Raw genomic sequence first — 46,957 nt, forward strand, 5'->3', positions numbered from 1 at the left:
AGTGCTTTGGTCTGTGTGCAAGTGACTCTTAAACCTGGTGAGACGATTGCACTTCGATTTGCTCAAGTGATGGATCACAGCAAAATCCTATTGGATGGTTGGGAAAGTGAAAAAGCTTATGCCCGTTACTTTGATGCTCAATCGCGAGCGCAATCTATTCTCAATCAGACTTTGCCGAGACTGAGCGAGATCGAGCAAAACATTATCAGTCAACAGCGCGAGTTCCTTGATAATGCCAGCCAAACCTTTGTTGATAATGACAGTGCGCTTCGTTTCGCCACCATGGCGATGAACAGCTTGTCCTTCTTAGCGGAATCTACGGTATGGGATAAGGAAAACGTACTTCTGGTGAAAGAGTGTGTTGATTACCCATTTTTTAACTCACTGGATGTGTATTTCTACGGTTCATTTTCTCTGCTCTATCTACTTCCAGAGCTTGATGGCTGCGTAATGAAACACTTCGCCAAAGCCATCTTAAACGGTGACGAAAAGCTGCGACGCTACTGGGAATATGAAGATAAGCCTTATGCAGAGCTGGTGGACGAGAAATATCAGGGAAGCAGAGCAGAACGTGGGGCAGTCATTCACGATCTGGGCAGTCCTTTTGATATTGAGCCAGATGCTTACAGTTGGCATAACGTCAAAGAGTGGAAAGACTTAGCGCCTAAATTCATTCTGATGGTGTATCGCCACTGGCAAAAAACGGGCGACCGCGAAGTGGTGGAAAGTTGCTGGTCATCCGTGAAAGAGAGTATCGATTATCTGACCAATCTTATTGAAGATGGAGACACTCTGCCTTTGACCCGTGGTACTGATGATACCTTTGATAATCTTGCTTCTCATGGTGTTTCAATCTACTGTGGTAGCTTATGGGTAGCAGGGTTGCGCGCAGCAAGTGAACTGGCGTTGTTAGTCGGTGAGGAAGAGCTGGCTCAGGGGTATACGCAACGTTCTAAGGAAGCTCTTGAAACATTAGAGCGCGGACTTTGGGATGAGCAAAAAGGCTACTACCATTTCTTCATCACACCAGTACAGGCTAAGCATTTAACCGAAAACGGTTTTGAATCACTTGAAAAACTTGGCTTAACGTTGACGGGTAATACCGTACATGACGCTAGCTTGGTCAACGCTTATTTAGATGCTTACGACGTAGAGAGTAGTATCAGCAAGCGAGACCAACGTTTGGCTAAGAAACAACGACTGATCGAGCTAGCGCCGCAAGCATTCAGTGCTGAATTTGCCAAGTTGGAAGCGGATTCCGACAACAGTTTTGGTGATGCACTATTGGCGGACAGCTATCTGAAACTGGTCGATTTACCGGGCTTGTTTGATTCATCACGCATTGAACGTACGCTAGATTTTATCTATCAAACCAACTTTATTACCAACAGTCCTAAATTGGGTGTTGCGAATATGACGCTGGCAGATGGTAGACCTCACGATGCGTTTCAAGCGCAAGATGTTTGGATTGGCGTTCAGTTTAGTGTTGCGACTGCACTGCGTCTTGCGGGTAAGCAAGTGCAAGCAGAACGTTTGATGGACGCGGTATATCAGGCACTTTACAGCATGGCAAAAATTCCTTTCGCTGCTCCGGAAGGGTTTAACTGCTCTGTTACTGTAAGCGACAACGATATTGCACAACGCTTTGACTTAGCGTCAGAGGTGGCGAGTGAGTTGTTACTGCATTTACAGAAGGTTGGTCACTTGTTTGCTGATGGTCGGGTGAATCCAGAGCTGACTCAAAACATTGAGGAGTTTGCGCTGAGTTTGTCCAACTTACCTTCAAACGTCGACTATCGTGAACTCCACACTTGGTTGTTGGGTACCGGTTTGAAATACACAGCCGGACGCTATTTCCGTCCTGGAATGATCTACGCCTATCTCTATAGATAGAGTGATTAGGTAGTTCAAAGGCGGATTATGTGGGATTGAGTGTAAAAGCCAATCCCACTTTATGCTTCATATACTTATAAAAAAAGAACGAGGGGGTAAGTCTTATGACCAACAAAAAGAAAAAAGCTCCAACTGTTTATGATGTAGCAAAATTGGCTGGAGTATCACCCAGCACCGTTTCACGCTTTTTGAACCGAACGACCTATGTTGCGGAAGAGAAGAGTCATAAGATCGAACAAGCCATCACCTCTCTAGGCTACAAGCCAAACTTCCAGATGCAGCAGGATAAAAGTCGTCGCTCTATGACGATTGGTGTCCTAGTACAGCATCCTGACAGTCCGTACACCAGTAGCATTCTCAATGATATGGAACGAGTTCTGTTGGCACAGGGCTATTCTTTAGTGCTGGCGACCGGGCATTGGCAGAACAAGCTGGAGATGCATGCGCTTGAATACTTAATGAAGTGCTCAGTTGATGGCTTGATCATTGTGACTGGTAGCCTAAGCGAACAAATGATTTTGAAAACCGCGGAATCAATCCCTGTGGTAGCGGTAGGCTATAACATCGAGGGCGAAAACATCCGTTCACTGAATTTGGACAACGTGATGGGTGGCTATATTGCTACTTTGCACTTGTTACAACTCGGTCATATGAACATCGCTCATATTAAAGGGCTAGAGAGTCAACCAGACTCAAGAGCACGTCTTAAAGGCTATAAAAAAGCTTTGCTTGAAGCGAATATCAAACCTAATCCTAAGCTGATTAAGCAGGGCGATTTTAGATCAGAAACCGGCTATCAAATGACGGTGGAATTAATCGAATCAAAAGTGCATTTCTCAGCACTGTTTGCAGCCAATGACCAAACGGCTTATGGCGCGATCAAAGCGCTGACTGACCATGGTTACAAAGTACCAGAAGATGTCTCGGTGATTGGGTTTGATGATTTACCCGTATCACAATATTTCACACCGGCATTGACCACCTTACGCCAGCCAATAGAAGAAATTGGTGCTTTATGTGCGAGATCTATGCTGAATTTGCTTTCCGGAGAGCGACATGAAGTGAGATTACCTCCGATTGATCTTATCGTTCGTCAGTCTACCAAGTCGATTTATCGATGAGATTTTTTTGAAACAGATTCATACGCTCAGAGGCAAGTGTTAGTAGTATCACGAAGGGAAAAATAGGCATTTTTAGGTTTTTTTTGTGCATAGACATCAAACTATTCGCTATGAAATCGCTTACTTTCAAGCAAGTGAAGAATCGTAAAACAGATTGAAACAATGAATTATGCTTGGTTTTGAACTAATAAAAAGCCCTTATAAATAAGGGCTTTGTGCATTTTAGAATTTGGAACTAGAGTTATTCGATATTTTGAATTTGCTCACGCATTTGCTCGATAAGCACTTTAAGTTCTACACCTGAAGCAGTGATGTCAGTGCTGATTGATTTGGATGCTAACGTGTTTGATTCACGGTTGAACTCTTGCATCATGAAATCCAGTTTACGGCCACAAGCGCCGCCTTTTTTCATCACATTGCGTGCTTCTTTGACGTGAGAATCTAAGCGATCCAGCTCTTCAGCAACATCGGATTTTTGTGCTAGAAGAATCAGCTCTTGTTCTACTCGCGTTGGGTCTAACTCAACTTTTGCTTCTTCAAACTTGTTGAACAGACGCTCACGTTGCCATTGCAGAATTTCAGGCATACGTGCGCGAACTTTCACTACTTCTTCGCTGATCGCAACCAAACGCTGCTCAATCAACTCTTTCATGTTTTCGCCTTCACGACCGCGAGCATCAATAAACTCTTTAACCGCTTCGTCGAACGCTTCTAGAAGCGTTTGGTTAATGGCATCCATATCTTGCTCAGGCGTTTCCATTACACCCGGCCATTGCATCACCTGAAATGGGTTGATACGAGTCAGTTCACCAGTCATGTGCATAACCTGACCCGCGGCTTTAATCACTTGATGTGCTAACGCTTCATTGATTTTAAGTTCACTTTGCGCAGCAGGGTTTGCTTCAAAGCGCAGGTTACACTCGACTTTACCGCGCGCTAAACGCTGACGAAAACGTTCACGAAGCACAGGCTCTAGGCTACGAAATTGTTCTGGTAAGCGGAAGTAAGTTTCTAGGTAACGCTGGTTTACCGAACGAATCTCCCATACTGCGCTACCCCAATCGCCTTTGACTTCTTTGCGTGCATACGCCGTCATACTGTAAATCATCAGTGAATCCTTGATTAATCTTCTGCAATTTAATTAGCGCTAATAGTAGCATACAAACACATGGGATAGGTGAGCGCTAATCTCGTTGTTGAAGATTCACACCTAGGAACTGAATCGGAATTCCTATATAATCCTCGCCCAATAAATTTCGGTTACCGGCTGAGTTTTTACCGACTTAGTTTTACTAACACAGCTTTGTTTCCACAACACAGGTAAATACCTTATGCGTCCAGACAATCGAGCTGCAGATCAAGTTCGTCCAATTAAAATCACTCGTCAGTACACGGCATATGCAGAAGGCTCTGTGTTAGTTGAATTTGGCAACACCAAAGTGCTATGTAATGCCAGCGTTGAAGAAGGCGTGCCACGTTGGTTGAAAGGTCAAGGTAAAGGCTGGGTGACGGCGGAATATGGCATGTTACCTCGTGCAACACACTCGCGTACTCGTCGTGAAGCGGCAAGTGGCAAACAGGGTGGCCGCACCATGGAAATTCAACGTCTGATTGCGCGTAGCTTGCGTGCAGTGGTGGATTTAGAAGCCATGCCTGAAGTGATGATCACAGTGGACTGTGATGTTATTCAAGCAGATGGTGGTACACGTACCGCTTCTATTACTGGTGCTAGCGTTGCATTGGCGGATGCGTTTGCAAAGCTGGTTGCTGATGGCCGCTTGAAAAAGAACCCAATGAAAGGCCACGTAGCTGCGGTGTCTGTCGGCATTCTTGGTGAAGAGGTACTTTGTGACCTTGAGTATGTAGAAGACTCAGCAGCCGACACTGACATGAACGTTGTCATGACAGAAGAAGGCAAGATGATCGAGATTCAAGGTACTGCTGAAGGCGAACCGTTTAGCCACGAGCAACTGCTTGATTTACTGGCTGTTGCCAAGAAAGGCATTGCCGATATCGTCCAGGTTCAAAAATTGGCTCTAGCAGAATGATGTTTTTATAGCTCCCAATTGGGGGCTATTTTTTTAAGTAACGTTTTTTTAAGTAACTACGGAAGAGAAGAGAAAGATGAAAGCATACCAGCGTGAATTTATAGAGTTTGCCCTTGAGAAACAGGTGCTAAAATTTGGTGAGTTTACTTTGAAATCAGGCCGTAAGAGCCCTTATTTTTTTAATGCTGGTCTGTTTAACACTGGTCGTGATTTGGCTCGCCTAGGTCGTTTCTACGCCGCTGCGCTTGTGGACTCAGGTATTGATTACGATGTGTTGTTTGGCCCTGCTTATAAAGGCATTCCAATCGCAACAACAACTGCTGTGGCTCTGGCTGATCACCATGATGTGGACACGCCTTACTGTTTCAACCGTAAAGAAGCGAAAGACCACGGTGAAGGTGGTAACTTAGTCGGTAGCGCACTGGAAGGTCGTATTATGTTGGTGGACGACGTTATCACCGCTGGTACTGCGATTCGTGAGTCAATGGAAATCATTAAAGCGAACGGTGCTGATTTAGCGGGTGTATTGGTTGCGATTGACCGCCAAGAAAAAGGCAAAGGTGAGCTTTCTGCTATTCAAGAAGTTGAGCGTGATTTTGGCTGTGCAGTGGTTTCAATCGTCAGCCTGACTGATCTTGTGACTTACCTTGAAGAGAAAGGTACGAACAACGAACATCTTGATGCAGTAAAAGCGTACCGTGCTGAGTATGGCATTAACGCTTAATTGGTAAAGCGTGATAGATATGAAAAAGCCCCTAACGGGGCTTTTTAGTTTTGAGTCGGTGGTAACGGTTTTTCTTGGTCACCATCATGTGAGTTGTCATAAATCTCAATGCCATCGCGGCGAGTTTTGAGAAGCGACAATTGCCACATATATTGCTCTGGGTGAGGGCGAACTAAGTTTTCAATCGCTTGGTTCATTGCGCGCGCATCCGCTTCTTCCTCACCTGTTGGGAAGTTTTCTAACGCAGGTAAAATATGTACTTCATATTTCTGCGTTTTGTCGTTATACGCAGGTAGCACTGGAACGACTTTCGCTTTTGAAAGGCGAGCCATTTTACCAAAGCCTTTTAAGGTCGCTTTCTCTGTACCAAAGAAGGGAACGAAAACGGAGTTAGCAGCACCAAAATCTTCATCTGGTAACCAGTAGCCTAAATAGCCATCTTTGATTGAGCGAACAAAAGGTTTAACCCCTGCGTCACGAGCAAAGATGCGGCCACCATACTGCATACGCTGAACGTGCATTAGCCAGTCGCCGATTGGGTTACGCTGAGGCTTCATGATGGTTGTTACTTTGTAGCCTTTCGCAGCCAGCATTACTGCTGGGTAATCTACTGCCCAAGCATGCGGTGCAAGGATAATCACCTTTTCACCAGCATCAAGAAGTGGCAATAGGTTTTCTTCGCCAATCATCACACCGCGGTTTTGGTTATGTTTGGTTGAGCGAGCCAAAAACTCAGAATACCCCAACATATACTGGGCCGCTTTGACAAACGTTTCTTCTAAGATTTCCTGACGTTCTTGCTCGGATTTCTCAGGGAAGCAGTAAGCTAGGTTAACGCGAGCACGACGAACCACTCGACCATTTTTCTTTATGGCAAATCGAGAAAGTTTACGCGCTAATCCGTCACGCCATGACACGGGCATAAAAGCGAATAGAGCAGCGAAAGCGATACCTATCCATGTGCCCCAATGTTTCGGATGAAGAAAAGACCACTCAAAAGTTGGATTATGTAAGTATTTATTGATGCTGTTATCGTTGTCGCTCACAAGCAGAACCTTTTATTTACTGGTATCGGGCATTGGTTTGTGTTTCATCTGGCAGTGATTTAAACCGCTTGTGAAGCCACATCCACTGTTCTGGGGCGCGAAGTATAATCTCTTCAACAAATTTATTCATGTAGGCTGCCGCAGCTTTTTCATCTTGTTGAGGGTAATGATCCTCAATTGATTTATCAGCTATAAGTTCGTATTTGCCTTGTGAATTTCTAAAGCCTGAGCCCGGTACAATGGCACACTTGCTAGTGTATGCCAGAATGCTAGTGCCCGTAGTAGTGCACGCTTCTTCTACTGCGAAGAAAGGCACGAACACAGATTTGTTGTGGCCATAGTCTTGGTCTGGCAAATAGAACAGACGTTCACCTTGACGAAGTACACGGATCATTTTTTTTAGATCGGTGCGATAAATCAGTTGGTTACCATTGCGTGTGCGGCCACGGTACTGAATAAATTCATACGCCGGGTTACTATGTGGACGGTAGGCGCCATAACCACCAAGACCAATTACTGCAAAGGCGCGAGCAGTGATTTCTAGATTCAATGCATGTACGCAGCAGAGTAAAACACCTTTACCGTTCTCTGCATGTTTGCGCATGACCGCAACGTCTTTTTCATCCAAAATACGCTTAAAACGCCAAGTTGGCCAAAACCAAGTAATACCAGTTTCAATCAGAGCCATGCCGGTGTTTTTGAAGTTTTCGAGTACCATTTTATCGATATGTTCTTCTGACATATCGGGAAACGCTAGCTCTAAGTTTCTTTTGGCGATAAAGACCCGTTTCTTGCCAAAGCGCATGCCAAAAGCCCCGATTGCGTGGCCAAGTTTCAGCAACATGCGGTAGGGCAATAGGTTTACGGTTAAGGCGAGTAAGCCAAACCCAAACCACACACCCCAATATTTAGGATGCAGCAGGGAAAGAGAGAACTCTGGTTTGCCGGGTCTTTTTTTGCTCATTGTCTTTACTTAATTTGTGCGCTGAGTAATGCCCAGTATTCTTCAAAGTTTGCGGTTGGTTGATATTTAAAGTCTGAACGCACAAAACGGTTCAAACTTCCTTCAACTTGGCCGAGTAACTGGGCGGCTAGTGTTTTTTCATCAACTGGGAATGATTTTCCTTCACGAATTTTACGCTCTCGCAGTATTTGACGCAAAGAGGTTTCAATTCGTTCAAACAGTTGGTTAATCCTGTCACGCAGACGTTCATTCTCAAACATTAGAGCATGTCCTGACAGAATTCTTGTCAGGCCAGGGTTACGTTCTGAGAAAGCCAGAATAAGTTGCATCACTAATCGAATGCGATTGAGGGTATCTTTCTCTTCATCAACAATGCGGTTAATACGTGACATTAACGATTCTTCAATAAACTCGATTAGGCCTTCGAACATACGCGCCTTACTTGGGAAATGGCGATATAAGGCAGCCTCTGAAACGCCAACTTGGGCGGCGAGTTTTGCTGTCGTGATGCGTGATGCACCTTCGTTTGACTCAAGCATTTCAGCAAGAGCTTGGAGAATTTCTTCGCGGCGATTGGTTTTTTTATTGCCGGCCATAACCCGTATCTTCCTTCTGGTTATCACTGCTTATCACGAGGTAATGGTTGCGTGGAATAGACGCCATTACTTCGTAAGTTCGAGATTATTTAAAGAGGAAGTAGGTGGAGTCACCACCTACGATTTGCGTTTAACTGTCCGTTTTATTGATGAAGCTGTTTATCAGCAGCATTAAAGCGCTTGCCAGTTCAGCTTTGCTTGCTAGTGGCAGTGCTTGTTCGCCTTGTCGCCAATAGACGGTTAATGCGTTGTCATCACTATTAAAACCTTGGCCTTCGACAGATACGTCGTTAGCACAGATCATATCGAGGTTTTTGCTGGTTAACTTACCGCGTGCGTATTGCTCCACGTTTTGCGTTTCAGCAGCGAAGCCGACCGTAAAAGGACGCTTTTCTGTTAAAGCCGCAACGGAAGCGACGATGTCAGGGTTTTTAACCATAGTGATGGTAAGGGTGTCGTTGTCACCCGTTTTCTTAATTTTTTGTTCAGCGACTTGTTCTGGACGGTAATCTGCTACTGCCGCACAAGCAATAAATACATCATGTTCTGTCGCGGCTTGCATCACAGCATCATGCATATCCAGCGCGCTCTCTACATTAATACGTTTTACTTGTTCTGGCGTAGCCAAACTTACAGGGCCAGAGACTAAAGTCACTTGCGCGCCCATTCTTGCTGCTACGTCTGCAATTGCAAACCCCATTTTGCCAGAACTGTGATTGGTCACGTAACGAACAGGGTCAAGTGCTTCACGAGTTGGACCTGCGGTGATCAGTATGCGTTTCCCATCTAACGGTTTTTCAGTTGATAGGAGGTTTGGACCAAAGAATGCTTCACAGTGATGAACTAAATCCATCGGTTCTAACATGCGGCCTTTACCCACATCACCACATGCTTGTTGACCAGAAGCCGGTCCCCAAATCATTGCGCCACGACGAGCAAGGGTCACTAGGTTTTCCTGAGTTGCAAGATTGCCGTACATTTGCTGATTCATGGCTGGAGAAACTGCAACAGGGGCGTCCGTCGCCAATACTAAAGTGGTCAACAAATCATTACCCATACCAGCAGCCATGCGTGCAATAAGATCAGCGGTCGCTGGTGCAAGCAGCACTAAGTCTGCCCATTTAGCCAGCTCAATGTGACTCATTGATGCTTCTGCACTCGGGTCAAGCAAGCTGTAAGAAACGGGATTGCCGGAGACGGCTTGCATAGTAAGTGGCGTAATGAACTCACGCGCAGCATCAGTCATTACTACTTGAACTTGTGCGCCACGCTCAATCAAACGTCGCGTTAATTCTGCGCATTTGTAGGCGGCGATGCCCCCACTGATGCCAAGCAGAATTTTTTTTCCTGCCAAAGTTTGCATTCTGGATTCCTCAAAAAATCTGCGGGTTATGTTAGCACAACTCCCAGAATATGTATGAGCTGTGTCAACTTAACAATCCACACTGGCGGAATATATGAGATTTTGCTTACACATCGGCGAGATTTTCTTTAAGAAAAGGCTCCTCCGGAAGATAATGTTTTATGTATCAATAAAACCAATATAAAAAATTAGACGCTGGAGCACCTATGTTTCGTTCGATGAGAAGTCGTACCAAGTTGTTATTACTAACTGTTATTCCGTTAGTTGTGATAACCAGTGTTAGTTCTATGGTGTATTACTGGATAGGGATGAACAGTTTGCAACAAGAGCTGACTCAATATCGTGAGCAGTTAGTTAACAACCGTAAGCAAGAGCTAAAAGCCTACCTAATGATGGGTGTGACGGCGGTTAAGTCTCTTTATGAAGAAGACAGCAGCGCTGAAAACAAAGCGTTAGCAAAGGAAATCTTAAAATCGATGCGCTTTGAAAGTGATGGTTACTTTTTTGCGTACGATTCAAAAGGTGTGAATACCCTTCACGCAATGAATCCATCACTGGAAGGCAAAAACCTATACGGACTAAAAGATGAGAATGGTGTCCCTGTTATTGCCGGTTTGATTGATGCGGCTAAAACGGGTGATGGTTTCTTATACTTCTCCTGGCAAAAACCTTCGATTAAGGCTCAAGCACCAAAGTTAGGTTATGCAGAATATTTACCGAAGTGGGATTGGGTATTAGGTACAGGTATTTACATCGATGATATCGATACTCAGCTTGCCGAATATCAAACACAGCGCTTGGCTGTTTTGCATGATCAAACCTTTTCAGCGGTGGGTCTGTCTTTCCTAGGCTTGTTGATTACTAGTTTGATTGTGAGTTTGCTTGTGGCTCGTGGTGTAGCACCATTGCAGCATATTGTCGGCTCTCTAAAAGATGTGGCTGCGGGTGGTGGTGACTTAACGGCTCGTTTGAAAGTGGAAAGTCATGACGAAGTTGGTGAAGTAGCTAAAGCATTCAATGATTTCATGGACAAGCTTCATCCGATGATCGCCGATATTCGACGTTCTGCCGATGATGTAAGCAGTGCAGCTATGGAACTGGATAAGCAAACTTCTCAATCCAGCCAGCAGATGAATGAGCACTGTTTAGAAACCGATAAAGTAGTTACTGCGGTAACTGAGATGAGTGCGACCTCTCGCGAGGTAGCGAACAACACCAACGCAACGGCACAAGCTATTGAATCTGCTAATCAACAAATTATCGAAGCTCAGAGAGAAGTGAATCTGGCTATTGAAGGCATTGGCGCTCTGGTTAATGAAGTTGATCTGACCTCTGATGCTATTCAAGAGCTAAGCCAACAAACCAGCAAGATTACGCAAGTTCTTAAAGTGATTGGTGATATTGCTGACCAAACTAACCTGTTAGCGCTAAATGCTGCAATCGAAGCGGCGCGAGCGGGTGAGCAAGGACGTGGTTTTGCGGTGGTCGCTGATGAAGTGCGTTCTCTGGCGAGCAGAACACAAAACAGCACAAAAGAGATTGGCGACATGATTGAAGCCTTACACCAAGGTGTTAACAAAGCGGTCACGAGTATGAATGTCAGCCAAGAACGTGGAGAGAAGACGGCGCTAGAGTCAGTTCAGATTAAAGAAACGCTCTCTGGTATCTCTAATGCGGTTTCAGTGATTCAAGACATGAGTACCCAAACGGCTTCTGCTGCTGAGCAACAAAGTGCAGTAGCTGAAGAGATTAACCAGAATCTTGTGACTATTCAGCATATCGTGAATGATCTGAGTGAAAACTTGAAATACTCGGAATCGATCAGTCATCGCTTAACGCAGTCTGGAGACAAAGTAGGAAGCTTGGTTGGACACTTTAAGGTTTAACCAACACTCCCGCTTCAAGCAATATTGAACCCAGTCTAAAAATCCCCAAAGCCAGTTGCGGTTTTGGGGATTTTTTCGTTTCTGTATGCCAAATATCCCCCAACGACTTGGTGTTGCTGCTTCAAGTTGGAAGAGTATAGACAGGAGCTGATATGAAGCGAAAATTTCTTCCTAGTGAATCCATGCCTCGTGAAAAACTGTTATCGCGAGGCCCTCAATCCCTTTCTGATGCAGAACTGCTTGCCATATTACTTCGTACTGGTACTCAAGGAATGAATGTATTGGAGTTGGCCGATTTTCTGTTACGAGAGTTTGGTTCGTTGCGATCTCTGTTTTCCTCATCAAAAGATCACTTTTGCCAACACAAAGGGTTAGGGGAAGCTAAATATGTGCAGATGCAGGCATCACTAGAAATCACTCAGAGGTTTTTGGCAGAAACATTAAAGCGCGGAGAGGCTTTAACCAGCCCACAGCAGACTCAGTTGTATCTTTCGAGTGTGTTGCGCGACAGGCAGCGTGAGGCTTTCTATATTCTCTTTCTCGATAATCAGCATCGGGTTATTCAGGATGAAATCTTGTTTGAAGGCACCATTGATGCTGCCAGTGTCTACCCAAGAGAGGTGGTAAAACGCGCGCTTCACCACAATGCTGCGGCGCTCATCTTGGCGCACAATCATCCTTCAGGTGTGGCAGAACCTAGCCAGTCAGACAGAAGGATCACCAGTCGTATCTCAGACGCTTTAGCTTTAGTGGATATTCGAGTCTTGGATCACTTTGTTGTTGGCGACGGAGAAATCGTCTCTTTTGCTGAACGAGGGTGGATGTAAACATTGATTGCCTCATTCTCGCTTTTTATGAGCAAACCCAAGCAGCAAATTGGAACAACACCTTGCCTAGTTTTGTATTTTCTAAAGAAAGAACGCGTCTAAAATGCAATGTTTAAACCTATCATTATGTTAAAAAACAACGCTTAAAAGAGATTTGTTGATGATTTCGCCTGAATGCGTAAAAAATGCTTAGCTTTCTGTCGTTTTCTGGTATGATTCGCACACATTTTTTGACACTAATTCAGCTCGCCAGAGAAAAAAGATCAGCGAATCCTGCAAAAAGGATCTGTTCGGGTCTTGAGCAATGGGTATCAAGTTAGTATAATGCGCGACCTTTGATAGCCTTGCGTGGATTTTCCATAGCGGTTTTTACCTCAGTTCTTTTTGAACATTAAGAGGTTCAGCCAGCAAGGTTGATATCGAGCTGAAACGATTTGGAGAAGACATTCATGTCCCGAGTATGCCAAGTAACTGGTAAGCGTCCAGTAACGGGTAACAACCGTTCACACGCACGAAATGCTACTAAGCGTCGTTTTCTGCCGAACCTACAAACTCATCGTTTCTGGGTAGAGAGCGAAAAACGTTTTGTTAAACTACGTCTAACTGCTAAAGGCATGCGTATTATCGACAAGAAAGGCATCGATGCTGTTCTTGCTGACATCCGTGCACGTGGCGAAAACGTTTAAGAGGAATTAAGCAATGGCTAAAGGCATTCGTGAGAAAATTCGTCTAGTATCATCTGCTGGTACTGGTCACTTCTACACTACTGACAAAAACAAGCGTAACATGCCAGGCAAATTCGAGATCAAAAAGTTTGATCCAGTAGTTCGCCAACACGTTATGTACAAAGAAGCGAAAATCAAGTAATTGATTGCTCTCTTTAAGTAGTAAGAAAACCCAGCCTATACGGTTGGGTTTTTTCTTTTCTACGCTATACCTTTTTCTGCAAGCTTCCGCTTGAAAGGTTCACTGTTCTGACACTCCTCTCTAGGATCTGCATTTTCTTCCTGTTAATCTACATCCACGCTTTTACTAAGGATCTCCTCATTTATTAAGGATAGCTTCATGCGTGTTGCTCCTAGTCGCCGTCGTCGGTGGAACAATATTCTTATTCTGGCTGTGGTGTTATTTATCGGGGTATTAAACCTCCCCGCCGTGATAAAAACCTACTTTATGGAACCGCCCGCACCAGCTTACCCAACGTTGCTCAATGCAGAGTGGCAGCTACATGCGATACATTTTCCCCAGCTATCTTTAGAAAAGAACCAAGGTCGCTGGAGAGCGACGCCACCAAGCAGTATTGCACCTGAAATATTGGTAGAACGCTGGAAAGAGTTGGTTGGTACTGAAGTCGATGATGAAACGTATCAGTCGTTCCAGTCTATTTTGCGCAATCCACAAACGGTAGAGGTGTGGTACAGCGATCGTGAAGAACCGCAAAGGATCACTTTTTATCAAACACCGCGTTTTTGGTTGTTCAAAAACTGGCAAGATAAGTGGATAGCCATTTCGGTTGAACAAGGCTACTTGTTGCCTGAGAACGAATAATCAAAAGAATGAGACAGGAAGTGTTATGCCAGAACTCCCAGAAGTAGAAGTCAGCCGTATGGGCATTTCGCCTCATCTTGTGGGGCAGAAAGTGCGTTCACTCGTTTTTCGTACGCCGAAATTACGTTGGGATATTCCCGTTGAGCTGAAACAGATGGAAGGGCAGGTTATCCGTTCCATTTCCAGACGAGCGAAGTATTTGCTGATTGAAACCGATATCGGTACGGCAATCGTGCATCTTGGGATGTCGGGGTCATTACGGGTGTTGGATGGGTTTATTACTGCAGGTAAGCACGATCATGTTGATCTCACGTTGAGCAATGGCAAAGTATTACGCTACAACGACCCTCGACGATTTGGCGCTTGGCTGTGGTGCCCAATTGGAGAATCACACGCTGTGCTTGGTAATATTGGTCCAGAGCCACTAACGGATGAATTTGATGCGCCATACATGGCTGAAAAGGCGAAGAACAAGCGTGTTGCGGTGAAGCAGTTCATTATGGACAACAAAGTTGTAGTGGGCGTAGGGAATATCTATGCCAGTGAATCGCTTTTTAGTTCTCGAATTCATCCACAACGTCCAGCTTGCTCTTTGTCTTTAGATGAGTGGAAAACGCTGGTGGCAGAAATCAAAGCGGTGCTTACCGGTGCAATAGCTCAAGGTGGTACGACGCTTAAAGATTTTGCTCAGGCGGATGGTAAACCTGGCTATTTTGCACAAGAGCTGCAAGTGTATGGAAAAGCAAAACAAGCATGTCCAAGTTGCGGTGAGCCGATCATCGATCTAAAAATCGGGCAGAGAAATACGTTTTTCTGCCCGATTTGCCAACATTAAAAAAGAGTCAGGATTAAACTTTTTTCTTGGTATGCAGCGCGCTCGCGACAACCTCTGGCACGAACTGGTCAACATTACCGCCATGGATTGCCACTTCGCGAACAATGGTCGAAGAGATGAACGCGTGCTCTTCGGCTGGAGTGAGAAACACACTCTCTAAGCCGGGCATTAAGCGTCGATACATATTGGTTAGGCCAAACTCATATTCAAAGTCCACAGTTGTGCGTAAGCCGCGAATCAACACGTTGGCTTGTTCTTGCTTGGCGAAATCGACTAATAGCCCTGAAAAACCTTTCGCGGTGACATTATCAAGATGTTTAGTTACTTCGCGGGCGAACGCTACTCGTTCATCTAAAGTAAACATAGTTTGCTTACTAGGACTTGCAGCCACAGCGATGATGACCTCATCAAACATGTTTGCTGCACGTTCAACCAAATCTAAATGACCATTGGTAATTGGGTCGAAGGTGCCAGGGTAAAGCACTCGAGAAATACGTTTTTGACTCACAATCTATTGCTCTTTAGTGAACGGAATGGTCGTCATACTAACAAAAACACTTTGAAGTCGGTATGATTGAACCAGTTAATTTGAGTATAAACAGAACAGAATGAAAAAGTTACTTGTTATCCGAAATGATAAAATTGGCGACTTCATGTTAGCGTGGCCAAGTTTTGCGATGTTGAAAGCTTCTATGCCTGATTGTCATATTACAGCTTTAGTACCTAAGTACACGGCAGCGCTGGCTGAGTTATGTCCTTGGATTGATGATGTGATGATTGACCCGACGGAGAAGTCAGATAAAAGTGCTCAGAAAGCGTTAATCGAAGAGATCAAAGTGCAAAACTTCGATGCATCAATTAACTTGTTCTCAACTACCTACAACGCGTTGTTAGTGTGGAAGGCTGGGATTCGTTATCGTCTTGCACCTGCGACAAAACTGGCTCAAATCTTTTATAACAAACGCATCAAGCAGAAACGCTCTCAATCGGCCAAACCGGAATATGAGTACAACTTGGATTTAGTCAGAGCATTTTTGCGTGATACAGGTGTCACTATCGTTGAACCTGCCGCACCTTATTTGTCATTTAGCGACGAAGTATTGAAAGCTCAGCGAGACAAACTCTCAGAACAACTTGTTCTTGATGCCGATAAGCCTTGGATATTTGTTCATGCTGGAAGTGGTGGCTCAGCAAACAATCTAACCTTGGAACAGTACGCGAATTTAATTCAGGGCTTGGAAGGTGATCATGAAGTGGTGTTGACGGCAGGCCCGGGAGAAGAAGCTAAGGCCGCAGAACTAAAAGCCATTATTGAACAGCTTGGCGGTAAAGCGGCTCTGTATGATAAAAACGATGGTCTGGTTGATTTCACTCGCTCTATAGCTTGTGCTCAGCTGTTTATTGCGGGCTCAACAGGACCACTGCACATTGCTGCGACATTAGATGTACCAACGGTTGGTTTCTTCCCTGCTAAGCGTTCAGCCACTCCGCTGCGTTGGCGTCCTCTGAATTCAGAAGGTCGTCATATCGCATTTTGCCCACCACAAGCAGAAGACAAGCAGAGCCAAGAGAACATGACTCGAATTGATATTGCTACGGTTGTCGGACAAGTTAATTCGTGGGCGAAAAATTTCCTCTAAGACACAAAAAAGCCTGAGTTCGATTCAGGCTTTTTCAATCATTTCTTATAGTTACTGTCGTTATTTCGAGCCCATAAGTCGGCATACTTGACGAATGTTGAGTGAGCAGACAGTAAAGATATCAAAAAGCCTTGTTTGCCATCCAGAAAACCACGTTTTAGTACATACATTTTCAGGAAGCAGCCGATGGCGTGGCCAATACCTTGGCTTAACGAGGATTTCTTTCCTTTTGCCTGACGTTGATCTGCCCAAGCTTTGGCATAACCAGCCGATTTTACTAAATAGTGGTGAATGTCATTGTAGGTGTAATGAATCGCATCCCCGTGAAGCGTCTCGACCTGCATATTGCCAGTCATTTCCACTTTCTCATGTACGAGCGCGTCATTATATTGAGTCAGTTTGGTTGGGTATAAACGCAGTACACGATCGGGGTACCAGCCACAATGGCGAATATATCTTCCAAATACCCAGCTAAGACGTGCAAATTGGTAAAGCGTATTCGGTTTATTTTCTGCGACTGCTTTTAATACGCTTTCTTTAAGTTCTGGAGTGACTCGCTCATCCGCATCTAGCCAAAGAACATAGTCTGATTCGACATGATTTTGCGCTAGGCGTCGTTGTGGACCAAAGCCTGGCCAAGTCGCGTTAACGAAAAATTTATCCGTGTAGCGACGAGCGATTTCTTCTGTGTTATCACTGCTACCAGAATCCAGAACAACTATTTCGTCGACCCAGTCATGTACGGTTTCTAAACAGGCTTCTAAATGCTGAGCTTCGTTCTTAACAATTAAAGCTACGGCTAATGTCGGTTTGGTCACGATGGATCCTTAGTAGTGCTAGTTGCTGCTATTTTAAAGTCATGTACCGCTTTATCAAACATTTGAATTACTTGCTTCGCGGTAATCCGGCTCATTGCCTGTTCATCTTTAACCCGGGTACGCCAGCTTACTTCTGATGGTGACTTTCCGGTTTCAGCGAGTAAAGCTTCTTCATAGGCAGATACAACATACTGACGATAATTATAGGGGCCAGTGCGCTCAGGATTATGGTGTGCATATAGACCGATTACAGGCGTATTCATTGCATTCGCCATATGAGTAGGCCCGGTATCCGGTGCAATAACAAGATTAGCCTTATCGATTAAAGCCAGCATCTGTTTGAGAGTACTTTGACCAACGAGATTGATGACTGGTTTAGCTAATTTTTGCTGGATACTTTCGGCGAGGTCTTTTTCTATTTTGGCAGGGCTACCAGCTAAGATAATCTGCCATCCTTGAGCTTGTGCGTAGGTAATAACTTCAGTGTAACCTTCTGCCGTCCAGTTTTTGTATCCTTTACTGGCTGCGGGAACAACAACGAGTTTGGGTTTGTCCGCGACAAAATGTTCATTTGCCCATTTCTCATCAATGAGCTGGTAGTTGAGTTCCCACTTTGCTTGTGTATCTTTAACACCCATAAACTCAACAAAAGCTAACAAACCATCTAAAACGTGAGTTTTATTGGGAGAAGGCACTTTAATGTTGGTAAACAGGGTTTGAAAATCTTGGCTGCGCTCTTTGTCAAAACCTAGTTTGTACCTAGCCTTTATACCTAGAGTGGCAATGCTAGCGCGAAAAGCGTATTGCATATGGAGTAGGGCATCAAACCTGTCATTCTTTAGCTGCGACCATAATGTTTGATAGGCTTTCCAGCCTTGTTTCTTATCAAACACAATCACACGAACGCCTGATAAATCTCCGATTAACTGAGCTTCCAGCTTCCCTGTTATCCAAGTAATTTTCGTTTCTGGCCATTTGCGTTGAATTGCCTGAACCGCAGAAATGGTGTTACACACATCTCCGATAGCCGATAAACGTAAAATACAGATTGATTGAGGAGCAGTTTGAAAAAGCGCCATGTAAGAACCCACCTAAATATTGAGTCAAGATTATGCAGAGTGCGCTATAAAATGTAAAATGCTAAGGCACTTACGTTGTTCGCGTGAGTGATTGGTTGATTGTTGTGAGGATTTCGATTTTTGTTCAAGACACTAACAGAGAAAAACCAAACGATCTGGTTTGACGAAGCGTTATTAGCTGAAGATCCAATGCAATGTTTTGATGCCGATTTCTGGCAACGCCAAGACAAGGTCTTGGGGAGCGCAACGGGTCGAGGTACTACGTGGTTTGTCGATGGTGAAAAATGCTCGGCAGCGCTGCGCCATTATCGACGTGGTGGTCTGTTTGGTAAATTAGTGAAAGATCATTATTGGTTTCAGGGCTGGGAAAAAACGCGCAGTTATCAGGAATTCCAACTTTTGAACACGCTCATTAAAGCTGGTGTCAATGTACCCAAACCGATAGCGGCAAGAGCGGTAAAGCGAACTTTTTGCTACCAAGCCGACTTATTGAGCGAGCGCATTCCTAATGCTCGTGATTTAGTGTCTATTCTCCAGGAGCGAGCTTTGTCTGCTGAAATGTATAGAAAAATAGGCCAAGAAATCCGCAAGATGCACGATGTGCAAGTCAATCATACCGATTTAAACATCCATAACATCTTGATCGATGACCAAGAAAAAGTATGGATTATCGATTTTGATAAATGTTTTCAACAAAATGGTGACAGTTGGAAGCAAAGCAATTTGAAACGGTTGACGAGATCGTTTGAGAAAGAAGTTGGTAAAAGAAATCTCCAATATCGAGAAAACGATATGTCCAACGTTTTAATAGGTTACAAGAGCAAATAATGATGAGAAGAGTGGTTAGCCAAATACAGCGCTTTAGGGATATTATCCGTCGAAAGTTGGGGATATGGTTGTTCGATACAAAGAAAAAAGCCACTTTAAATCCTACTAATGTAAAGAGCATTCTGTTCATTCGTCATGACGCCAAGCTTGGAGACGCAATCGTATCATCTTGCCTTATTCGAAAGTTGAAGAAGTTTCGTCCAGATATTAGGCAGGTGGTTTTAACTTCGAAAGGTATGTCTTCGATGTTTAAAGACGATTTTGGCGTAGATGAAGTCGTCCATATCAAAAAGCGCCCTTCATATGATGAGATTCGAAATATTTGCCAGCAAATTGGCTCTGTCGATATGGTGGTATCTCTAAATCAAGATATGAAGATGAAAGATATTTACATGTTAAAGCATCTAGAATCACAGCTTAATGTTGGAGTAGACCCTGAAATCAGTTTGATTAATATCAATATACAAAATGATATTTGTCATGCTCACTATGCTAAGAAGTTTGATTATATAGCTAAGTTAGTTGGGATTGATGCTCCAGAAGAATCATATATAGTTCCAGTTAAAGATGAATCGATACTTCGAGTTAAGCAGTTTCTAGTAGCAAAAGGAATTGAAAAATTTGTATTGTTAAACCCTTTTGGTAGCGGTAACGAAAGAAAGCTTAGCGCCGAGAAAATTAATGAAATTTTGTTGGAGGTTCAGAGCAAAAAATCTCTTCCAGTTGTGATTCTTTCATCTCCTGATACAAGAGAGCTTCTAGCATCCATGCCAATCGTATTTTCAGACAGCGTAGTACATTTTGACCAAAGTGAATCTATATTTGATGCAATAGCTGCAGTCAAGTTATGTGATTTAGTCATTACTGTTGATACCTCGATTGTCCATATAGCAGCAGGCTTGAATAAACAACAGATCGCTATTTATAGTGATGACAAGGCTAACTTTAAAAACTGGAACCCTAACTCCCCTCTTGCGAAAGTTGTTTTCACTCAAGGTGGTATAAATGTATTTAATATTGTTGAAAGAGATTTTATAAAATGAGAGTACTTGTTGTCAGTACAGATTGGTCAGGGTTAGTTTCTCCTATCGTAGATGAGATAAGACAGCAAGGCCATATCGTTGAGTATTTAGATCATTCTATTTTGGCTGATTTTTCGTATTTTAATTATTTTGACCGTATTCAATCTAAAATTTTTAATGTTTTTTCTGGTGAGAAATATAAACATTTAAGAACAGAGGAGCAAATTGAAAGTACCCTGAGAGGCTTTTTTTACGGAAAAGACGTTTATGATCTAGCTGTTTTTACTAACCCTGATATTTTTAATGAGCGACATTTTAAATTGTTCAAAAATAACTCAAGGAAATTGGTTTTGAACTTATGGGATAGCTTAGAAAGAATGCCGAAAAATAGGAGCAAGCTACATTTTTTTGATGTGATTAGAAGCTTTGATCCTGTTGACTGTAAAAATATGGGTTTTATACCAACAACTAACTATTTTCATATTCAAGAGCAAGTTATGCCTCAAAGAGAAATGTATGACTATGATGTTTTCTCTGTAATGACTTTCTGTAAAGAAAGATATCCTTTAGTGGAAAAATTTATTGATGTTAATCCTGATCTAAAATGTAAAATATTACTTTACATTGATAATGAAAGAAAGCGGAAATATATAAGACATCCTAAAGTGCAAATTATAACAAAACCTGTATTAAAGGGTGATTTAAGGGAATTTATCTCTAAATCAAAATCTGTATTGGATTTAGGTTATGAAACTCAAAATGGTTTTTCTTTTCGAGTATTCGAAACGTTGGCATGGAATAAAAAGTTAATAACAACAAATAAACATGTCATTGACGCTGATTTTTATAGAGAAAGTAATATATATTGTTTACCCAAAAACTATAAGGTCGCTGATTTTTTTATAGACTCACCTTATACGCATGTTCCAGCTGATGTTAAAAATCAATATCGATTGGATGAATGGGTTAATAGATTATTGAACTTGGGTAAAGGATTATAAATGGCTAGGAAAAAGCAAGTAAGGCAAAATACATTCAAAAAATATCAGATTAAATACGATAAAGTTAGGTGGAACTCTAGCATTAGACTGCCTGATGAACCGGTATATAGAGCAATTTACAGTGTTTCCAAAAGGATATCGGCTCTGGACTATGGGGTCGAACTCTTACAGTAATAGTGAACTACCGGAAACGACTATCGTTGGAAGATATTGCTCAATAGCCCATAATGTACAAGTGATGGAAGTTGATCACCCTTTGACTCGATTTACTTCTTCATTAGTAACTTATCAAAATGATTACTGGTCCTTCCCATTTGAAAAACCGTTCGATAATACTAAAAAGCCAGTTTTTATTGGTAATGACGTATGGATTGGTCAAGGAGTATGTATTAAACCGGGTGTAAGGATTGGAGATGGCTCTGTAGTCGGAGCAAATTCTTTGGTTACAAAGGATGTTCCCCCTTATGCTATTGTAGGCGGTTGCCCAGCTAGGGTTATTAGATATCTTTTTCCCAAGGAAGTAATTGAGAGATTGTTAGATGTACAATGGTGGAACTATGATATTAATTCCATCCAAAGTATAGATGTTACTGAAGATATAAAAGACATTCTTTGTTTTTTTGACATGAATAAAGAAAGCTTATTGGAATATAAACCGAATATTCTCATTTTATAATTGATAATATTTTGTTAACTGCTCCTTTGTTGTTGTTGATGTATTTTTCTATATGTGATTTTTGCTGATAATATGTTTCATCTTTATTCATTATCTTTGTCACACATGGAGCAATATCATGGTTACTTTTGACGATAGTTATCGCTTTATTCTTTCTCATAGAGTTTACAACTTCTGAAAAATTATAATAGCTTGGGCCTGTTAAAACGGGCTTTCCGAGCGCAGCTGGCTCCAACATGTTATGTCCTCCAACCTTATCGCCTAGCAAACTACCTCCCATAAAACAGATATCAGCCGCTTCCATGAGGGTTAGCATTTCCCCCATGGTATCTCCCAGGTAAACCTGAATGTCGTTATCTAACAATCTATGATTATGTTCAGTTCTGCGAACAGTATTGAATTTTTGCTTGGATAGGTTGAATACGTCGTTAAACCGTTCTGGATGACGTGGAACCAATATTAGCAGAGCATTAGGATGATCTTTTAATACTTCTTGATGTGCTGATAATATTTGTTCATCTTCGCCGCTATGTGTGCTGGCGGCAATCCAGACAGGACGATTGTTACCCAGCTGATTGCGTAAGGCTTGGCCTTCTTCTTTCACTTTTGGACTAATTTCAATATCAAACTTAATTGAGCCAGTGACAGAAACCTTTTCTTTTGCTACACCAAGCCTAATAAAACGTTCTGCATCATCAGGATATTGACACAGAACTTGAGTTAAATTCTTGGCTAGCATGTCAAATATTGGCTGTACTTTTGCGTAGCGTTGGCAAGAAAGTTCTGACAGACGTGCATTAATTACGGTAATAGGAATGTTCGCTTTCGCGACCGTATGCAGAGTGTTGGGCCAAAGCTCAGTTTCCATAATGAGTAGCTGTCTAGGTTTTATAGCATTTATAAAACCACGAACGGCAAACGGGAAGTCGAATGGCATATAGCGATGTTCAGCTATTCCTGCTAACTTTTGGGCTTGTTCCGCGCCTGTAGCTGTCGTTGTAGTGATGACTATCCTTAGGTGCGGATATTGTGCTTTTAGCCTTTTAATCAAAGGGGTAACTGCAAGAGTTTCACCTACTGATACTGCGTGGATCCATATTGGGCCATGGCTGCAATCTAATTTAGGTGTTACACCGAAGTGCTCTTTCCAGCGTTTTCCTACACATGGTTTTCCTGTTCGGTGTCTATATAGCCCCCACATTAGAAACGGTGACGCAACAGCAAGCAAAGCAGTGTAGATATAGCGAATGAGCACGGTAGCCTCGATTATTTCTTAATTAGGTCTTCAGACTTCATATGAGTCCACTTACCTCTCGGTTTATCCAAGTATTGAAAGTATTCATTGGTAAATGTGCCCTGAATACAAACATAGCGGCGGCGCTTTGATTGTATAGCTTCATTGGCAAGAACATCATTAAAAACTTTAGGCCCTGTGGTTCCATAAACCCCTTTCTTTGGGTCATAGTTTTCAATGTTATTGACAATCGCATCCAAGACTTTCTTAAAGTGCGGATTATTGGGCGCTGTCGCTAAGAAGTAATTGGTAATTTCAGTATCGTTTTTAATCTTTATGTATAAAGCGTCTTTTACTCCCTTAAGCAGTTTGCTTAACGGCCAAACCAAAGTCGCATCGATATCCATATAGATACCACCTTCTTTATACAAGGTGGTCACACGCCATAAATCGGCTTGAGCAGCTCCGTCCGTTAGCTTCAGATAAGCTTCATAGACTTCTTTTGGAGCGTTCTGTTTCAAATACTCCTCTCTCGCCTCTGTACTAACATATCGATAGTCATAACTGAGAGACATCAAACGATTAAACAAATAATTCAGATATACGGGCAGAGCACTACGATTAGAGTAGTTTGTTTGCCAAATGACTTTCGTTACACCGCTGTCATTGGAGCTTTTGAGCTTGGCTGGTGAATATTCTGGGATAGTAAAACGCACTTTAGGTAATATGAAATGAAATGGGTATGACAACACCTTGAAGATATTGCCAAGCAATTTAATTGTGCGATTTGCGACCATAACTGGTAAGTGACTCATAATGTCCCTTATTAAAAATAATTCTGACGTTTTATAGTGGTAGTGCAAGCCATGATATAACTAGCTAAGAAACTTGTTAATAGCTTGCATAACGGTCTCAGGTGAAAGCTTATTTAAGCAGTCCAAATGTTGCAAAGGACATTCGCGCTTAAAGCAAGGTCTACAACTGATGTCTGTATGAACAATTTCAACGTTATTTGATAGTGGTGGCGTATATTGAGGAGAGCTAGAACCATATACAGCAACAATATTACACCCTACAGCAGCAGATACGTGCATTAGCCCTGAATCGTTACTTACCACTGTATGGCATGCTGCTAGCATATCTACAGCTTCAATAAGTGATGTTTTACCTGCTAAGTTCTTGCAGTACTGCTGGAACTCAGGGGGCAGTTGTTGACGAATTGAATCTGTGACTTCTCTGTCTTTTGCTCCACCAAATAGCCAAACTTGTTGGCCTTTTTCTATAAGTTGATGAGCAATCTTTGCATAGTATTTATCTGGCCAACGTTTCGCTGGACCAAATTCAGCACCAGGGCATAAGCCTACAACTGGGCGTTCTAGATCTAGCGAAAGTTTTTCAAGCGTAAGTTGTTGAGCATTTTTATCAACAGTCAGTTTTGGTATTGGACAGTGTTCAAGCGTTACCTGTTCAAGCATGGTCTGTTTAGGATAAGCAAGTGCGACATAGCGTTCGACCATGTATTGAAAAACGCGTTTATCTGGTCGTAGGTCATTGATAAGACCATATCTCATTTCACCTTTCCAACCTGTGCGAGATGGAACCCCCGCAAACAGAGGGATTAACGCCGATTTTGCTGAATTAGGTAGTATAAAGGCATGAGTATATTTCTGACGTTTTAGTTCTCTGCCTAGTGCCCAACGTCCTGAGAGGTTAAAAGATCCGTGGCCGATAGGCATTTCTATCGCTTTATTTACCTCAGGCATGCGCTGAAGTATCGGTTTACACCAAGCTGGAGCGAGCACATCGATCTGTGCCGCAGGGTGCAGCTCTCTTAACGTTGTGTATAGGCTTTGTGACATAACCATATCACCAACCCAAGAAGGACCAATAATCAGAATTTTCATAGTGTTTTTCACATTGAATGTATATATGTGGCAGATTAAAAGAGAATAAGTTAACTGCTACTTTTTGACTTTTCTAAAGGTATAATTGCCACGAATTTTACGCCATAAACCAAATACGTCTGTCTTCGGGAAGATAGCAATACGGCGAATTTGATACTTATCTTGATGGATAGCTAATGGACCGCTATTAGTCGCAACAGCAAATTGATACCCAGCTTGTTGAGCTATATCCTTAGAACATTGGTTATGGTCACCGTATGGATAGGCAAAAGAGCATAACTTAGTTTGTAGAAGTTCTTCTAGTTCTTGTTTGTTAGTTTCTATTTGTGTTCTCTGATCTGCCTCTGAAAGTGTGCTCAGTCGAGGATGTGTCATCGTATGGCCACCTATCTCGACCAGACCTGAACTGTGCAGCTCTTTCAGTTGTTCAGCAGACATTAGCGGAACGGATTTCTCTGGATTCTCTGGCACTTCAACGTCCCAGCGATTGAACTTTTCTCCAGTCACAACATAGATGACCGCTTTAAAGTGATATTTTTTAAGCAGTGGCAGCAATAGTTCGTGGTTGTCTTTATAACCATCATCGACAGTGAGAATGATGTAGCGTTTCCCATACTCGAGCCTATGGATGAGTCCTTTATCCGCCAAGTCACTAAAAGTAAGAGTTTCAAATCCCATTCGCTTTAGTAACTTGAAGTGTTTCTCAAGCATATCCACATGCATGTAAGTACCATGAACGCCTTTTTCACTCTCACCTCGAATAAATCGATGATACATGATCACAGGCATTTCACGCTGGAGCTTCTCAACATAAACGGTTTGATAGGTATCTTCGAGATGATCAACAACCTTCGAGAGATCGTAATTGTCTTGGATAAGTCGGTTAACTTTAGTTTCACAATGTTTGGTCTTTAAAGCCGCTTCAACAATGTTTGCTATTTGGCTGAAATCAATATCAAGGTCTTTAGAACCAATATCGCCAAAGTTAGTAGCCATAGCCTGATGAATATTGTTGCTATCAATGAGTCCAATACAGTTGGCTTCACCAATAGCTAAAGTAGGTCTGCCACATAATAAGGCTTCCATCGCTACTCGCCCAGCGCCAATGACTAAGTCGGATTGAGCCATAACTTTCTGAACATCATTGGTATAACCAGGAAAAGAGACTTTTGAAGTAAACGGAGTAAATCGTCCAGTCACTTCTGAGCCGGTTATAACACGCACATCATATTTATCAGTGTCTAGGCAATCTTGGAGAAGCTTGTAGCATAAATCACCTTTTGGACCAGTTAGACGACCAATGATTGAGATGACAGGTTTAGTATTTTCGGGCGCATCCTGCCATTTGAAATGCGATGTTTGTATGCCATTACGACTTACAACCATTTCATCAAGTGGCACGGTTAGGTCTTTATGGAGTTGCTCTCTTATTGCTTCGCATACCGGAAGCGCTTTATCCCCCATCGCATGAAATTTTTTGCGCGAGGCGTGAACTGGTTGCCGACCGTGAACGGTTGTGACCATTGGCGTGCCTGTGATTTTACAAGCGATGTGACAACTCCAACTGGAAGCTCTGGAATGTGCGTGAACCAGTTGAATATTGTTTTTCCTAATTAGATAAACAAGGTACGCGACGTGCCAGAACCTGCGAGGAATGCTGCGTTTGTTGAATCGTAAAGAGAAAAATGGTCCAAGATGAGGTTTAGTTAAAGTATCACTCACATAGATAACATTATGCCCACGCTTGGTTAGTTCATCTCCAACTGTTGTGGCATACACTTCTGCCCCTGTTACTTCTAACTGGGAAAGAGCCATTAAAATATTCATAGTGTGCTCATCAAGTCTTTTATTAAGATCTAGTCTACGCTACCCGCCTGATGATAACCATCAAGAGCAACGATGTGATTACCTTCGCGAGTTTGTCTGAACAATTCTTCCGCTTGTTCTAAACGAGGAAGTTCAGTGTGGATCACATGTAGAACAATAGCTTGATAGAATAAATTTTTTATCTGCTTACCCTGTTTGACTAGGCGATACTCAATATCAGTATCTTCTCCAATACTTGGTATGTTGTAACGGTTATCAAAGCCATTTACCGATAAGAAATCTTCTTTATGAAGAGAGAAGTTACAACCAACAATACCTTTTTTCTTTGTGTTGAGTTTTTTTAGCAAAAAAGGGTGGGTGATGCGAATCCCTTTCTCCACATTTTTGCCGTGACCAAATAAATAAAGGCTAAAAATTTTTAGTTTATTGCGGTTGAAAAATCTATCTGGGGATGCACTAGTGTAAAGACGTTCCTTAAACTGTGTTGCTAAGTCGACTCTGCGACCATTTAGGATTGAGTTAGGCTGCTTATTGGATAAATGATCGGCAACAAAGTGACTTTGCGGTATGCAATCACCGTCAATAAAAATGAGGTAATCGCTACTGCTATGACTAACGGCTTTGTTTAATATGCGATTTTTCCTAAATCCAATGTCCTCTTGCCATATATGAGTGACAGGTTTTGCAGCGTCCGAGATGAGTTGTTTCACTTTAGTCACGTTTTCTTCACGTGAACCATCATCGGCAATAATAATCTCAAAGTTCTCTTTTTGATTATCTAGTGCCTTGATGATACAAGCCAATGAATCCACATTATTGTAAAAAGACACGATGACTGAAGCATCGTACTGATATTTATTCATTTTGTTTTAATTCCACATTAACCCGTGCATAGCATAAAGCGACCAAGGAAAAGAATATGGTCGTTTGGTATTCCAGCCCACTAGTATAGAAAACAGAAGTTATTCCGTACGTTATGATTAAGCAAATTCCGGAGTATGCCCATGCACTGACATGATCTTTATGCATCAGAAAGAATTTCAGCATCAACACTATAATAACCATGTAGGCTAAAGCGTATATTGCGCCAATTTTTACTAACAAATCTAAGTATGTATTGTGTAGATCCTTAAACGAAACTTCTCCATTTGTTTGATCGATCATCTTTTGAACATTTGTCGACTGGTCTAAGAACAGCCGATACTTGGATTCAAAGTGTTCAATACCGACGCCGAAAAAAAACTCGCTAGGCTTATTAGCTAAGTTGTATTTAGCAAAGTTAAAACCATTCTGCCACATAACAAGTCGTGCATTATTTGAATCATTGTGATGTACATCAGCAATGCTGGAGATGCGCTGATGAACAGCTTCTATTGGTGGAAAAGATTTACCGACATAAAAAATTGCGGATAAGCTTAGAGCGATAGTGAAAAAGGCTTTTGGAGAACGCAATAGAAGATATAACGAGCTGGTGATGGTAATAGCTAAAAGAGGCCCTCGACCACCTGAGATTACCAATGCTATTAAACAACAGACTGATAAAATCATGTAAAGTAGACATTTACCTTTAGTGAAGCTATTGCGGTGCTCGAAGATCAAAGGTATTAAAATAGCTAAGCTGTATCCTAGACACTCCGCCCATCGGCCTACATCCCAAAAGCTCGTAATCCTTTGTCCATTCCATTCGGTGACTCGAGCTAACTCATAAAATGCATTTCCTAGTCCGACTAGTAATCCAGCTATGAGGCTTACTTGTGCCCACCGAAGGTTATTAGTCTTTCTAAGTTGAAAGTAAAGGATAGGAAATACCAATAGAATGCTTGCTTTACGAAAGTAGGTCATAGCGTCTTTTGTTTCCATTGACAATGTTGAAGCAATGCCAAGACAGAATAGGCCAATAAATCCCCACAACATGTGATGATGAGACACTAGTTTTCTGAAGTTTTTGTTACGAACGAAGGAATAGATTTGAATTAGCAGCAATAAGCTTAAGCCAATATAGATACCTGCTTTTGATAAAAAAAGAGAGAAAAATAATAAGCAGAAAGAAGTTATTTCTATTTTGGTAAGCAAATTTGGCATGAAAAAACTTAAATATGAGTGAGGTAGAATGCTCAATTTGAGCCTGTAATTATCTTGAAAATGCACCTACCCTAGACGGGGTAGATGCAAGCTCTAAAAATCAGGTTATTTGTTGATAATACTCATGTACTCAGCCACGCCTTCAGCCACAGTCTTAAATTGGTGGTCACAACCTACGGCACGTAGTTTAGTTAAGTCAGCTTGGGTAAATTCTTGATATGCGCCTTTCAAGTGGTCAGGGAATGGGATGGTTTCCACTTCACCTTTACCATGGAACTTTATAACTGCTTTAGCTACTTCATTGAATGATTCTGCATTGCCTGTGCCTAGGTTAAAAATACCTGACGTACGATGCTTCATAAACCACAGGTTTACCGCTGCAACGTCGCCTACATAAACAAAATCGCGTTTAAAATGCTCACTACCGGCAAACAGTTTAGGGTTCTCACCAGCGTTCATTTGATTATTTAAATGAAACGCAACGGATGCCATTGAACCTTTGTGTTGTTCGCGTGGACCATAAACATTGAAGTAGCGGAAACCAGTCACTTGAGAAAGTTTTTCACCATGTGCTTCCGCATCTGCCCAAAGTTTTCGAACATAATTATCAAACTGTTGCTTTGAATAACCGTAAACGTTTAATGCACCTTCATATTGTCGTTCTTCAATAAAAGTATCAGTTTCACCATAAGTTGCCGCTGAAGAAGCGTAAAGGAAAGGGATCTCCCGATCTAAACAGTAATGCAACAACTCCTTAGAGTACTCATAGTTGTTGAGCATCATATATTTACCGTCCCACTCAGTTGTGGCAGAACAGGCTCCTTCATGGAAAATTGCTTCGATAGGACCGAAATCGTCTCCAGCCATAATTTGTGTCAGGAAATCATCGCGATCCATGTAATCGGTAATATCCAGGTCGACTAGATTTTGGAACTTACGGCCATTTTTTAAATGATCCACTACGAGTATGTCGTTGATACCTTGTTCGTTAAGTGCTTTAACGATATTGCTGCCAATCATGCCAGCACCGCCAGTTACGATGATCATAGATAAATCCTCAATACAAATTAGCTTTATGGGGCTCTGCCCAAAGATAAAACCAGTATATCACGCTTGTTTCATGCGTCACCCCTGACTGAACGGGATCCAAGAAAATCTTGTAGGGTCTTTCGTTTAGAAATACTCGATCTTGGTTCGTTCTCGTGTGCCGTAGTCCGAGTGTAAGAATGCTCTTTTAAGAGGCGTTACTCTCCACAAAACTAATAAGTACTATCGCACATGGCTACATCTTGGTTTAAACTCTGGGCTAAATTGATTCCATTCTAGATAGTGCAAGCTATATTTTTGCTATAGGCAGAGTTTGATGAAAATATTAGTAACTGGTGGGGCTGGCTTTATTGGCTCAGCAGTCATCCGACATATTATTAACGATACTCAAGATTCAGTAATAAACGTTGACAAATTAACTTATGCTGGAAACTTGGAGTCATTGGATTCTATTTCTAGCAACGACCGTTATGTTTTTGAACAAGTAGATATTTGTGATCGACTAGCGCTAGACCGTGTTTTCGCTTTGCATAAGCCTGATGCTGTGATGCATTTAGCCGCAGAGTCTCATGTTGACCGTTCTATTGATGGTCCTGCTGCATTTATTGAAACCAATATTGTTGGCACTTATATCCTACTTGACGCTGCCCGTAGCTACTGGAACAAAATGGATAGCGATAAGAAGACTGCCTTCCGCTTCCATCATATTTCAACCGATGAGGTGTATGGTGACTTAGAAGGGACGGATGACTTGTTTACCGAAGAAACTTCTTATGAACCATCTTCTCCTTATTCAGCGTCAAAAGCATCAAGTGACCACCTAGTACGTGCGTGGCTACGTACTTATGGTTTGCCAACGATCGTAACAAATTGCTCAAACAACTATGGTCCTTTCCATTTTCCAGAAAAACTTATCCCACTCATGATCCTTAATGCACTAGATGGTAAACCGCTGCCTGTTTATGGAGATGGTATGCAAATTCGTGATTGGTTATTTGTTGAAGACCATGCTCGTGCACTATACAAAGTTGTAACTGAGGGTAAAGTCGGTGAAACCTATAACATTGGTGGTCATAACGAAAAAGCGAATATTGAAGTGGTGAAAACCATTTGCACGCTATTGGAAGAGTTAGTGCCTACTAAACCTCAAGGTGTTGCTCAATACCTCGATTTAATCACTTACGTCAAAGACCGCCCGGGGCACGATGTTCGTTATGCCATTGACGCGGCGAAGATTGAACGTGAACTGGGGTGGAAACCTCAAGAAACGTTCGAATCAGGTATTCGGAAAACTGTTGAGTGGTATCTCAATAATAAAGAGTGGTGGAGCCGTGTATTGGATGGTTCATATAGTCGTGAGCGCCTAGGTGGTGGAGAATAATCAATGAAAGGAATTATTCTTGCTGGTGGTTCTGGTACTCGGTTATATCCGATCACACGCGGCGTTTCTAAGCAACTGCTTCCTGTTTATGATAAACCGATGATTTATTATCCTCTTTCAGCGCTCATGTTAGCGGGCATTAAAGATATTTTAATTATTACAACTCCAGAAGATAACGAAAGCTTTAAACGCCTTTTGGGTGATGGTTGTGATTTTGGTATCAATTTGCAATACGCCATTCAAGCAAGCCCAGACGGGCTAGCACAAGCATTCCTTATCGGTGAAGAATTTATAGGTAATGATTCTGTATGCTTGGTACTGGGTGACAACATTTTCTATGGTCAGTCTTTTAGTAAAACACTGAAAAGTGCAGCTTCGCGTGAGAATGGTGCAACAGTATTCGGCTACCAAGTTAAAGATCCAGAGCGTTTTGGTGTGGTTGAGTTCGACCATGACATGAAAGCTATCTCTATCGAAGAAAAGCCAGTTCAACCTAAATCCAACTACGCTGTGACTGGTTTGTATTTCTATGACAAACGCGTTGTTGAGTTTGCTAAGCAGGTTAAACCTTCAGCTCGTGGTGAGCTGGAAATTACTACCATTAATGAAATGTATCTTAACGATGGGTCGTTGAATGTTGAATTACTGGGACGTGGTTTTGCTTGGTTAGATACTGGTACGCATGAAAGTTTGCATGAAGCGTCATCGTTTGTGCAAACCATTGAACACGTACAAGGTTTAAAAGTGGCGTGTTTAGAAGAAATTGCATGGCGAAATGGCTGGTTAACGGATGAGCAAATTAAAGCCATTGCTAAACCTATGTTAAAAAATGCTTATGGTCAGTACTTAGACTCTTTGATTAAATAACTAAGGTCAATAATGAGAATTTTAATCACAGGATGTAACGGTCAAGTCGGTCATTGCCTTACTGAGCGCCTGAAAAATAAAGCTAATGTTCTAGCCCTTGACTACGAAGGGCTAGATATCACTAACCAACAAGCTGTAATAAAAACAGTTACAGACTTTAAGCCCAATTACATCATTAATGCCGCGGCGCATACCGCAGTAGATAGAGCTGAACAAGAAGTTGAGCTTTCTAATGCTATTAACTGTGCTGGCCCTCAATACTTAGCTGTTGCAGCACAAGAAATTAACGCTGTTATGCTTCATATTTCAACTGACTATGTGTTTGACGGCGAAAGTAAGCAACCTTATGTGGAAACAGATATAACGGCTCCTCAAGGTGTTTATGGCCAAACTAAATTGGCAGGTGAGTTGGCTGTCGCACAGTGCTGCGATAAGCATCTTATCTTACGCACTGCTTGGGTGTTCGGCGAGCATGGCAATAACTTTGTTAAAACTATGCTTCGTCTTGCTCAAACAAGAGACCATCTTAGTATTGTGAATGATCAATTTGGTGGGCCGACTCATGCCGGCGATATTGCTGAAGCCTTGATAACTATGGTTGAGTCTGTTGAGCAAGGGCTTCAACCGGAGTGGGGGATATATCATTTCACTGGCATGCCTTATGTAAGCTGGTATGAGTTTGCAGCGAAGATTTTTGAGCTGGCTGTAAAGAAAGGTGTATTAGAAAATCAGCCTCAACTAGGTTCCATTCCAACTTCTGACTACCCAACACCAGCAAAGCGTCCCGCAAATTCTCGACTAGATTGTGGCAAAATTGGCCGTCAATTTGGTATAGAGCCAAGTGATTGGATGGCTGCTTTAGAAAACATTCAATCTTATAAGTAGTGCACGATGAAAGTTATTGATACAAACATCCCAGATGTGAAAATTATTGAACCTACCGTGTTTGGTGACGAACGTGGCTTTTTTATGGAAACTTGGAATCAAAAGCGGTTTGAAGAGATGGTAACTGGCAAGCCGACGACTTTTGTTCAAGATAATCATTCCAAATCGAGAAAAGGAATTTTAAGAGGGTTGCATTACCAAACAGAAAACACTCAAGGAAAGTTAGTAAGAGTTATATCTGGTGAAGTGTTTGATGTGGCGGTGGATATTCGTGAAGACTCTCCAACTTTTGGAAAGTGGGTAGGAGAATATTTATCTGCTGAAAATAAAAAGCAACTTTGGGTCCCTGAGGGTTTTGCTCATGGCTTTTACGTCACAAGTGAAGAAGCAGAGTTTGTTTATAAATGTACAGATTTTTATAACCCTTCTGCAGAGCATTCTATTGTGTGGAATGATCCTGATTTGGCGATTGAATGGCCTCTTTACTTAGGAGAATTACCAACTCTAGCTGAAAAGGATCGCAGTGGTGTGCTCCTTAAGAGGGCTGTAACACTATAAAACTGATATGATTTTTTATATCAATGATTTGGACTGAGGGTGTATTCCAATCACTGGGCACTGTTATTTGCAAGTGAGAGCAATACTTTGTAAGCAGTCGCATCATCAGTCGATTTGGTTTAAACTCTGCCCACAAAAAATACGTACAGTAAACGTAATCACAAAAATTAACGCTTTTAGGGGCGAGACCTAAGGGCGGTAGCGTATCTAAAATACATATAATTGGTTATAAAATCACTATACCAATTATACGTATTCCATTAGTTACTTAGAGAACAAAGTGGCTAAAACAAAATTTTATTATTAGTTAAAGATATAAGTATGTTTATTCCTGTAATTATGGCTGGTGGCTCCGGCTCAAGGCTTTGGCCTCTTTCCCGCTCTGCTTTTCCGAAGCAGTTTCTCTCTCTTGATAACCAACACTCGCTTACTATGCTCCAATCAACCATAGAGCGTTTGAATGGTTTAGAAGCGGCTGAACCCATCATTATTTCTAATGAAGACCATCGTTTTGTCGTTGCTGAGCAAATTCGAACGTATGGCAAAAAATCAAGAATTATTCTTGAGCCTGCTGGTCGAAATACAGCTCCGGCTATAGCTTTAGCGGCGTTTACTGCAATAGAGCAAGGGGATGACCCTGTGATGCTTGTTTTGGCTGCCGATCATTTTGTGAAAAATAAAGCAGCTTTTCAAAGCGCTATTCTTCAAGCTTTGCAACAAGCTGAAGCTGGGAAGTTGGCAACGTTTGGTATTGTCCCTACAGCGCCTGAAACTGGCTATGGTTATATCCACCGTGGTGGAGAAGTTACTTCTGGAACCTGTGAAATTAACGCTTTTGTTGAAAAGCCAAAATTGGAAGTTGCGCAGCAGTATTTAGACAGCGGTGAGTACTACTGGAACAGTGGCTGTTTTATGTTTAAAGCTTCTGTGTTCCTTAATGAACTAAAACAATATTCTCCAGACATCTACCGTCAGTGTGAGTTATCAATGAGAGGAATTTCTCATGACTATGATTTCATCCGTGTTGGTGTCGAAGATTTCTTAAAGTGCCCTGATGACTCTGTTGATTATGCTGTGATGGAGCATACTAAACATGGTGTCGTTGTTCCGATGGATGCCGGTTGGAGTGATGTTGGCTCTTGGTCTGCTCTGTGGGAAGTTTCAGATAAAGATGATAACGGTAACGTGTGCCAAGGCGATGCTATTTTAAGTGGTACATCAGATTGTTATATCTACGCACCCAATAAACTGGTTGCCGCTGTTGGCTTGAAAGACATTGTTGTTGTGGAAACTAAAGACGCTGTCTTGGTTGCGGACAAAAATCAAGTCCAGGAAGTTAAGAAGATTGTTGAACATTTAAAAGCCGAAAACCGAGCTGAATACAGAGATCACCGTGAAAGCTATCGTCCTTGGGGTAAGTCTGATGCAATTGATAAAGGTGAACGTTATAAAGTAAACCGCATTACGGTTGAGCCAGGTAAAAAGCAGTCACTACAAATGCATTTCCATAGAGCTGAGCATTGGGTTGTAGTGTCTGGTACAGCGAAAGTGACTTTTGATGGTTCAGTAAAAGTTATCACCGAAAACCAATCGTTATACATTCCTGTTGGAATGAATCACATGATAGAGAATCCTGGCAAGATTCCACTAGAGCTGATTGAAATCCAATCCGGTTCATACCTAAATGAAGATGATGTAGTGCGTTTCGAGGGAAAAGAATCATGAAAAAACTAACGTGTTTTAAAGCTTATGATATTCGTGGGCAATTAGGTACTGAACTCGATACCGATATTTCATACAGAATTGGACGAGCATACGGTCAGTTTCTCAAGAGTGAAAGCGATTCAGATAAAACGGTTGTAGTCGGTGGTGATGTTCGCTTAACCAGTGAAGAGTTGAAGCTGGCGTTAGCTAATGGCTTAATAGATGCTGGTGTCAACGTTATTGATATTGGTGTTACTGGTACCGAAGAGATTTATTTTGCAACTTTCCATCTTGGTGTTGATGGCGGTATTGAAGTCACAGCAAGTCACAATCCAATGGATTACAACGGTATGAAATTGGTTCGCGAAGGTTCAAAACCAATCAGTGGTGATACTGGTTTGCGTGAAATACAAGAGTTAGCTCAAAAGAATGAGTTTGTGGATGTTGAAGTAAAAGGTGACTTTAAAAAGGTATCTTTGCTGAAAGAATATGTAGACCACCTAATGGATTACATTACACCAACAAATATCAAACCGATGAAGTTGGTGATTAACTCTGGTAATGGTGCCGCTGGCCATGTAATTGATGAACTAGAAAAACGTTTTATTGGACTAAATATTCCTCTGGAAATTATCAAGGTTCATCACGACGAAGATGGCAACTTCCCGAACGGCATTCCTAACCCACTTTTACCTGAATGTCGTGCAGATACAGCGAATGCAGTAAAAGAGCGTAAAGCCGATATGGGTATCGCATTTGATGGCGACTTTGACCGCTGCTTCCTGTTTGATGAAAACGGTGACTTCATTGAAGGCTACTACATTGTTGGTTTACTAGCAGAAGCTTTCTTACAGAAAGAACAAGGTGCAAAAATCATTCATGACCCACGTTTAAGCTGGAACACGATTGATGTGGTGACCAATACTGGCGGTGTGCCGGTGATGTCTAAAACTGGCCATGCTTTCATCAAAGAGCGTATGCGCAAAGAAGATGCCATTTACGGTGGTGAAATGAGCGCTCACCACTACTTCCGTGATTTCGCATATTGTGATTCGGGAATGATTCCCTGGTTGCTGGTGGCAGAGCTTCTATCCGTAAAAGGCATGAAGCTTTCTGAAACCGTCTCTGAGCGTATTGCAGCTTATCCATCTTCTGGTGAGATTAACTCTAAGCTTAAAAATCCGAAAGAGGCCATTGCCCGAGTTTTAGATGCATACAAAGCAGATGCACTAGTTTTTGATGAAACAGATGGGATTAGCCTTGAGTTTGCTGACTGGCGCTTTAATTTGCGCTCTTCTAATACGGAACCCGTTGTAAGGTTAAATGTTGAGTCTAAAGCCGATATACAACTAATGGAAAAGAAAACTCAGGATATTTTAAGTATTTTAAGAGGCTAAAATGAAAGAAGTATATTATTTTTCTGCTTCTTTGAGCCCTCTAAATGATTATTGGATTCTAAAAGAGTTATTAAAAGGCGATGTGAAGGTCAGAGTTGTTGATATATACGACTTGATAAATGATCGAGACAAAGATACGCAAGTTGACAATGCTCAAGTAGAAATAGACTTTGTTTGTAACGATATTGATGACTTAAAAAAAATCATCAATATCATAAATGAAAACGATATTGCTTTTGTTCCTACGTCTGATGGAATAGCAGATTATATCAGGCGTCGCTTAGCAGCAAAGGGCGTTAAACTTGTATGTGATACTACATTTAGTCTTCCTATTGTTGACCTTGAATCTGAGAGCTTTTTCGAAGCGGATCTGCGCAACAATAGCTTATTTGACAGAGTTTTCTGGGTTTTAAAACATAAAGGGTTATCCGGATTTTTGGGGCATTGTATCGACTATTTTAATGCTAAAAGCCCAGTAGTTTTTAGAACTCCTGTAGTGATAACAAAGAATGTAGGTGCTACTGGTGAGCCTCTGGCAAGTGGTACTCAATTAAATGAAAGTATTTATTTGATTACAAGTGGTGCGAAAAATCATTTGTCTTACAAATTGGTTCGAAATGCATCCAACCAAATAAAAATAGGACATTATTGTACAGTTTGCCGCGAGGAAGGGTTGCCCAGAGTTATCGATGAGGACTACTTTGTTTTTATCGATCAGGCATTGCCGGTACATAGAGACGCCAGTAGGCTTGGTATTGATTATTTAGAATATGCCGAAGATTACTACAAGTCACTACAGTTGTTTTTTGAAAAAATAGAAAAAACGACAGGCAAAAAAGTTGTTGTTGCGCTTCACCCAAGGACTAACGAAGAATATTTTAAAAACTTTGGGACTTTTGAATGCGTTAAAAACAAAACGGAAGAACTGATCGAATATAGCTCGGCTGTTTTGACGCATTATTCTACTTGTATCTATTCTGCTGTATATAGAAATAAACCCATAGTTATATTTACTAATGATTTGATGAATCATCATCATGATATAAGAAGGGTTTATGACTTTTCCGAACGATTGAACTGTAAAGTTATTGATAGTGATAATTTTGATGGTTCAAATTTCAATGAATATTTAAAATTAGATAAAAACAAATATGAATTGTTCTGTGAAGAATACATAAAACAATGTGATTCTAAAAGCGGAAAATCTATAGATATTCTAAAAGAAAAATTTAAATTATGAGGTAAGTATGGAAAAGAATGAGGTTATAGCGATTATTCCAGCAAGAGGTGGATCTAAAGGTGTACCCAAAAAAAATATAAAACCTCTTAATAATAAGCCGTTGATTGCCTACTCCATTGAGCATGCATTAGCTACAGAGAAGGTAGACAAAGTGATTGTAAGTACCGATTGTGATGAAATAGCACAAGTATCATTGCAGTATGGTGCTGAAGTCATTAAACGCCCTGAAGACATTAGTGGTGACTTTGCCTCATCTGAAGATGCGTTGATACATACTGTTCAAGAATTAGAGGCTAATGGCGTTAAAGCGTCACATGTTGTATTTTTACAGTGTACTAGCCCTATCCGCAAGAATTCTGATGTTGCCGACTGTCTTGAACTCGTTTTATCAGGGAATTTTGATAGCGCATTAAGTGTAGTGGAGAATCATAAATTTTTGTGGCGTACTGATGAAAATGGCTTAGCTACCCCAGTTAATTATGATCCCCATAACCGAAAAATGCGTCAGGAAATTCATGAATACCAAGAGAATGGGTCTATATATATCATGAAGACGGAAGACTTACTCAGCACTAAATGCCGCTTAAATGGTAAGGTCGGAGTTCATATTATGGAAGAAGAAACAGGCTATGAGATAGATACACCTGTTGATTTTAAAATTATCGAAGAATTAATGAGTAATAAATAATGTATATTAATAGAGATACTGATAGCTTTAAAATAAATCATACAGCTACCTTACTTCAGGCATTAGAAAAATTATCACAGAAAAAAACCAAGATATTGTTTGTTGTTGATCATAATGAAGCTGTAGTTGGTGCTTTGGCTGATGGTGATGTCCGCCGCTATTTAATCGAAAAAAGTCAGGACCTGAATGCTCCGGTAATTAATGCGACCAATAAAGATTTTTTATATATCTATAATGATCAGCCTATTTCCAACGGGTATAACCTGCTATCAACAAAAATAAAAAATGTTCCAATTCTGGATAAATCTGATTTACTGGTCGGTGTTATCGGTAATGATGAGCCAGTTATAGAAGTCGCCGGGCGTAAGATAGGTGATCAGGAACCATCTTTCATTATTGCTGAAATTGGTAATAATCATAACGGTTCACTTAAGTTAGCAAAAGAGCTGGTTGATTTAGCTGTTGATGCTGGAGCTGATTGTGTGAAGTTCCAGATGCGTGACATGGCTTCAATGTACAATAATGCTGGTGATGATGATGATGCGTCACAGGATTTAGGTGCACAGTACGTTCTCGACTTACTAAAACGTTTCCAGCTATCGGATGACGAGTTTGAGGAAATATTCGCTTACTGTAAGCAAAAAGGTATTTTGGCTCTTTGTACACCGTTTGATGAAGCAAGTGCTGATAAATTGGAAAAAATTGGTGTAGCTGGATTTAAAGTCGCTTCCGCTGATTTAACCAATCACCGTTTGTTAAAGCACTTAGCCGCTAAAAAACTACCGTTAATTTTATCGACAGGTATGAGTGTCGAGCAGGAAATCATAGCTGCTGTTGAACTGTTAGAGAAAGAGTCCGCTTCATTTGCTCTTCTTCACTGTAATTCGACGTATCCAGCTCCGTTCAAAGACGTTAACTTAACATACCTTGAACGCCTTAAAACCTTAGGTCGTACTGTGGTTGGTTACTCTGGCCATGAGCGTGGCTATGCGATTCCTGTGGCAAGTATCCCGCTTGGTGCAAAAATTGTAGAAAAACATTTTACCGTTGATAAATCAATGGAAGGTAATGACCACAAGGTGAGTCTGCTTCCTGAAGAATTTAAAGAGATGGTTAAAGCTATTCGTGCAGTGGAAGAGTCTCTGGGCAGCCCTAATATCTCGAAAACTATCACTCAAGGTGAAATGATGAACCGTGAAACGCTGGCGAAAAGCGTCGTTGCGGATGTCAACATCAAGAAAGGCGATGTCATAACTGAAGATATGCTGGCGATTAAATCACCAGGTAAAGGCCTTGCTCCTTACAAGCTTTCCGAACTGGTTAATCGTGTCGCTGTCCGTGATATTCCCAAAAATGACTTCCTATACCAAAGTGACATTGACGGAACTGTTGTTCAGGCTCAAAAATATAAGCTTCCTCTAAAATACGGTATTCCAGTTCGTTACCATGACTTTGCAACAATTTGCAAAGGTGGTGAATTAGAGATGATCGAATTCCACTTAAGTTATAAAGACCTTAGTGTAGATATTAAAGATTACTTATCTGGTTCGTACGATATGGACGTAGCCATTCATGCTCCTGAACTATTTGAAAACGATCACGTGCTTGACCTTTGTTCGGCGGATGAAGAGTATCGTCAGCAGTCTATTAAACATATGCAGCGTGTTATCGATATGGCTCGCGATGTTAAGCAGTATTTCCGAAACAAAAATGAACGAGTTTGTATCGTTGTAAACTGTGGTGGCTTTACATCAGAAGGCTTTGTACCTGCAGAAGAACGTCAAGCTTTATACGATAAAGTCGCAGATGCTTTCTCTAAGCTGGATACAGAAGGTGTTGAGCTAATTCCTCAAACAATGCCTCCATTCCCTTGGCACTTCGGTGGCCAACAATACCACAACTTATTTGTAGATCAGGATGAGATCATTGAGTTCTGTGAAAAATATAACTCAAGAATTTGTTTTGACTTATCCCATACGGCATTAGCTTGTAACTATTACAAGTGGGACCTTTATGAGTTCACGCGTCATGTAGCCAAATATTCTGCTCATCATCATATCTCTGATGCAAAAGGTGCTGATGGTGAAGGGTTACAAATTGGTGACGGAGAGTTAGATTTCGTACCAGTTTTTGATGCTCTAATAAAAAATGCACCTAAATCGACCTGGATTCCAGAAATCTGGCAAGGCCATAAAAATAATGGTGAGGGCTTTTGGAATAGTTTGAATAGGTTGGAAAATATTATAAATTTAGACTAGAAAAATTTATAATTTTAGCTATTTATTATGTTTTTACAGATTTTTACGTGAATTAATAGAGCTAAATCTGCGGCGTGAGCTTTCGATAGTAAGAATATCCTTGTTATTTATCAGTGGATATCCGACATTAAAAATAGCAAACGTTCTCCTATGAGGTAACTATATTCATTGGGTTCTTGAAATTAGGCTTAGTTTGTTAAAATGCAGTATGTAATTTAAGAACTATATAATAAATACGTTCGATTAGGATTTTATGAAGGGATTAAATGAAAAATTATATTTATGTTGAAAGTAAGAATCAATTAGAGCTAGCAATAAATTATTTTTCTGACTATTTAGAAGATGTTTGTATTTTTTACATTGACTGGAATGATATTATATTTAAATGGTTGAAAAAACATCAAGACTTCGATAAATTAAATATAATAAATATTGTTGATTTTATTGAGAACAGTTTTAAAGAATCTTTATTTAAAGGTTCTTCTGTTGAAAAAATATACTCTTGTTTAGAAAGGTATTTTCTATTTGATGATGTTAGTAATTCAAATTTAGTCATTTTCAACGATTCATCTAATAGAGGGAAGGCAGTATCTTTATATTTCAAAAGTCATAATTCGAATAGGACTTTAATTCAAGACGGATGGTTGTCGTTTGAAGTTGAAGATGGTTATGATTTATATCTCGAAGATAAAAATTATTATTTTGGTGCAACTAAACCTGAAAATATTATTGTTTGGGGCAAGGATATGAAAGAAAAAATCATATCCAGACATAATATTAACGGAGAGAGTATTAGAGTCGTAGGGTGCGAATTTTTCGTTAATAAAAATAACTCAGTAAATAGGGAAGTAAATAATATTTTCTTTTCTGATCAATGTTTAGTTGATCAAGGAAAAATTTCGTTGGAAGATTGGGAATTAGAACTAAGAAAATTACTAATTAATGTTAAAAACTTCAAGGTATATTATAAACCACATCCTAGCACAACTGATAGAATCATTTGTAAGATAAAAACTATCATAAGTGAGTTTGATAATGTTATTTTATTGGATAAAGATTCAGATGCTTCCATTTATTTGGAAAAATCAGATGTCATGCTTACATACTATTCAACATATTTTCTAAAAGCATATAGCATGGGAATTAGAACAATATTTTTTGAATCTAATAAAATAAAAATTAGATTTCCAAAAATATATGATAATAAAATATCTTATGCCGATGAGTATAATTTGAAAAATATATTGAAAGGTTGCGATTTAAAAGAGGTTGTAGGTGGGAAGGGATTAGAACATTATATAGAGGAGTTTGATCGTGAATCATTTATATATAATAAAATCCTAACAGTGAGTAATGAATCGATAAAACCCAATAATATTAACTTTGAGATAGATTCCCAATTAGACTCTAATGTAATCAATGAAAGTTTAGATAATCCTGGATTTAAATCTGTATCAATATATGGTAATGATTTTTCCTTCAAAACAGGCGTCGCTAAATCTATACTGACATATGCCAATGTGTTAAGGAATAATAATTTAAATGTAAATTTGGAAATACATAAACTAACAAAAGATATACCAGCTAAATATTATGCTAATAATGATTCTTCAGAAATAATTATTTTTAACAGTATAGCTGTTTTAGTCAGATACAGGTCAATATCTGATTTGATCGATCTGTTTTTTGAACAAGGTCGAAAAGTGTTTTTATATTGTCACGAAACTGAGTTTGTATTTGATTTTGAGAAAAATAATAATAAAGCATTTTCTGGCCGATTAGAAAAAATTAAAAATAAGGTTACTTGGTTATGTGTATCTGAACAACAAAAACAGTATCTGTCTAATTCTTTTGGTGTAAAAAATGCGCAAGTGATATATGAAACTATACCAAACTATTATGATGATTTATTTAAATTTAGTTCTGCATTAGATGGAGATAGTCATTATATTGATTTTCCTAAAAATGTGAAAAATAAAAAAATAGTCATGATAGGTTCTGCTCAACCTAGAAAAGGTCTGCGGTTGTATGATGAGATAGCATCCTTATCAAAGGAATGGCAATTACCATACGATTTTTATTGGATTGGCGGGAAAACAAAAGCATCTAAACATTTAGATTTGGATAAAATGAATTTTCATTGGTTAGGAGAACTTGATTCTAATACAACTTTAAAAATATTGAATAAGTCAGATATGCTATTTGTTTCATCTATAGATGATCCTATGACATTGACAGTTATAGAAGCCGTAAAATTGAAGAAAAAAGTAATGTTTTATAAAACAGTCGGTTGGAATTCAGTTTTCAAGGGTTATAAGACAGTGAAAGTTTTTTATGAGTATAATGCTAGCCGAATTCTTACAGAATTGAAAGAAATGATAGATAGTGAATTTAAATCATCTGACTATCAAAAAGCAATTGATCGTATTGCATTTTGTAGTGAACCTAGAATCTTTTCATCTAGGATTAATAATATTATTAGCAACACGTCTTATATAAATGCACAAAATATAAATACAAAAAATATAAATGCACAAAATAGTCATTTTAATACAGTAGGTGATTTAACATTTTCAGAATTGGTTAAGTTAACCGTGTTGAGATTTAAATTAGCTTTAAAGTTTAGATTAAAAAATATATGGAAGAGAGTCTTATCATGACTAAAATTGCTATAGCAGGAAGTGGGTATGTAGGTTTAAGTAACGCTATTTTATTAGCAACAAAAAATGAGGTTGTAACTCTTGATATAATTCCAGAAAAGGTTGAACTATTAAATAATAATATTTCACCTATTAATGATGATTTAATAATAGATTATTTGGAAAATAAGAAATTAAACTTTAGAGCTACTTTAGATAAAGAGGATGCATACAAAGGTGCAGATTTTATTATTATAGCTACACCGACCAATTATGATGAGGTATCGGGAAGTTTTGATACATCATCCATAGAAAATGTTATTGAAGATGTCATAAGAATAAACCCTAAAGCTATTATTGTTGTAAAGTCAACGATTCCAGTTGGTTATGTTGAGAAAGTGAAAAAACATTTTGACACTGATAATATTTTATTTAGCCCTGAATTTTTACGTGAAGGAAATGCTTTATACGATAGTCTTTACCCTAGTAGAATTATTGTTGGTGAAAAGTCGGAAAGAGCTAAAGTATTAGCTAATATTTTTAAAGAATCCGCCATAAAAAAAGATGTTCAGATTTTATTTACAGATAGTACAGAAGCAGAAGCTATTAAATTATTTTCTAATAGTTATTTGGCTATGAGAGTGGCTTATTTTAATGAGGTTGATTCTTATGCGGAAATATATAACCTGAATACACAAGATATTATATCTGGTGTGGGTTTGGATCCAAGAATAGGTTCTCATTATAATAATCCATCATTCGGATATGGTGGCTATTGTTTCCCTAAAGATACTAAACAATTAAAAGCAAACTTTAAAAATGTGCCTAATAAATTGATTAATGCTATAGTGGATTCTAACGAAATTAGAAAAGAATTTATTACTAGTAGAATATTAGATAAAAAACCTAAAGTAGTAGGTATTTATCGGCTTATTATGAAATCTGGCAGTGATAATTTTAGAAGTGCAGCTATACAAGATATAATTTCTAATTTAGTTGAAAATAATGTACGCGTTGTTATATTTGAACCAATAATGAAAGAGTCTGAATATGAGGGCTTAGAAGTCATAGCTGACCTAACTGAATTTAAGTCTGTAGCTGATGTGATTGTTGCTAATAGGACATCTGATGAATTAATTGATGTCAAAGAAAAAATATACACACGTGATATTTTAAAAGGTGATATTTAGAAGTTTAATTATGAAAAAAATATTAATTACAGGTGGTGCTGGTTTTGTCGGAAGTCATCTTTGTGAGAGGCTGGCTCAAGATAATGAGTGTGAAGTTTATTCTCTAGATAACTATTTTACTGGAAATGAAAGCAATCATGTCTCAAATGTGAAATACATAAAGGGTAGTACTAAAGATATTAGTTCTTTGGTAGATTTTTCTCCAGATATAGTTTTTCATTTAGGGGAATACTCTAGGGTTGAGCAGAGTTTTGATGATATCGAAAAAGTATTGGAATTTAATAAAATAGGGACTTATGCTGTGTTGGAGTTTGTTAGAAAGCATAAGTGTAAATTACTTTATGCTGGAAGTTCAACAAAGTTTGGTGATTCTGGAGAAAACGCTAATGCTAGTCCCTATGCATGGAGTAAATCAACAAATACTACGTTAGTAAAAAATTATGCGGAATGGTTTGGTATCGATTATGCCATTACATATTTTTATAATGTCTATGGCCCGAGGGAGATACAATCAGGTAAATATGCAACACTTATTGCCTTATTTAAAGAAAAAATGAGGAATAATGAAGAATTGACAGTTGTCTCTCCTGGAACTCAAGTGCGAAATTTTACTCATGTAGATGATACAATTGATGCTCTTCTTTTAATTGGTAAATACGGGCATGGTGATGAGTATGGTATAGGAAGTCCTGAATGCTACACCATCTTGGAGGTGGCCAAGATGTTTGGAGGAAAAATTAAAATGTTATCTGAAAGAAAGGGTAACAGAATGCTTGCTGAAGTAATTGATGACAAGACAAGAGGGTTAGGTTGGAAACCTAAACGAAGATTAGAAGATTTTATAAATGAATGTAAAATTGATAATTGGGAAATTTAGAATATTATGAAAAATATATTAGTAGTTGGTGGAGCTGGCTATATAGGTAGTCATACATGCAAGTCATTATTTAATAAAGGTTATAACCCAATTGTTCTAGATAACTTAATTTATGGGCATGAAGATTTTGTTAAGTGGGGAGACTTTATATTAGGTGATTTATCTGATGTGGAACAAATAAGGTTAATATTCAAAAGATATAAGATAGATGCTGTAATGCATTTTGCTGCATTTGCATATGTTGGTGAATCAGTCGCTGAACCTAAAAAATACTATCATAACAATGTGTTAGCAACGTTAAATTTACTTAATGTAATGTTAGAGTTTGATGTTAAATATTTTATATTTTCTTCTACTTGTGCAACTTATGGTAATCCAATATATCTACCCATCGATGAAAGTCACCCACAAAATCCAATTAATCCTTATGGAATGAGTAAGTTAGTAGTCGAGAATATTTTAAAGGATTATACCAACGCTTATAACTTTAAATTTGTATCGTTAAGGTATTTTAATGCAGCAGGATGTGACCCTGATTGTGAAATAGGGGAGAATCATGAACCAGAAACTCATTTAATACCTTTAGTATTAGATGCTGCTTTAGGTAAAAGGGATAATGTTAAAATATTTGGCACTGATTACGATACAAGGGATGGAAGTGCTGTAAGAGATTATATTCATGTTTTAGATTTGGCTGAAGCTCATATTTTGGCCTTGGAATATCTGTATTCTGGTCATGATAGTGATATTTTTAATCTAGGTAATGGACAGGGTTTTACAGTGAAAGAGGTTATTGATTGTGTGAAAAAAATCACTAAGTGCGAATTTAAAGTAGTAGAAGGGGGCAGGAGAATTGGAGACCCTTCTAGTTTGATTGGTTCAAGTGATAAAATTATTAAAACATTAAACTGGAAACCCAAATATAATACGATTGAGTCTATAATTCAGACTGCTTGGAATTGGCAAAAAAACTTATAACAATTGATTAATCTACATTTTATTATAACGATTGTTTTTCTAATTGAATTAAGTTTTGGCTCTTAGTTCTATAGAATTAAATTAGGTGATTATTATCATATAGGTGCATTATTTTTAGTTAATGCCCTGTGATACCTTATTCAGCCTCTCGGGTTTCTATATTCTTCGTGTCATAAGTTTTGTAGGATCATTGCTCGAAAGTGGCTTTGTTTCCTAAATCATGGAACTAAATCATCAATCTACGATCTGATCAGCTAAGTTCATCCAAATACTTAGACTAATGGCC

At 40.1% G+C, this 46,957-nt stretch carries 43 protein-coding genes (1 of these 43 only partly in view); 28 read left to right on the forward strand and 15 right to left on the reverse strand.

The genetic code is table 11. The features are described from left to right. On the forward strand, positions 1-1,893 hold the 3' portion of the coding sequence (locus tag HKI82_RS15845) for a GH116 family glycosyl hydrolase (protein WP_171138506.1). 1,185 nt of this gene lie to the left of the window's left edge; the window shows 1,893 of its 3,078 coding nt (coding positions 1,186-3,078); the start codon falls outside the window, past its left edge; it ends in the stop codon at positions 1,891-1,893. A 104-nt stretch (positions 1,894-1,997) separates the two neighbouring features. After that, entirely contained in the window at positions 1,998-3,014 is a 1,017-nt protein-coding gene (locus HKI82_RS15850; protein ID WP_102941538.1) for a LacI family DNA-binding transcriptional regulator, read from the forward strand. A gap of 241 nt (positions 3,015-3,255) precedes the next feature. On the opposite strand, the gene HKI82_RS15855 is transcribed toward HKI82_RS15850, so the two are convergent. Next, positions 3,256-4,122, reverse strand: a complete 867-nt coding sequence (locus tag HKI82_RS15855) for a YicC/YloC family endoribonuclease (protein WP_102941539.1) — start codon at positions 4,120-4,122, stop codon at positions 3,256-3,258. Between the two features lie 223 nt (positions 4,123-4,345). On the opposite strand from HKI82_RS15855, the gene rph reads away from it, so the two are divergent. Together rph and pyrE are read left to right on the forward strand one after the other, a co-directional pair. Continuing rightward, complete coding sequence (gene rph / locus HKI82_RS15860) at positions 4,346-5,062, forward strand: ribonuclease PH (protein ID WP_102954617.1); 717 nt, start codon at positions 4,346-4,348, stop codon at positions 5,060-5,062. 76 nt (positions 5,063-5,138) lie between these two features. Next, complete coding sequence (gene pyrE, locus HKI82_RS15865) at positions 5,139-5,786, forward strand: orotate phosphoribosyltransferase (protein WP_102962978.1); 648 nt, start codon at positions 5,139-5,141, stop codon at positions 5,784-5,786. 44 nt (positions 5,787-5,830) lie between these two features. Here pyrE and lpxM read toward each other — a convergent pair whose 3' ends face one another. The 4 genes from lpxM to coaBC all read right to left on the reverse strand — a co-directional run bounded on the left by lpxM (position 5,831) and on the right by coaBC (position 9,755). After that, entirely contained in the window at positions 5,831-6,832 is a 1,002-nt protein-coding gene (gene lpxM / locus HKI82_RS15870) for a lauroyl-Kdo(2)-lipid IV(A) myristoyltransferase (protein ID WP_102941542.1), read from the reverse strand. A gap of 16 nt (positions 6,833-6,848) precedes the next feature. Continuing rightward, positions 6,849-7,796, reverse strand: coding sequence for a Kdo(2)-lipid IV(A) acyltransferase (locus HKI82_RS15875; RefSeq protein WP_102941543.1), 948 nt, complete (start codon positions 7,794-7,796; stop codon positions 6,849-6,851). A 5-nt stretch (positions 7,797-7,801) separates the two neighbouring features. Next, positions 7,802-8,392, reverse strand: a complete 591-nt coding sequence (gene slmA / locus HKI82_RS15880; RefSeq protein ID WP_102941544.1) for a nucleoid occlusion factor SlmA — start codon at positions 8,390-8,392, stop codon at positions 7,802-7,804. Positions 8,393-8,522: 130 nt separating this feature from the next. Continuing rightward, positions 8,523-9,755 carry a bifunctional phosphopantothenoylcysteine decarboxylase/phosphopantothenate--cysteine ligase CoaBC gene (gene coaBC / locus HKI82_RS15885; RefSeq protein ID WP_171138507.1) on the reverse strand — a complete coding sequence of 411 codons (1,233 nt, stop codon included), beginning with the start codon at positions 9,753-9,755 and terminating at the stop codon, positions 8,523-8,525. Between the two features lie 206 nt (positions 9,756-9,961). On the opposite strand from coaBC, the gene HKI82_RS15890 reads away from it, so the two are divergent. The 6 genes from HKI82_RS15890 to mutM all read left to right on the forward strand — a co-directional run bounded on the left by HKI82_RS15890 (position 9,962) and on the right by mutM (position 14,851). Beyond that, complete coding sequence (locus tag HKI82_RS15890; RefSeq protein WP_171138508.1) at positions 9,962-11,641, forward strand: methyl-accepting chemotaxis protein; 1,680 nt, start codon at positions 9,962-9,964, stop codon at positions 11,639-11,641. 152 nt (positions 11,642-11,793) lie between these two features. Next, positions 11,794-12,468: a RadC family protein gene (gene radC / locus HKI82_RS15895; RefSeq protein WP_102941547.1), complete on the forward strand. Its 675-nt coding sequence runs from the start codon at positions 11,794-11,796 to the stop codon at positions 12,466-12,468. A 449-nt stretch (positions 12,469-12,917) separates the two neighbouring features. Further along, complete coding sequence (rpmB, locus tag HKI82_RS15900) at positions 12,918-13,154, forward strand: 50S ribosomal protein L28 (RefSeq protein WP_021704597.1); 237 nt, start codon at positions 12,918-12,920, stop codon at positions 13,152-13,154. Between the two features lie 13 nt (positions 13,155-13,167). Continuing rightward, entirely contained in the window at positions 13,168-13,335 is a 168-nt protein-coding gene (rpmG, locus tag HKI82_RS15905) for a 50S ribosomal protein L33 (protein ID WP_002535344.1), read from the forward strand. 198 nt (positions 13,336-13,533) lie between these two features. After that, a complete protein-coding gene (locus HKI82_RS15910) occupies positions 13,534-14,016 on the forward strand; it encodes a hypothetical protein (protein ID WP_171138509.1) in 483 nt (160 codons plus the stop codon). 25 nt (positions 14,017-14,041) lie between these two features. Next, entirely contained in the window at positions 14,042-14,851 is an 810-nt protein-coding gene (gene mutM / locus HKI82_RS15915) for a bifunctional DNA-formamidopyrimidine glycosylase/DNA-(apurinic or apyrimidinic site) lyase (RefSeq protein ID WP_171138510.1), read from the forward strand. Between the two features lie 13 nt (positions 14,852-14,864). Here mutM and coaD read toward each other — a convergent pair whose 3' ends face one another. Next, complete coding sequence (gene coaD, locus HKI82_RS15920) at positions 14,865-15,359, reverse strand: pantetheine-phosphate adenylyltransferase (RefSeq protein ID WP_102941550.1); 495 nt, start codon at positions 15,357-15,359, stop codon at positions 14,865-14,867. Positions 15,360-15,459: 100 nt separating this feature from the next. On the opposite strand from coaD, the gene HKI82_RS15925 reads away from it, so the two are divergent. Next, positions 15,460-16,491 (forward strand): glycosyltransferase family 9 protein, encoded by a 1,032-nt coding sequence (locus tag HKI82_RS15925; RefSeq protein WP_171138511.1) that lies wholly within the window; start codon positions 15,460-15,462, stop codon positions 16,489-16,491. A 38-nt stretch (positions 16,492-16,529) separates the two neighbouring features. Here the strand turns inward: HKI82_RS15925 and HKI82_RS15930 are convergent, their stop codons facing one another. Together HKI82_RS15930 and HKI82_RS15935 are read right to left on the reverse strand one after the other, a co-directional pair. Beyond that, the gene (locus HKI82_RS15930) at positions 16,530-17,309 is read right to left on the reverse strand and encodes a glycosyltransferase family 2 protein (protein ID WP_171138512.1); all 780 of its coding nucleotides are present in this window, start codon (positions 17,307-17,309) and stop codon (positions 16,530-16,532) included. After that, entirely contained in the window at positions 17,306-18,388 is a 1,083-nt protein-coding gene (locus HKI82_RS15935; protein ID WP_171138513.1) for a glycosyltransferase family 9 protein, read from the reverse strand. Before HKI82_RS15935 ends, HKI82_RS15930 begins: the two co-directional genes overlap by 4 nt. Positions 18,389-18,508: 120 nt before the next feature. Here HKI82_RS15935 and HKI82_RS15940 point away from each other — a divergent pair, with 120 nt between their 5' ends. From HKI82_RS15940 to HKI82_RS20625, 4 genes are all read left to right on the forward strand, one after another. After that, positions 18,509-19,216, forward strand: coding sequence for a 3-deoxy-D-manno-octulosonic acid kinase (locus HKI82_RS15940; protein ID WP_171138514.1), 708 nt, complete (start codon positions 18,509-18,511; stop codon positions 19,214-19,216). After that, positions 19,216-20,259, forward strand: a complete 1,044-nt coding sequence (locus HKI82_RS15945; RefSeq protein ID WP_171138515.1) for a glycosyltransferase family 9 protein — start codon at positions 19,216-19,218, stop codon at positions 20,257-20,259. Before HKI82_RS15940 ends, HKI82_RS15945 begins: the two co-directional genes overlap by 1 nt. Continuing rightward, on the forward strand, positions 20,256-21,239 hold the full coding sequence (locus HKI82_RS15950; RefSeq protein ID WP_102941555.1) for a WaaS/CpsH family glycosyltransferase: 984 nt from the start codon (positions 20,256-20,258) through the stop codon (positions 21,237-21,239). The genes HKI82_RS15945 and HKI82_RS15950 overlap by 4 nt, the downstream gene beginning before the upstream one ends. A gap of 238 nt (positions 21,240-21,477) precedes the next feature. Next, positions 21,478-21,915 carry a CatB-related O-acetyltransferase gene (locus HKI82_RS20625; protein ID WP_277349878.1) on the forward strand — a complete coding sequence of 146 codons (438 nt, stop codon included), beginning with the start codon at positions 21,478-21,480 and terminating at the stop codon, positions 21,913-21,915. Here HKI82_RS20625 and waaA read toward each other — a convergent pair. The 7 genes from waaA to rfaD form a co-directional block, all read right to left on the reverse strand. Beyond that, positions 21,905-23,170: a lipid IV(A) 3-deoxy-D-manno-octulosonic acid transferase gene (waaA, locus tag HKI82_RS15960; protein ID WP_171138517.1), complete on the reverse strand. Its 1,266-nt coding sequence runs from the start codon at positions 23,168-23,170 to the stop codon at positions 21,905-21,907. The genes HKI82_RS20625 and waaA overlap by 11 nt on opposite strands. Before the next feature lie 11 nt (positions 23,171-23,181). Next, positions 23,182-23,964: a glycosyltransferase family 32 protein gene (locus tag HKI82_RS15965; RefSeq protein ID WP_171138518.1), complete on the reverse strand. Its 783-nt coding sequence runs from the start codon at positions 23,962-23,964 to the stop codon at positions 23,182-23,184. Positions 23,965-24,024: 60 nt separating this feature from the next. Beyond that, complete coding sequence (gene waaF / locus HKI82_RS15970; RefSeq protein ID WP_171138519.1) at positions 24,025-25,053, reverse strand: lipopolysaccharide heptosyltransferase II; 1,029 nt, start codon at positions 25,051-25,053, stop codon at positions 24,025-24,027. Positions 25,054-25,110: 57 nt separating this feature from the next. Next, positions 25,111-26,880, reverse strand: coding sequence for a bifunctional glycosyltransferase family 4 protein/polysaccharide deacetylase (locus tag HKI82_RS15975; protein WP_171138520.1), 1,770 nt, complete (start codon positions 26,878-26,880; stop codon positions 25,111-25,113). A 29-nt stretch (positions 26,881-26,909) separates the two neighbouring features. Further along, positions 26,910-27,743, reverse strand: coding sequence for a glycosyltransferase (locus tag HKI82_RS15980; protein WP_171138521.1), 834 nt, complete (start codon positions 27,741-27,743; stop codon positions 26,910-26,912). Then, a complete protein-coding gene (locus HKI82_RS15985; protein ID WP_171138522.1) occupies positions 27,736-28,962 on the reverse strand; it encodes an O-antigen ligase family protein in 1,227 nt (408 codons plus the stop codon). Before HKI82_RS15985 ends, HKI82_RS15980 begins: the two co-directional genes overlap by 8 nt. 105 nt (positions 28,963-29,067) lie before the next feature. After that, positions 29,068-30,009: an ADP-glyceromanno-heptose 6-epimerase gene (rfaD, locus tag HKI82_RS15990; protein WP_171138523.1), complete on the reverse strand. Its 942-nt coding sequence runs from the start codon at positions 30,007-30,009 to the stop codon at positions 29,068-29,070. Positions 30,010-30,325: 316 nt separating this feature from the next. Here rfaD and rfbB point away from each other — a divergent pair, with 316 nt between their 5' ends. The 13 genes from rfbB to galE all read left to right on the forward strand — a co-directional run bounded on the left by rfbB (position 30,326) and on the right by galE (position 46,671). Next, positions 30,326-31,390 carry a dTDP-glucose 4,6-dehydratase gene (gene rfbB / locus HKI82_RS15995; protein ID WP_171138524.1) on the forward strand — a complete coding sequence of 355 codons (1,065 nt, stop codon included), beginning with the start codon at positions 30,326-30,328 and terminating at the stop codon, positions 31,388-31,390. A 3-nt stretch (positions 31,391-31,393) separates the two neighbouring features. Continuing rightward, positions 31,394-32,257 (forward strand): glucose-1-phosphate thymidylyltransferase RfbA, encoded by an 864-nt coding sequence (gene rfbA / locus HKI82_RS16000; RefSeq protein WP_171138525.1) that lies wholly within the window; start codon positions 31,394-31,396, stop codon positions 32,255-32,257. 12 nt (positions 32,258-32,269) lie between these two features. Continuing rightward, positions 32,270-33,142 (forward strand): dTDP-4-dehydrorhamnose reductase, encoded by an 873-nt coding sequence (gene rfbD / locus HKI82_RS16005; RefSeq protein WP_171138526.1) that lies wholly within the window; start codon positions 32,270-32,272, stop codon positions 33,140-33,142. Positions 33,143-33,148: 6 nt separating this feature from the next. Beyond that, a complete protein-coding gene (rfbC, locus tag HKI82_RS16010; RefSeq protein ID WP_171138527.1) occupies positions 33,149-33,700 on the forward strand; it encodes a dTDP-4-dehydrorhamnose 3,5-epimerase in 552 nt (183 codons plus the stop codon). A 321-nt stretch (positions 33,701-34,021) separates the two neighbouring features. Beyond that, positions 34,022-35,425, forward strand: a complete 1,404-nt coding sequence (locus tag HKI82_RS16015) for a mannose-1-phosphate guanylyltransferase/mannose-6-phosphate isomerase (protein WP_171138528.1) — start codon at positions 34,022-34,024, stop codon at positions 35,423-35,425. Next, positions 35,422-36,801 carry a phosphomannomutase CpsG gene (cpsG, locus tag HKI82_RS16020; RefSeq protein ID WP_171138529.1) on the forward strand — a complete coding sequence of 460 codons (1,380 nt, stop codon included), beginning with the start codon at positions 35,422-35,424 and terminating at the stop codon, positions 36,799-36,801. Before HKI82_RS16015 ends, cpsG begins: the two co-directional genes overlap by 4 nt. 1 nt (position 36,802) lies before the next feature. Continuing rightward, entirely contained in the window at positions 36,803-38,041 is a 1,239-nt protein-coding gene (locus tag HKI82_RS16025; protein ID WP_171138530.1) for a CDP-glycerol glycerophosphotransferase family protein, read from the forward strand. Between the two features lie 7 nt (positions 38,042-38,048). Next, complete coding sequence (locus HKI82_RS16030) at positions 38,049-38,729, forward strand: acylneuraminate cytidylyltransferase family protein (protein WP_171138531.1); 681 nt, start codon at positions 38,049-38,051, stop codon at positions 38,727-38,729. Beyond that, on the forward strand, positions 38,729-40,987 hold the full coding sequence (locus HKI82_RS16035) for an N-acetylneuraminate synthase family protein (protein ID WP_171138532.1): 2,259 nt from the start codon (positions 38,729-38,731) through the stop codon (positions 40,985-40,987). Before HKI82_RS16030 ends, HKI82_RS16035 begins: the two co-directional genes overlap by 1 nt. Positions 40,988-41,253: 266 nt before the next feature. Then, positions 41,254-43,647 carry a glycosyltransferase gene (locus HKI82_RS16040; protein WP_171138533.1) on the forward strand — a complete coding sequence of 798 codons (2,394 nt, stop codon included), beginning with the start codon at positions 41,254-41,256 and terminating at the stop codon, positions 43,645-43,647. Continuing rightward, positions 43,644-44,816, forward strand: coding sequence for a nucleotide sugar dehydrogenase (locus tag HKI82_RS16045; RefSeq protein ID WP_171138534.1), 1,173 nt, complete (start codon positions 43,644-43,646; stop codon positions 44,814-44,816). The genes HKI82_RS16040 and HKI82_RS16045 overlap by 4 nt, the downstream gene beginning before the upstream one ends. Positions 44,817-44,826: 10 nt before the next feature. Continuing rightward, positions 44,827-45,693: an NAD-dependent epimerase/dehydratase family protein gene (locus HKI82_RS16050; RefSeq protein WP_171138535.1), complete on the forward strand. Its 867-nt coding sequence runs from the start codon at positions 44,827-44,829 to the stop codon at positions 45,691-45,693. A 6-nt stretch (positions 45,694-45,699) separates the two neighbouring features. Then, the gene (galE, locus tag HKI82_RS16055; RefSeq protein WP_171138536.1) at positions 45,700-46,671 is read left to right on the forward strand and encodes a UDP-glucose 4-epimerase GalE; all 972 of its coding nucleotides are present in this window, start codon (positions 45,700-45,702) and stop codon (positions 46,669-46,671) included. Positions 46,672-46,957: the final 286 nt, after the last annotated feature.

The sequence above is a fragment of the Vibrio plantisponsor genome (assembly GCF_013041605.1).
Classification (GTDB): Bacteria; Pseudomonadota; Gammaproteobacteria; order Enterobacterales; family Vibrionaceae; genus Vibrio; species Vibrio plantisponsor.

Coding starts and splice junctions, on each gene's coding strand:
- HKI82_RS15985 (WP_171138522.1), bottom strand. CDS start 28,962: ATGCCAAATTTGCTTACCAAAATAGAAATAACTTCTTTCTGCTTATTA.
- HKI82_RS15975 (WP_171138520.1), bottom strand. CDS start 26,880: ATGAATATTTTAATGGCTCTTTCCCAGTTAGAAGTAACAGGGGCAGAA.
- HKI82_RS15965 (WP_171138518.1), bottom strand. CDS start 23,964: ATGAGTCACTTACCAGTTATGGTCGCAAATCGCACAATTAAATTGCTT.
- pyrE (WP_102962978.1), top strand. CDS start 5,139: ATGAAAGCATACCAGCGTGAATTTATAGAGTTTGCCCTTGAGAAACAG.
- rpmB (WP_021704597.1), top strand. CDS start 12,918: ATGTCCCGAGTATGCCAAGTAACTGGTAAGCGTCCAGTAACGGGTAAC.
- HKI82_RS16030 (WP_171138531.1), top strand. CDS start 38,049: ATGGAAAAGAATGAGGTTATAGCGATTATTCCAGCAAGAGGTGGATCT.
- mutM (WP_171138510.1), top strand. CDS start 14,042: ATGCCAGAACTCCCAGAAGTAGAAGTCAGCCGTATGGGCATTTCGCCT.
- rfbC (WP_171138527.1), top strand. CDS start 33,149: ATGAAAGTTATTGATACAAACATCCCAGATGTGAAAATTATTGAACCT.
- HKI82_RS15980 (WP_171138521.1), bottom strand. CDS start 27,743: ATGAATAAATATCAGTACGATGCTTCAGTCATCGTGTCTTTTTACAAT.
- HKI82_RS15875 (WP_102941543.1), bottom strand. CDS start 7,796: ATGAGCAAAAAAAGACCCGGCAAACCAGAGTTCTCTCTTTCCCTGCTG.
- coaBC (WP_171138507.1), bottom strand. CDS start 9,755: ATGCAAACTTTGGCAGGAAAAAAAATTCTGCTTGGCATCAGTGGGGGC.
- HKI82_RS15855 (WP_102941539.1), bottom strand. CDS start 4,122: ATGATTTACAGTATGACGGCGTATGCACGCAAAGAAGTCAAAGGCGAT.
- HKI82_RS15950 (WP_102941555.1), top strand. CDS start 20,256: ATGAGAGTACTTGTTGTCAGTACAGATTGGTCAGGGTTAGTTTCTCCT.
- HKI82_RS16015 (WP_171138528.1), top strand. CDS start 34,022: ATGTTTATTCCTGTAATTATGGCTGGTGGCTCCGGCTCAAGGCTTTGG.
- rfbA (WP_171138525.1), top strand. CDS start 31,394: ATGAAAGGAATTATTCTTGCTGGTGGTTCTGGTACTCGGTTATATCCG.
- radC (WP_102941547.1), top strand. CDS start 11,794: ATGAAGCGAAAATTTCTTCCTAGTGAATCCATGCCTCGTGAAAAACTG.
- HKI82_RS15910 (WP_171138509.1), top strand. CDS start 13,534: ATGCGTGTTGCTCCTAGTCGCCGTCGTCGGTGGAACAATATTCTTATT.
- galE (WP_171138536.1), top strand. CDS start 45,700: ATGAAAAATATATTAGTAGTTGGTGGAGCTGGCTATATAGGTAGTCAT.
- HKI82_RS15935 (WP_171138513.1), bottom strand. CDS start 18,388: ATGGCGCTTTTTCAAACTGCTCCTCAATCAATCTGTATTTTACGTTTA.
- rfbB (WP_171138524.1), top strand. CDS start 30,326: ATGAAAATATTAGTAACTGGTGGGGCTGGCTTTATTGGCTCAGCAGTC.
- waaF (WP_171138519.1), bottom strand. CDS start 25,053: ATGAAAATTCTGATTATTGGTCCTTCTTGGGTTGGTGATATGGTTATG.
- HKI82_RS16045 (WP_171138534.1), top strand. CDS start 43,644: ATGACTAAAATTGCTATAGCAGGAAGTGGGTATGTAGGTTTAAGTAAC.
- slmA (WP_102941544.1), bottom strand. CDS start 8,392: ATGGCCGGCAATAAAAAAACCAATCGCCGCGAAGAAATTCTCCAAGCT.
- HKI82_RS16040 (WP_171138533.1), top strand. CDS start 41,254: ATGAAAAATTATATTTATGTTGAAAGTAAGAATCAATTAGAGCTAGCA.
- HKI82_RS15890 (WP_171138508.1), top strand. CDS start 9,962: ATGTTTCGTTCGATGAGAAGTCGTACCAAGTTGTTATTACTAACTGTT.
- rpmG (WP_002535344.1), top strand. CDS start 13,168: ATGGCTAAAGGCATTCGTGAGAAAATTCGTCTAGTATCATCTGCTGGT.
- HKI82_RS20625 (WP_277349878.1), top strand. CDS start 21,478: ATGGAAGTTGATCACCCTTTGACTCGATTTACTTCTTCATTAGTAACT.
- HKI82_RS15850 (WP_102941538.1), top strand. CDS start 1,998: ATGACCAACAAAAAGAAAAAAGCTCCAACTGTTTATGATGTAGCAAAA.
- HKI82_RS15925 (WP_171138511.1), top strand. CDS start 15,460: ATGAAAAAGTTACTTGTTATCCGAAATGATAAAATTGGCGACTTCATG.
- HKI82_RS16050 (WP_171138535.1), top strand. CDS start 44,827: ATGAAAAAAATATTAATTACAGGTGGTGCTGGTTTTGTCGGAAGTCAT.
- cpsG (WP_171138529.1), top strand. CDS start 35,422: ATGAAAAAACTAACGTGTTTTAAAGCTTATGATATTCGTGGGCAATTA.
- HKI82_RS16035 (WP_171138532.1), top strand. CDS start 38,729: ATGTATATTAATAGAGATACTGATAGCTTTAAAATAAATCATACAGCT.
- rph (WP_102954617.1), top strand. CDS start 4,346: ATGCGTCCAGACAATCGAGCTGCAGATCAAGTTCGTCCAATTAAAATC.
- HKI82_RS16025 (WP_171138530.1), top strand. CDS start 36,803: ATGAAAGAAGTATATTATTTTTCTGCTTCTTTGAGCCCTCTAAATGAT.
- rfaD (WP_171138523.1), bottom strand. CDS start 30,009: ATGATCATCGTAACTGGCGGTGCTGGCATGATTGGCAGCAATATCGTT.
- rfbD (WP_171138526.1), top strand. CDS start 32,270: ATGAGAATTTTAATCACAGGATGTAACGGTCAAGTCGGTCATTGCCTT.
- HKI82_RS15945 (WP_171138515.1), top strand. CDS start 19,216: ATGATGAGAAGAGTGGTTAGCCAAATACAGCGCTTTAGGGATATTATC.